56 protein-coding genes, 2 tRNA genes, 1 rRNA gene and 1 riboswitch (1 of these 60 only partly in view) are annotated in these 55,371 nt (G+C 70.0%); of the genes, 23 read left to right on the top strand and 36 right to left on the bottom strand.

The window, feature by feature from the left end:
• The 7 genes from ABGB18_RS37760 to ABGB18_RS37790 all read right to left on the bottom strand — a co-directional run.
• A 16S ribosomal RNA gene (locus ABGB18_RS37760) occupies window positions 1–65 on the bottom strand; the annotation flags it as partial.
• Window positions 66–524: 459 nt separating this feature from the next.
• The gene (locus tag ABGB18_RS37765; protein WP_347700469.1) at window positions 525–3,098 is read right to left on the bottom strand and encodes a valine--tRNA ligase; all 2,574 of its coding nucleotides are present in this window, start codon (window positions 3,096–3,098) and stop codon (window positions 525–527) included.
• A 115-nt stretch (window positions 3,099–3,213) separates the two neighbouring features.
• Window positions 3,214–4,497, bottom strand: a complete 1,284-nt coding sequence (clpX, locus tag ABGB18_RS37770; RefSeq protein WP_347700470.1) for an ATP-dependent Clp protease ATP-binding subunit ClpX — start codon at window positions 4,495–4,497, stop codon at window positions 3,214–3,216.
• A 184-nt stretch (window positions 4,498–4,681) separates the two neighbouring features.
• On the bottom strand, window positions 4,682–5,305 hold the full coding sequence (locus ABGB18_RS37775; protein ID WP_347700471.1) for an ATP-dependent Clp protease proteolytic subunit: 624 nt from the start codon (window positions 5,303–5,305) through the stop codon (window positions 4,682–4,684).
• Between the two features lie 11 nt (window positions 5,306–5,316).
• The gene (locus ABGB18_RS37780) at window positions 5,317–5,949 is read right to left on the bottom strand and encodes an ATP-dependent Clp protease proteolytic subunit (RefSeq protein ID WP_347700596.1); all 633 of its coding nucleotides are present in this window, start codon (window positions 5,947–5,949) and stop codon (window positions 5,317–5,319) included.
• Window positions 5,950–6,370: 421 nt separating this feature from the next.
• Window positions 6,371–7,750 carry a trigger factor gene (gene tig / locus ABGB18_RS37785; protein WP_347700472.1) on the bottom strand — a complete coding sequence of 460 codons (1,380 nt, stop codon included), beginning with the start codon at window positions 7,748–7,750 and terminating at the stop codon, window positions 6,371–6,373.
• Window positions 7,751–7,950: 200 nt separating this feature from the next.
• A complete protein-coding gene (locus tag ABGB18_RS37790) occupies window positions 7,951–8,817 on the bottom strand; it encodes a helix-turn-helix transcriptional regulator (RefSeq protein WP_347700473.1) in 867 nt (288 codons plus the stop codon).
• Window positions 8,818–9,058: 241 nt separating this feature from the next.
• On the opposite strand from ABGB18_RS37790, the gene ABGB18_RS37795 reads away from it, so the two are divergent.
• Entirely contained in the window at window positions 9,059–9,535 is a 477-nt protein-coding gene (locus ABGB18_RS37795) for an ATP-binding protein (protein ID WP_347700474.1), read from the top strand.
• Between the two features lie 256 nt (window positions 9,536–9,791).
• Here ABGB18_RS37795 and ABGB18_RS37800 read toward each other — a convergent pair whose 3' ends face one another.
• Genes ABGB18_RS37800 through ABGB18_RS37810 form a run of 3 tightly spaced genes read right to left on the bottom strand, consistent with a single transcriptional unit; the run spans window position 9,792 to window position 11,462 of the window.
• Window positions 9,792–10,292 carry a DinB family protein gene (locus ABGB18_RS37800; RefSeq protein ID WP_347700475.1) on the bottom strand — a complete coding sequence of 167 codons (501 nt, stop codon included), beginning with the start codon at window positions 10,290–10,292 and terminating at the stop codon, window positions 9,792–9,794.
• An 11-nt stretch (window positions 10,293–10,303) separates the two neighbouring features.
• A complete protein-coding gene (locus ABGB18_RS37805) occupies window positions 10,304–11,023 on the bottom strand; it encodes a hypothetical protein (RefSeq protein ID WP_347700476.1) in 720 nt (239 codons plus the stop codon).
• 34 nt (window positions 11,024–11,057) lie between these two features.
• The gene (locus ABGB18_RS37810) at window positions 11,058–11,462 is read right to left on the bottom strand and encodes a DoxX family protein (RefSeq protein WP_347700477.1); all 405 of its coding nucleotides are present in this window, start codon (window positions 11,460–11,462) and stop codon (window positions 11,058–11,060) included.
• Window positions 11,463–11,604: 142 nt separating this feature from the next.
• Between ABGB18_RS37810 and ABGB18_RS37815 the strand changes: the two genes are divergently transcribed.
• Window positions 11,605–11,733 (top strand): hypothetical protein, encoded by a 129-nt coding sequence (locus ABGB18_RS37815; protein WP_347700478.1) that lies wholly within the window; start codon window positions 11,605–11,607, stop codon window positions 11,731–11,733.
• 17 nt (window positions 11,734–11,750) lie between these two features.
• On the opposite strand, the gene ABGB18_RS37820 is transcribed toward ABGB18_RS37815, so the two are convergent.
• The 6 genes from ABGB18_RS37820 to ABGB18_RS37845 form a co-directional block, all read right to left on the bottom strand.
• Window positions 11,751–12,707: a hypothetical protein gene (locus tag ABGB18_RS37820; protein WP_347700479.1), complete on the bottom strand. Its 957-nt coding sequence runs from the start codon at window positions 12,705–12,707 to the stop codon at window positions 11,751–11,753.
• A gap of 5 nt (window positions 12,708–12,712) precedes the next feature.
• A riboswitch (cyclic di-AMP (ydaO/yuaA leader) is annotated at window positions 12,713–12,849 on the bottom strand.
• Between the two features lie 68 nt (window positions 12,850–12,917).
• Entirely contained in the window at window positions 12,918–13,997 is a 1,080-nt protein-coding gene (gene galT, locus ABGB18_RS37825) for a galactose-1-phosphate uridylyltransferase (protein WP_347700480.1), read from the bottom strand.
• Complete coding sequence (locus tag ABGB18_RS37830; RefSeq protein ID WP_347700481.1) at window positions 13,994–14,773, bottom strand: DeoR/GlpR family DNA-binding transcription regulator; 780 nt, start codon at window positions 14,771–14,773, stop codon at window positions 13,994–13,996. The genes galT and ABGB18_RS37830 overlap by 4 nt, the downstream gene beginning before the upstream one ends.
• 262 nt (window positions 14,774–15,035) lie before the next feature.
• Window positions 15,036–16,346, bottom strand: a complete 1,311-nt coding sequence (locus tag ABGB18_RS37835; protein WP_347700482.1) for a TrpB-like pyridoxal phosphate-dependent enzyme — start codon at window positions 16,344–16,346, stop codon at window positions 15,036–15,038.
• 60 nt (window positions 16,347–16,406) lie between these two features.
• On the bottom strand, window positions 16,407–17,036 hold the full coding sequence (locus ABGB18_RS37840; protein ID WP_347700483.1) for a uridine kinase: 630 nt from the start codon (window positions 17,034–17,036) through the stop codon (window positions 16,407–16,409).
• A gap of 235 nt (window positions 17,037–17,271) precedes the next feature.
• Window positions 17,272–17,345: transfer RNA gene (locus ABGB18_RS37845), tRNA-Gly, on the bottom strand.
• Between the two features lie 90 nt (window positions 17,346–17,435).
• On the opposite strand from ABGB18_RS37845, the gene ABGB18_RS37850 reads away from it, so the two are divergent.
• Window positions 17,436–17,512 (top strand) — tRNA-Pro (locus ABGB18_RS37850).
• Between the two features lie 306 nt (window positions 17,513–17,818).
• Here the strand turns inward: ABGB18_RS37850 and ABGB18_RS37855 are convergent.
• Together ABGB18_RS37855 and ABGB18_RS37860 are read right to left on the bottom strand one after the other, a co-directional pair.
• Window positions 17,819–18,154 (bottom strand): hypothetical protein, encoded by a 336-nt coding sequence (locus tag ABGB18_RS37855; RefSeq protein ID WP_347700484.1) that lies wholly within the window; start codon window positions 18,152–18,154, stop codon window positions 17,819–17,821.
• 169 nt (window positions 18,155–18,323) lie between these two features.
• Window positions 18,324–19,631, bottom strand: a complete 1,308-nt coding sequence (locus ABGB18_RS37860; RefSeq protein ID WP_347700485.1) for a site-2 protease family protein — start codon at window positions 19,629–19,631, stop codon at window positions 18,324–18,326.
• Between the two features lie 156 nt (window positions 19,632–19,787).
• Here ABGB18_RS37860 and ABGB18_RS37865 point away from each other — a divergent pair, with 156 nt between their 5' ends.
• Window positions 19,788–20,384 (top strand): response regulator transcription factor, encoded by a 597-nt coding sequence (locus tag ABGB18_RS37865; RefSeq protein ID WP_347700486.1) that lies wholly within the window; start codon window positions 19,788–19,790, stop codon window positions 20,382–20,384.
• A gap of 140 nt (window positions 20,385–20,524) precedes the next feature.
• Here the strand turns inward: ABGB18_RS37865 and ABGB18_RS37870 are convergent, their stop codons facing one another.
• On the bottom strand, window positions 20,525–21,640 hold the full coding sequence (locus ABGB18_RS37870) for a PP2C family protein-serine/threonine phosphatase (RefSeq protein WP_347700487.1): 1,116 nt from the start codon (window positions 21,638–21,640) through the stop codon (window positions 20,525–20,527).
• 118 nt (window positions 21,641–21,758) lie between these two features.
• On the opposite strand from ABGB18_RS37870, the gene ABGB18_RS37875 reads away from it, so the two are divergent.
• Window positions 21,759–22,988 (top strand): GNAT family N-acetyltransferase, encoded by a 1,230-nt coding sequence (locus ABGB18_RS37875; protein WP_347700488.1) that lies wholly within the window; start codon window positions 21,759–21,761, stop codon window positions 22,986–22,988.
• A gap of 77 nt (window positions 22,989–23,065) precedes the next feature.
• Window positions 23,066–23,212, top strand: coding sequence for a hypothetical protein (locus ABGB18_RS37880; protein ID WP_347700489.1), 147 nt, complete (start codon window positions 23,066–23,068; stop codon window positions 23,210–23,212).
• On the opposite strand, the gene ABGB18_RS37885 is transcribed toward ABGB18_RS37880, so the two are convergent.
• On the bottom strand, window positions 23,209–23,676 hold the full coding sequence (locus tag ABGB18_RS37885; protein WP_347700490.1) for a ribose-5-phosphate isomerase: 468 nt from the start codon (window positions 23,674–23,676) through the stop codon (window positions 23,209–23,211). The genes ABGB18_RS37880 and ABGB18_RS37885 overlap by 4 nt on opposite strands.
• 90 nt (window positions 23,677–23,766) lie before the next feature.
• Between ABGB18_RS37885 and def the strand changes: the two genes are divergently transcribed.
• Both def and ABGB18_RS37895 read left to right on the top strand, forming a co-directional pair.
• Window positions 23,767–24,252 (top strand): peptide deformylase, encoded by a 486-nt coding sequence (gene def / locus ABGB18_RS37890; protein WP_347700491.1) that lies wholly within the window; start codon window positions 23,767–23,769, stop codon window positions 24,250–24,252.
• 9 nt (window positions 24,253–24,261) lie between these two features.
• Window positions 24,262–24,993, top strand: a complete 732-nt coding sequence (locus ABGB18_RS37895; protein ID WP_347700492.1) for an SDR family oxidoreductase — start codon at window positions 24,262–24,264, stop codon at window positions 24,991–24,993.
• An 8-nt stretch (window positions 24,994–25,001) separates the two neighbouring features.
• On the opposite strand, the gene ABGB18_RS37900 is transcribed toward ABGB18_RS37895, so the two are convergent.
• Together ABGB18_RS37900 and ABGB18_RS37905 are read right to left on the bottom strand one after the other, a co-directional pair.
• The gene (locus tag ABGB18_RS37900) at window positions 25,002–26,405 is read right to left on the bottom strand and encodes an aldehyde dehydrogenase family protein (protein ID WP_347700493.1); all 1,404 of its coding nucleotides are present in this window, start codon (window positions 26,403–26,405) and stop codon (window positions 25,002–25,004) included.
• A gap of 142 nt (window positions 26,406–26,547) precedes the next feature.
• Window positions 26,548–27,168 (bottom strand): DsbA family protein, encoded by a 621-nt coding sequence (locus ABGB18_RS37905; RefSeq protein WP_347700494.1) that lies wholly within the window; start codon window positions 27,166–27,168, stop codon window positions 26,548–26,550.
• A gap of 88 nt (window positions 27,169–27,256) precedes the next feature.
• Here ABGB18_RS37905 and pepN point away from each other — a divergent pair, with 88 nt between their 5' ends.
• The 3 genes from pepN (at window position 27,257) to ABGB18_RS37920 (ending at window position 32,221) form a co-directional block, all read left to right on the top strand.
• Window positions 27,257–29,797 (top strand): aminopeptidase N, encoded by a 2,541-nt coding sequence (gene pepN, locus ABGB18_RS37910; RefSeq protein ID WP_347700495.1) that lies wholly within the window; start codon window positions 27,257–27,259, stop codon window positions 29,795–29,797.
• A 93-nt stretch (window positions 29,798–29,890) separates the two neighbouring features.
• Window positions 29,891–31,189 carry a protein kinase gene (locus ABGB18_RS37915; protein WP_347700496.1) on the top strand — a complete coding sequence of 433 codons (1,299 nt, stop codon included), beginning with the start codon at window positions 29,891–29,893 and terminating at the stop codon, window positions 31,187–31,189.
• An 81-nt stretch (window positions 31,190–31,270) separates the two neighbouring features.
• The gene (locus ABGB18_RS37920) at window positions 31,271–32,221 is read left to right on the top strand and encodes a hypothetical protein (protein WP_347700497.1); all 951 of its coding nucleotides are present in this window, start codon (window positions 31,271–31,273) and stop codon (window positions 32,219–32,221) included.
• A gap of 22 nt (window positions 32,222–32,243) precedes the next feature.
• On the opposite strand, the gene ABGB18_RS37925 is transcribed toward ABGB18_RS37920, so the two are convergent.
• Both ABGB18_RS37925 and ABGB18_RS37930 read right to left on the bottom strand, forming a co-directional pair.
• On the bottom strand, window positions 32,244–32,606 hold the full coding sequence (locus ABGB18_RS37925; RefSeq protein WP_347700498.1) for a DUF5130 family protein: 363 nt from the start codon (window positions 32,604–32,606) through the stop codon (window positions 32,244–32,246).
• A gap of 7 nt (window positions 32,607–32,613) precedes the next feature.
• A complete protein-coding gene (locus ABGB18_RS37930; RefSeq protein WP_347700499.1) occupies window positions 32,614–32,904 on the bottom strand; it encodes a hypothetical protein in 291 nt (96 codons plus the stop codon).
• 202 nt (window positions 32,905–33,106) lie between these two features.
• Here ABGB18_RS37930 and ABGB18_RS37935 point away from each other — a divergent pair, with 202 nt between their 5' ends.
• A complete protein-coding gene (locus tag ABGB18_RS37935) occupies window positions 33,107–33,934 on the top strand; it encodes a nuclease-related domain-containing protein (protein ID WP_347700500.1) in 828 nt (275 codons plus the stop codon).
• A 129-nt stretch (window positions 33,935–34,063) separates the two neighbouring features.
• On the opposite strand, the gene ABGB18_RS37940 is transcribed toward ABGB18_RS37935, so the two are convergent.
• Window positions 34,064–34,747 (bottom strand): TetR/AcrR family transcriptional regulator, encoded by a 684-nt coding sequence (locus tag ABGB18_RS37940; protein WP_347700501.1) that lies wholly within the window; start codon window positions 34,745–34,747, stop codon window positions 34,064–34,066.
• 66 nt (window positions 34,748–34,813) lie between these two features.
• Here ABGB18_RS37940 and ABGB18_RS37945 point away from each other — a divergent pair, with 66 nt between their 5' ends.
• From ABGB18_RS37945 to ABGB18_RS37955, 3 genes are all read left to right on the top strand, one after another.
• Window positions 34,814–35,629: a thioesterase family protein gene (locus ABGB18_RS37945; protein WP_347700502.1), complete on the top strand. Its 816-nt coding sequence runs from the start codon at window positions 34,814–34,816 to the stop codon at window positions 35,627–35,629.
• 152 nt (window positions 35,630–35,781) lie between these two features.
• Complete coding sequence (gene ilvD, locus ABGB18_RS37950; protein WP_347700503.1) at window positions 35,782–37,620, top strand: dihydroxy-acid dehydratase; 1,839 nt, start codon at window positions 35,782–35,784, stop codon at window positions 37,618–37,620.
• 126 nt (window positions 37,621–37,746) lie between these two features.
• Window positions 37,747–38,241 carry a WYL domain-containing protein gene (locus ABGB18_RS37955; protein ID WP_347700504.1) on the top strand — a complete coding sequence of 165 codons (495 nt, stop codon included), beginning with the start codon at window positions 37,747–37,749 and terminating at the stop codon, window positions 38,239–38,241.
• A gap of 117 nt (window positions 38,242–38,358) precedes the next feature.
• Here the strand turns inward: ABGB18_RS37955 and ABGB18_RS37960 are convergent, their stop codons facing one another.
• From ABGB18_RS37960 to ABGB18_RS37970, 3 genes are read right to left on the bottom strand one after another with little or no spacing between them, the layout of a single operon-like run.
• A complete protein-coding gene (locus ABGB18_RS37960; protein ID WP_347700505.1) occupies window positions 38,359–38,559 on the bottom strand; it encodes a zinc ribbon domain-containing protein in 201 nt (66 codons plus the stop codon).
• A 4-nt stretch (window positions 38,560–38,563) separates the two neighbouring features.
• A complete protein-coding gene (locus ABGB18_RS37965; protein ID WP_347700506.1) occupies window positions 38,564–39,364 on the bottom strand; it encodes a GNAT family N-acetyltransferase in 801 nt (266 codons plus the stop codon).
• A gap of 42 nt (window positions 39,365–39,406) precedes the next feature.
• The gene (locus tag ABGB18_RS37970) at window positions 39,407–39,913 is read right to left on the bottom strand and encodes an HNH endonuclease (RefSeq protein WP_347700597.1); all 507 of its coding nucleotides are present in this window, start codon (window positions 39,911–39,913) and stop codon (window positions 39,407–39,409) included.
• A 281-nt stretch (window positions 39,914–40,194) separates the two neighbouring features.
• Between ABGB18_RS37970 and ABGB18_RS37975 the strand changes: the two genes are divergently transcribed.
• From ABGB18_RS37975 to ABGB18_RS37990, 4 genes are all read left to right on the top strand, one after another.
• Window positions 40,195–42,252, top strand: a complete 2,058-nt coding sequence (locus tag ABGB18_RS37975; protein ID WP_347700507.1) for a prolyl oligopeptidase family serine peptidase — start codon at window positions 40,195–40,197, stop codon at window positions 42,250–42,252.
• A 247-nt stretch (window positions 42,253–42,499) separates the two neighbouring features.
• Window positions 42,500–42,676, top strand: a complete 177-nt coding sequence (locus tag ABGB18_RS37980) for a helix-turn-helix domain-containing protein (RefSeq protein WP_347700508.1) — start codon at window positions 42,500–42,502, stop codon at window positions 42,674–42,676.
• A gap of 5 nt (window positions 42,677–42,681) precedes the next feature.
• Window positions 42,682–43,029, top strand: coding sequence for a VOC family protein (locus tag ABGB18_RS37985; protein WP_347700509.1), 348 nt, complete (start codon window positions 42,682–42,684; stop codon window positions 43,027–43,029).
• Window positions 43,026–43,439 carry a cupin domain-containing protein gene (locus ABGB18_RS37990; RefSeq protein ID WP_347700510.1) on the top strand — a complete coding sequence of 138 codons (414 nt, stop codon included), beginning with the start codon at window positions 43,026–43,028 and terminating at the stop codon, window positions 43,437–43,439. The genes ABGB18_RS37985 and ABGB18_RS37990 overlap by 4 nt, the downstream gene beginning before the upstream one ends.
• A gap of 7 nt (window positions 43,440–43,446) precedes the next feature.
• Here the strand turns inward: ABGB18_RS37990 and purU are convergent, their stop codons facing one another.
• Window positions 43,447–44,301 (bottom strand): formyltetrahydrofolate deformylase, encoded by an 855-nt coding sequence (gene purU, locus ABGB18_RS37995; RefSeq protein ID WP_347700511.1) that lies wholly within the window; start codon window positions 44,299–44,301, stop codon window positions 43,447–43,449.
• Between the two features lie 216 nt (window positions 44,302–44,517).
• Here purU and ABGB18_RS38000 point away from each other — a divergent pair, with 216 nt between their 5' ends.
• Together ABGB18_RS38000 and ABGB18_RS38005 are read left to right on the top strand one after the other, a co-directional pair.
• On the top strand, window positions 44,518–45,474 hold the full coding sequence (locus ABGB18_RS38000) for an inorganic phosphate transporter (RefSeq protein ID WP_347700512.1): 957 nt from the start codon (window positions 44,518–44,520) through the stop codon (window positions 45,472–45,474).
• Between the two features lie 41 nt (window positions 45,475–45,515).
• A complete protein-coding gene (locus ABGB18_RS38005) occupies window positions 45,516–46,148 on the top strand; it encodes a DUF47 family protein (RefSeq protein ID WP_347700513.1) in 633 nt (210 codons plus the stop codon).
• Between the two features lie 4 nt (window positions 46,149–46,152).
• Here ABGB18_RS38005 and ABGB18_RS38010 read toward each other — a convergent pair whose 3' ends face one another.
• Together ABGB18_RS38010 and ABGB18_RS38015 are read right to left on the bottom strand one after the other, a co-directional pair.
• Window positions 46,153–47,109 carry an SDR family NAD(P)-dependent oxidoreductase gene (locus ABGB18_RS38010; protein ID WP_347700514.1) on the bottom strand — a complete coding sequence of 319 codons (957 nt, stop codon included), beginning with the start codon at window positions 47,107–47,109 and terminating at the stop codon, window positions 46,153–46,155.
• Between the two features lie 45 nt (window positions 47,110–47,154).
• Window positions 47,155–48,036 (bottom strand): LLM class F420-dependent oxidoreductase, encoded by an 882-nt coding sequence (locus tag ABGB18_RS38015; RefSeq protein WP_347700515.1) that lies wholly within the window; start codon window positions 48,034–48,036, stop codon window positions 47,155–47,157.
• A 33-nt stretch (window positions 48,037–48,069) separates the two neighbouring features.
• Here ABGB18_RS38015 and ABGB18_RS38020 point away from each other — a divergent pair, with 33 nt between their 5' ends.
• A complete protein-coding gene (locus ABGB18_RS38020; RefSeq protein ID WP_347700516.1) occupies window positions 48,070–48,468 on the top strand; it encodes a helix-turn-helix domain-containing protein in 399 nt (132 codons plus the stop codon).
• 145 nt (window positions 48,469–48,613) lie between these two features.
• Here the strand turns inward: ABGB18_RS38020 and ABGB18_RS38025 are convergent, their stop codons facing one another.
• The 5 genes from ABGB18_RS38025 to ABGB18_RS38045 all read right to left on the bottom strand — a co-directional run bounded on the left by ABGB18_RS38025 (window position 48,614) and on the right by ABGB18_RS38045 (window position 54,979).
• Window positions 48,614–49,405 (bottom strand): hypothetical protein, encoded by a 792-nt coding sequence (locus tag ABGB18_RS38025; protein WP_347700517.1) that lies wholly within the window; start codon window positions 49,403–49,405, stop codon window positions 48,614–48,616.
• A gap of 86 nt (window positions 49,406–49,491) precedes the next feature.
• The gene (locus ABGB18_RS38030; RefSeq protein WP_347700518.1) at window positions 49,492–51,132 is read right to left on the bottom strand and encodes a tetratricopeptide repeat protein; all 1,641 of its coding nucleotides are present in this window, start codon (window positions 51,130–51,132) and stop codon (window positions 49,492–49,494) included.
• Between the two features lie 255 nt (window positions 51,133–51,387).
• A complete protein-coding gene (locus ABGB18_RS38035; RefSeq protein ID WP_347700519.1) occupies window positions 51,388–52,602 on the bottom strand; it encodes a DMT family transporter in 1,215 nt (404 codons plus the stop codon).
• Window positions 52,603–52,940: 338 nt separating this feature from the next.
• The gene (locus tag ABGB18_RS38040) at window positions 52,941–53,429 is read right to left on the bottom strand and encodes a GNAT family N-acetyltransferase (RefSeq protein ID WP_347700520.1); all 489 of its coding nucleotides are present in this window, start codon (window positions 53,427–53,429) and stop codon (window positions 52,941–52,943) included.
• Window positions 53,426–54,979, bottom strand: a complete 1,554-nt coding sequence (locus ABGB18_RS38045) for an XRE family transcriptional regulator (RefSeq protein WP_347700521.1) — start codon at window positions 54,977–54,979, stop codon at window positions 53,426–53,428. The genes ABGB18_RS38040 and ABGB18_RS38045 overlap by 4 nt, the downstream gene beginning before the upstream one ends.
• Before the next feature lie 273 nt (window positions 54,980–55,252).
• Between ABGB18_RS38045 and ABGB18_RS38050 the strand changes: the two genes are divergently transcribed.
• Window positions 55,253–55,371, top strand: partial view of a hypothetical protein gene (locus tag ABGB18_RS38050; protein ID WP_347700522.1) — the beginning only. It continues 166 nt past the right edge of the window; 119 of the gene's 285 nt are visible here — the first part of the coding sequence; its start codon is at window positions 55,253–55,255; its stop codon lies beyond the right edge, outside the window.

A 55,371-nucleotide genomic window follows, 5' to 3' on the forward strand; every position in this document is an offset into this window, starting at 1 on the left:
TCGACTTGCATGTGTTAAGCACGCCGCCAGCGTTCGTCCTGAGCCAGGATCAAACTCTCCAAACAATGTCTGGAGGGAATCGAAATCCCAACCTTGAAAGGAATCCGTCCGACACGAACCCCGGAAAAGGTCGCGTCGTGACGGGGTTATACATGTAAAACATGCACTGGCTTTTAACACACTGTTGAGTTCTCAAGAAACGGACGCGTACATCCTCGCTGGAACCCTTCCCGGAATCCAGTGAGGAGGCTCACACTTCGTTTCCTTAAGTCTACCAGATGTGGACGATCCTTGTCAAACCGCCCGATCTGGCAACTTTCAGACCGTGCCCCTTTCGAGGCAACCCTGCTAACTTACTCCAACTTTCAGTCTTTGTCCAACCACATGGTCGGGACAGCCCGAAAGATCGGATTCGATCAGAGGATGTCGGGGCTGACCAGCCCCGCGTTGAAAACTGTAGCAGCCTCAACGGCGTTGAAGGTCCATCTTAGGTAACGAATGGACCTTCCCCGTGTGCGTACCGATCAAACCCCGAGCCCGGAAAGCTGTGCCTCCAGCCGCGCGATGTCGGCGGCGGCCTGCTCAGCCCGGCCCCTGACCTTGGCCACCACGTCCTCGGGGGCCTTGGCCATGAACTGCTCGTTGCCCAGCTTGGCCGCCACCTGAGCGGCCTCCTTGCGTGCGACGGCCAGGTCCTTCTCCAGCCGCTTGCGCTCGGCCACGACGTCGATCGTGCCCGCCGTGTCGATCTCCACGGTCACCTCGCCCACAGTGAAGCGGGCCGTGGCACTGAACGACTCCGGTGGCTCCGTCAGGCGCAGCAGCGACCGGACGGCCGCTTCCTGGCCGGCCAGGGACGTGCCGGCGAGTCCAAGACGGGCGGCCACCTTCTGGCCCGGCTTGAGCCCCTGATCCGAGCGGAACCGGCGAACCTCCGTCACCAGCTCCTGCAACGCGCCGATCTCGGCCTCGGCGGCGGTGTCCGCGTAACGGCCGTCGGCCACCGGCCAGGGCGCCACGACGATCGACGCACCACCGGTGACGGCTCGCCACAACTCCTCCGTCACGAACGGCACCAGCGGATGCAGCAACCGCAACAGCGCGTCGAGCACGTGCCCGAGCACCAGGCGGGTGTGCTCCAGCCCTTCACCGATCTGGATCTTGGCCAGCTCCAGGTACCAGTCGCAGACCTCGTCCCAGGCGAAGTGGTAGAGCAGGTCGGACGCCTTGGCGAACTCGAACTCCTCCAGGGCGGCGTCGGTGGCCGCGGTGACGGACTGCAGGCGGGACAGGATCCACCGGTCGGCCGGGGTCAGGTCGAGCCCGTCCAGCGAGCCCACGGCCGCGCCGTTCATCAGCGCGAACCGGGTGGCGTTCCAGATCTTGTTGCAGAAGTTACGGGAGCCGGCCGCCCACTCCTCGCTGACCGCGACGTCGGCGCCGGGATTGGCACCGCGCAGCAGGGTGAAGCGCGTGGCGTCGGCGCCGAAGCGGTCGATCCAGTCGAGCGGATCGACCACGTTGCCGAACGACTTGGACATCTTCTTGCCGTACTGGTCGCGGACCATGCCGTGCAGGGCGACCGTCCGGAACGGCGGCGCGCCGTCCATGGCGTAGAGGCCGAACATCATCATCCGGGCCACCCAGAAGAAAAGGATGTCGTAACCGGTCACCAGCACGGAGGTCGGGTAGAAGCGCGCCAGCTCCGGCGTCTGGTCCGGCCAGCCCATCGTGGAGAACGGCCACAGCCCCGAGGAGAACCACGTGTCCAGGACGTCGGCGTCCTGCGTGTAGCCGGCCGGCGGATCCTCGTCGGGGCCCACGCACACGACCTCGCCGTCCGGGCCGTACCAGACCGGGATGCGGTGTCCCCACCACAACTGACGGGAGATGCACCAGTCGTGCATGTCGTCGACCCAGTCGAAGTAGCGCTTGGCCAGCTCGGGCGGGTGGATGCGGGTGCGCCCGTCACGAACGGCGTCGCCGGCGGCCTTGGCCAGCGGCCCGACGTTGACGAACCACTGCAGCGACAGCCGCGGCTCGACCACGGTCTTGCAGCGCGAGCAGTGGCCGACCGAGTGCAGGTAGGGACGCTTCTCGGCGACGATGCGGCCTTCCGCGCGCAGCGCGGCGACCACGGCGGGGCGCGCCTCGAAGCGGTCGAGTCCCTGGAAGGGCCCGTGGGCGGTGATGATGCCGCGCTCGTCCATGACGGTCAGCGACGGCAGCGAATGGCGCCGCCCGATCTCGAAGTCGTTGGGGTCGTGGGCGGGGGTCACCTTGACCGCGCCGGTGCCGAACTCCGGGTCGACGTGCTCGTCGGCGACCACGGGGATCATCCGGCCGGTGAGCGGCAACTCCACCATGGTGCCGACCAGGTGGGCGTAACGCTCGTCGGAGGGGTGGACGGCCACGGCCGTGTCGCCGAGCATGGTCTCGGCACGCGTGGTGGCCACCACGATCTCGTCGGAATAGCGGATCGAGATGAGCTCGCCCTCGTCTTCGCTGTGCTCGACCTCGATGTCGGACAGCGCGGTCAGGCAGCGCGGGCACCAGTTGATGATGCGCTCGGCGCGGTAGATCAGCCCGTCGTCGAACAGCCGCTTGAACATCGTCTGCACGGCCCGTGAGAGCCCTGTGTCCATCGTGAACCGCTCGCGTGACCAGTCGACGCTGTCGCCGAGCTTGCGCATCTGCCCCAGGATCCGGCCGCCGGACTCCTCCTTCCACGCCCAGACGCGCTCGACGAACGCCTCGCGCCCCAGATCGTGCCGCGATCTGCCCTGTTTGGCCAGCTCGCGCTCGACGACATTCTGGGTGGCGATGCCGGCGTGGTCCATGCCGGGCAGCCAGAGCGTCTCGCGCCCCTGCATGCGGGCGCGGCGGGTCAGCGCGTCCTGGATGGAGTGGTCGAGGGCGTGCCCTATGTGCAGGACGCCGGTGACGTTGGGCGGCGGGAGGACGATGCTGTACGGCACGCGCGAGCTGCCCGGGTCGGCGTGGAAATAGCCTTCGGATACCCAGCGCTCGTAGCTGCGGGTCTCGACGTCGGCCGGGGTGTACTGGGTAGGCAGCTCTGGCGTTGTCACAGTGACCAATTCTAGGGAGACGGGCGGGACGGCGACCCCATGACCCGGAAGCCATGGGCCGCTCATTATGCCGAAAACGCCCTGTGGCTCGAAGCCACAGGGCGTCCGGAGTGCGAAAAACGACTCAGGCCGACTTTTCGCGTGGTGTGCGCTGCTGCTTCGCGGCGAGCTGGTCGCGAGGTACGAGAGTCGGGATCGCATGCTCGAGCACCGACTCGCGGGTGATGACCACCCGGGCGACGTCCTGCCGGGACGGCACTTCGTACATGACGGACTGGAGCACTTCCTCCAGAATGGCGCGCAGCCCGCGGGCGCCGGTGCCACGCAGGATGGCCTGGTCGGCGATGGCCTCCAGGGCGCCGTCGGTGAACTCCAGCTCCACCCCGTCGAGCTCGAGCAGCTTGCGGTATTGCTTGACCAGCGCGTTGCGCGGCTCGGTGAGGATCTGGATGAGCGCCTCGCGGTCGAGGTTGTGCACCGAGGTGATGACCGGCAGGCGGCCGACGAACTCGGGGATCATGCCGAACTTCAGCAGGTCCTCCGGCATCACGTCGGCGAAGATGTCGACCGCGTCGACCTCTTCCTTCGACCGGATGATGGCGTTGAAGCCGATGCCCTTGCGCCCGATGCGCGCCTCGATGATCTTTTCCAGTCCGGCGAAGGCGCCACCGCAGATGAACAGCACGTTGGTCGTGTCGATCTGGATGAACTCCTGGTGCGGGTGCTTGCGGCCGCCCTGCGGGGGCACGCTGGCCGTGGTGCCCTCCAGGATCTTCAGCAGCGCCTGCTGCACGCCCTCACCCGACACGTCGCGCGTGATCGACGGGTTTTCGCTCTTGCGAGCGATCTTGTCGACCTCGTCGATGTAGATGATGCCGGTCTCGGCCTTCTTGACGTCGTAGTCGGCGGCCTGGATGAGCTTGAGCAGGATGTTCTCCACATCCTCGCCGACGTAGCCCGCCTCGGTCAGCGCCGTGGCGTCGGCGATGGCGAAGGGCACGTTGAGCATCTTCGCCAGGGTCTGCGCCAGCAGCGTCTTGCCCGAACCGGTCGGCCCGAGCAACAAGATGTTGCTCTTGGCCAGCTCAAGGCCGTCGTCTCTGCCCCGGTCTCCGGACTGCACCCGCTTGTAGTGGTTGTAAACCGCCACCGAGAGCGCCTTTTTCGCCTTGTCCTGACCGATGACGTAGGCATCGAGGAACTCGTAGATCTCCCGGGGCTTGGGCAGGTTGTCCCACTTGAGCTCCGAGGACTCGGAGAGCTCCTCTTCGATGATCTCGTTGCAGAGATCGATGCACTCATCGCAGATGTAGACGCCTGGACCGGCAATGAGCTTCTTGACTTGCTTCTGACTCTTACCGCAGAAAGAGCACTTCAGCAGGTCTCCCCCGTCGCCGATGCGTGCCACCCCAGATACTCCTTTGCGTGGGACCGCCCTGCTCTCTAGAGCAGTGTCTCCGGACATCCTCCGGACTAGGCCGAACCGCTCAGGTTTCGACGTTACCGTCTTCTGGGCCCTCAGTGAGCCCCCTAGCGGCGAGTCGCACCGGAACGTGCCCTATTGGGCAGCGCCCCGGTGCGTCACGTCTCGTCTAGGAAGCTACGGCCTGGGCTCGTTTCTTCCTCGACGGGATGATGTCATCGATCAGACCATACGCCTTTGCCTCGTCCGCGTTGAGAATTTTGTCGCGTTCGATGTCCTTGCGGACTTCGGCGGAGGTCTTCCCCGAGTGCCTCGCCACGATCTCCTCGAGGAGGGAGCGCATGCGAAGGATCTCGCGGGCCTGGATCTCGATGTCGCTGCCCTGGCCGCCGCCCTCGGTGGACGGCTGGTGGATCAGCACCCGGGCGTTGGGCAGCGCGAAGCGCTTGCCCGGGGTGCCGCCCGCCAGCAACACGGCCGCGGCGGAGGCCGCCTGCCCGAGGCAGACGGTCTGGATCTCCGGCCGGACGAACTGCATCGTGTCGTAGATCGCCGTCATGGCGGTGAAGGAGCCGCCGGGCGAGTTGATGTAGATGCTGATGTCACGGTCGGGATCGAGCGACTCCAGCGTCAGCAACTGCGCCATCACGTCGTTGGCGGACGCGTCGTCGATCTGCACTCCGAGGAAGATGATGCGGTCCTCGAAGAGCTTGTTGTACGGGTTGTTCTCCTTCACACCGTAGGAGGTGCGCTCAGCGAATGAGGGGAGAACGTAACGGCTCTGGATGTTCATGTCAGCTCCCCCTAAGAAACCGGGCCACGCGTGGGCACCTGCCGCGCGCTGCGCACGACGTGGTCGATGAAGCCGTAGTCCTTGGCCTCCTCGGTGGTGAACCAGCGGTCACGGTCGGAATCCGCCTCGATCTGCTCGAGCGTCTGGCCTGTGTGGAAGGCGATCCGCTCGGCCAGCGTCTTCTTCACGTAGAGCATCTGCTCCGCCTGGATGGCGATGTCGGCCGCGGTGCCGCCGATCCCGCCGGACGGCTGGTGCATCATGACTCGCGCGTGCGGCAGGCCGTAGCGCTTGCCCGGTGCGCCGGCGGACAGCAGGAACTGCCCCATCGAGGCCGCCATCCCCATCACGACCGTGGAGACGTCATTAGGAACGTATTCCATCATGTCGTAAATCGCCATGCCGGCGCTGACCGAGCCGCCGGGCGAGTTGATGTACAGCGTGATGTCGCGCTCGGGGTCGTCGGCCGCCAGCAGGAGGAGCTCGGCGCAGATGCGGTTGGCGATCTCGTCGTTGACCTCCTGGCCGAGCACGATGATGCGCTCGCGGAGCAGGCGCTGGTAAAGCTGGTCCTCAAGCCGGAAGGACGAGCCGTTCTCACGGCCTCGCGACTCAGGCTGATAGAAGGTCGGCGGGCTGGTCACAGCGTCACCTTCCGATGCGTCGTAATCGATTGGCTTTGCTTGTGACCCTAACGCGCGTCGCCCACAGGTCATGCCCGGTCCCCGGTACTGTTCGCTGACGGCGCAGGTTCGGTGGTTGCGCCACACCTCTCCCGGACTGTCCCAGGCGCCCATCTGGCATCCGGCGCCCGTGTCCACCTCTCGTTCGCGCCCGAGCCCTCGTCCGGCCACACCCCGGACATCCCCGTACGGCTACCGCGCCGTCTCGGTGCGTACGCGGCCACCAGGGCGCCCCTCAGGCAGGCCCAGGGCCCCTCCCGCAACAGTGACCCCCGAAGCCCTCCCGGGTCGGCAGGAGCCCTCTCAGCGCCCCAGGGGCGCGAAAAGCCGAAGCCCCCGGGACCGGGCTGGTCCGGGGGCTTTCGGGTGGCGTGCTGGAGGCTTAGGCCTCGGCCTTCTCCTCGGCGGGGGCCTCGTCCTCCTCGACGACCTCTTCACCGTTGATCTCGGTGTAGATCGCCTTGAGGTCGACCTCGTTGCCGTCGGTGTCGACGACCTTGGCCGCGTCCCCGAGCACGGACTTGGCCTTGTCGCGGACGATCTCGACCATGGCCAGCGTGAGCTGGTCGTTGTCGGCGAGGTGCTTGGCCAGCTCATTGGGCTGGACGCCCATCTCCATGGCCCGGCGGACCACGAAGTTGGTCAGCTCCTGCTCCGAGACGCCCAGGTCCTCGGACTTGACGATCTTGTCGAGCACGAAGCCGACCTTGAGCGCCTTGGCGGAGTTGGTCTCGAACTCGGCGAAGCGCTCCTCCTCCGTCGTCTGGTAGAGGCGGAAGAAGGCGTCCCGGCTCAGGCCGCTCTCGGCCACCTGGTGGTCGAGATTGTGCTTGCGGGCGTCGATCTCGGCCTTGAGCGCGCTCTCCGGCAGCGGGATGTCGATCTTCTCGAGCAGCGCGTCGAGCGCCTTCTCGCGGGTCTGCACGACCTGGTCGATCAGCTTGGTGCGGCGGGCCTGCTCGCGGATGCTGTCCTTCAGCTCGTCGAGCGTGTCGAACTCGCTGGCGAGCTGGGCGAACTCGTCCTCCAGCTCGGGCAGGACCTTCTCCTTGACCGCCTTGACGCTGATGATCACGTCGGCTTCCTCGCCGGCGTTCTCGCCGCCGACCAGCTCGGTCTTGAAGCTCTTCTCCTCGCCCGCGGACATGCCCTCGAGCGCGTCGTCGAGGCCCTGCAGCACGGAGCCGGCGCCCACCTCGTAGGAGACCTCGCTGGCCTGCTGCTCCTCGATGTTGACGCCGTCGATCTCGGCACGCAGGTCCATGACGACGAAGTCGCCGCCGGCGGCGGGCCGCTCGACCCCGGTCAGCGTGGCGAAGCGCTGGCGCAGCGCGTCGAGCTGGGCGTCGACGTCCTCGTCGGAGACCGTGGCGGCGTCGACCGTGACCTCGGTGCCCGCGTAGTCGGGGACCTCGAAGTTGGGCCGGATGTCGACCTCGGCGGTGAACTCGATCTGCTCGCCGTCGTCGATCTTGGTGACCTCGATGTCGGGCTGGCTGACCGGGAACACGTCAACCTCGTCGACCGCCTGGCCGTACAGCTTGGGCACCGCGTCGTTGAGGGTCTCCTCCAGCACCACCGCCCGGCCGAACCGCTGCTCGATGATGCGGGCCGGAACCTTGCCAGGACGGAACCCGGGGACGCGCACCTGCTGCGCGACCTTCTTGTACGCCGCATCCATGCTGGGGCGCAGCTCGTCGAACGGCACCTCGACAGTGAGCTTGACCCGGGTCGGGCTGAGCTCCTCGACAGCGGTCTTCACGGAATGGTCTCCTTGATCAAGCTTCGAGTGATCGCGGGCGCGTCCATCGGTACGGGCTCACGCGCCGCGCCCACATGAGCGGTGTTGGGCATGCTCCGCAACGGCGGGATCCAACGCCGATGGCCAGTCTAGGGCAGATGCGTACCCAACAACGACGCCACGACCGTCAGAACTCCTCCGCGATCACTCGAAACCGGTCGTCAGAAGTCGTCCGCGATTGCCCGCAACAGCTCGATCGTCTCATCCGGGGTGGTGCTCACGGAGCAGAGTCGCTCCATGACCTCGGTGTAACGATCCACGTCTTCGCGTTTGTCGAGGTAGAGAGCGCTGGCGAGCTGTTCGACGTACACGACGTCCGGCAGGTCGGGGTCGGGGAAGCGGAGAATGCTGAACGCCCCGCCCTCCGCGCTGTGTCCGCCGAAGCTGAACGGCATGACCTGGATCGTGATGCATGATTGGCGCATCAGCTCGATGAGGTGCTCGATCTGAGCCCTCATGACCTCCGCACCACCGATGGGCCGCCGTAACGCGGCCTCGTCGATCACTGCCCAGAACACCGGCCCATCCGGCCTGTCGAACATCCGCTGGCGCTCCAGTCGGAGATCGACCCTCCTGGCGATCTCCTCCGCTCCGATGCCCGCCGCTCCGGCGGTCACCACAGCCCTTGCGTACTCCTTGGTCTGCAAAAGTCCCGGCACGAACTGGACCTCGTAGGTCCGGATCCTGGCCGCGGCCTCTTCAAGGCCGACGTACGCATGGAACCACGTGGGCAGGACATCGTTGAACCGGTGCCACCAACCAGGCTCGTTGGCGGTGGCGACCAGCTCGAGTACGGCGGAGCGGGCCTGGTTGTCCACGACCCCGTACAGGGTCAGGAGGTCCGCCACGTCGCGTTCTTTGAACCCCACTCGGCCCAGCTCCATGCGGCTGATCTTGGATTCCGAGCCACGGATGAGGTGGCCCGCCTCCTCACGAGTGACGTTCTTCGCTTCCCTGAGCTTGCGCAGCTGGGAGCCCAGGAGGATGCGCAGCGCCGTCGGTCCGGAACCCGGCTGGTTCTGCGTCACTTTGCCTCCTATCAAGGTCCGCACACACAGTGACACCACATTGCCGGGTATGACAAGGTCTCAGCCCCGTGTCCGGTTCGGATACCTATGCACCAAAACGCCGCTTACACCTGCACGTTGCAGCTGCACGTGCATTTGGGTCTTGCAGCTGCAGCGATCGTGACCCATGATGGCTTAGTGCATAGTGGGATATTGGGCAAAACATGCACTTACGATGACCGAACGGGGAGGTATCTGCGGCATGGTGGGCGATCCTCTGGCCACTGCCGATTGCCTGCAGATCACCCGGGACGTGGGCTTCGACCGCCTTCTCATGGGCGGGAAGCCGTACACGACTTCGTGCCCATTGCCCTTTCAGGCCGACTCGGTCAAAACCGCCCGTGACGTGACACGCTCGACGCTACGCCGATGGGGCGTGCCCGAACTGGGCGACGACGCCGCGCTGGTGGTCTCGGAGCTGGTGACGAACGCCGTCAGGTATGCGATGTACGCGGGCGGGCGGCGCGAGATCCAGCTCCTGCTGATGCGGGTCGCGCCGCACGTGCTGCTGGCGGTGGCCGACCCCAGCGACGAGGTGCCCCGCCCCAAGGAGCCGGATTTCATCTCCGAGAACGGGCGCGGCCTTTACATCGTCGAAACCTACAGCCAGTGCTGGGGCTGGGACCCACTGGCCCGCGGCGGCAAGGCCGTGTGGGCGCTGTTCCGCACGGAGTCCTGACCCCGGGCCTTTCACAGCGGCGTTCCGGAGCGGCCTTTCACAGCGCCGTTCAAACGTGGCCCGGAATCCCGCGGTCAAAATTCGACCATGGAGGAGGCCCGCGGGGCGCACCTAACGGCGCCCCGCCCCGGGCCGGTCAGCGGCCGTTCTCCTGGAGGCCCCCGGCCACGTGCGGCGGGTGGCGGTCGGCCCGGCGAAGCCGTACAGGATGAAGTTGTTGAAGGGTTTTGAAGGGCGCTTCAGTTGGCCGGAAGCGTCAGTCGCCGGTGGCGCCGTCGATACGTTCGCGGAGCAGGTCCGCGTGGCCGTTGTGCCTGGCGTACTCCTCGATCATGTGCACCAGGATCCAGCGGTGCGTGCAGTCCTGGCCGTTACGGTCGCCGACCGCGTCCAGGGGCTTGGTGGCCGAGATGGCACGGGCCCGGTCGATCTCGGCCCGCCAGGTGGTGAAGGCCTCCTCGACGGAGGCGGTGTCGACGTCGTTGAAGTCGGCGTCGTTGTCCACGTCCTTGCCCCAGAGCTTGGGGATGTCCTCGCCGTCCAGGACCCGGCGGAACCACGTGCGTTCGACGTGGGCCATGTGCCTGACCAGCCCGAGCAGCGACATGGTGGAGGGCTCCGCGGAGCGCCGGCGCAGTTGCTCGTCCGACAGATCCGCGCATTTGACGGCCAGCGTGCCGCGGTGCCATTCGAGCCAGTTGTTGAGCACGGTCAGCTCGTCGCCGACAAGGGGTGGAGGGACGCGGGTATCGATCACGGGATCCGACCCTACCCGGTGACCGGTCCTGATCTCACCTGGCTTTTCGCCTGGAAGAGGCGGTGGACCGCCTCCCGTACCGTGGCGTCCCTGACGTTGGCCACGAAGTCGTCGGGGGTGTCGCCGCACAGGTGCCGTAGCTCGGGGGATTCGTCCAGGAGGTCCTGGATGAGGGTCCGCTGCGGGGTCAGGCGGCGGGGGCGGCCCCGGGCGTCGGCCAGGCAGCCGTGCCGGCCCGTGTAGACGAAGGCTCGCGAGCCGTTCAGGGCGAGTGTGCGGCGGTCGTAGTTGGGCTCGGTGAGGTCCAGGGCCGCGAGCTGGACCTCGTCGAGCCAGAGCACGAACAGCCTGGACGTCTCGCCGGGGGTCTCGATCGGTGCGGCCGGCACGTAGCCCCAGCGGCTCACGTGGGCGGAGACGCCCGGGGCGATGCCGGGCACGTCGGCCATCGTCATGGGGACGACCGGGTGTACCCGGTGATCGCGGAACTTTCTCAGTAACTGGCTGGGCGCGGCGTTGGAGCCGACGGCGACGACCTGGTGGCGCAGGCGCATCGGCGGGCGGTCCAGGCGGGCCAGAAGGTCGGCCAGCCGTTCGCCCCCGGCCCGCCACCCCTCCCCCGCGGCCCGCAGCGGCACGTACGCGTCGTCCACCAGGACGCCGGGGCGCGCCGGGATCCGGCCGGGGTAGGTGAGCGGGCGGGACATGGGGTCGTCCTCGAAGAGCCGCATCCCAACAGCATGGCCGCCGTCCGCCCATGCCGCGTCACCTGCCCGCGACGGAGGCCCGGAGCCGGGCGGTGCTCTCCCTGCGTCCCCAGGCGATCACCGCGCAGAGCACCAGCAGGACCAGGGGCAGCACCATGGTGCCGCCGGACAGGAACAGCTCAGTCAGCGTCGCGCACACCATCAGCCCGCCGAGCGCCAGCCCGGCCGGGCCCGCGAGCCGGGGCACGACCAGCCCGACGGCGCCCACCACCTCCAGCACGCCGACGAAATGGCGGAACCAGTCGCCGAGCCCGATCGCCTCGAACGTCGAGGCGGACGGCTCCGCGTTCGCGAACTTGCCCAGGGCCGACATCACGAAGAACCCCGCCACGACCACCTGCAGGGCCCACAAGGCGACGGTGCGGGCCCTCCGGGGCCGGGTGGGGCTCGGTGCGTTTGTCATGATCTCCAGCCTCCTCTAAATGCCGTGACACCGACGCTAGGCTCCCAGGCCGCCGCGGAGAATCGATCTAGGTGCCCGGCGGGGGTGTACATAAGTGCACCCCGCCGGGATTCATGCTCCGCTGAGGGCCAGGGAGCCGGGGATGGCGGCGAACACCGTTCGCAACTCGGCCGCGAGGCGGGTCACCCACGCCCCGCCACCGTCGTCCATCCGCGCGAGCACCCTCCTCGGGCGCCGCCTGCACGGCAAGGCGGTCATCGACCTCACCTGAATCAGCCGCCGGCGCGCTCAGAACATCGAGATGTGCACGTGGTCGTAGTGGTTCTCGGTGATGCTGCCGCGGTTCTCCATCGCGCGCCAGCCGGAGCCGAGGTTGATGCGCTGCTTCCAGATCACGTACTTGACGCCCAGCTTGCCCTTGTTCTTGAGGGCCCATTCCGCGAGGCGGTCGCCCAGGGCGTTGTTGGCGCCGCTGGGCGTCGTGCCGCCCGTGCTCATCATGAAGTCGCAGGCCCGGCCCAGCGGGTGCTCACCGCTGGCGCCGGCCCGGAAGCAGCCCACCGCGAACGGCAGCGCGAAGTTCTTCTGCACCTGCGCCCGCATCAGCCGCGTGCGCTCGGTGATGTTGTCGGCGCCGGTCGGCAGTTCGGGCGCCCAGCTACCGTCGCCGTTGCGGCCGGGCCCGAACGGCACGAGATCCTCGAGCTTCTCGCGGATGTCCTTGATGACGTCCTCGGCGTCGTCGCGCTGCCCGGCCACCTCGCCTGCGTCCTCGCGGATCCGGGTGGCCAGGCGGCCGGCCTCGTCGGCGGCCTTCTTCCGCTCGTCACGGGCCCTGGCCACGGACTCCACGACGGCCTGCTGCTCGATCGTGAGCTGCTCGATCACGGCCGCCCCCGCGCCGTTCTCCGGCAGCATGAAAGCGGGCACCGAGGGGTCGCCGTTCTGGTAGCGCAGCCTGGCGATCTCGGCCACGCGCTGCTGGGACGTCTCCAGCGTGCGCTCGGCGGCGGCCAGGCGCTCCTTGGCCGTCTTGGCGGCCTGTTGTGCCTTGGCCAGCTCGACCCGCTTGAGGTTGTACTTCTCGATGAGCTTGTCGACCTTGCCGTTGAGCTGCTTGAGCTGGGCGCGGAGCTGGGCTTCCGTGGGTTTGGGGTCAGCCGACGCCGCGGTCGCCGGACCGAGGGCGACAGCGGTGGCGGTGATGAGACCAATGGCAAGCGTCGCGGGGGACGATACCGCCAAGAGGACATTCCTCTCCCTCAGCCTGCCGAGTTAGCTGACGGGTTCGGGCGTGGGAGCCGCCTGCCACGTACGTGGATTCACCCGCTGGTGCATGGGTCCCCGGCTCCCGGGCAACACGCCCGGGATTAGGCATGCAACGACCGTTACGGCCGGTGCATATCGGGATATTAGTGGTAGATCGCGAGTCATGCGACCTTAACTAGAAATCTATTAGTGATCTACCTGTGACCGAAGCATGCGTGCGGCCTCTTCCGGCAGCACGTCGTTGACGAACGCCCCCATCGCCGACTCCGAGCCCGCCAGATATTTCAGCTTCCCGGGCGCGCGCCTGATGCTGAACAGCTCCAGGTGCAGGTACGCCAGCTCCCTGTCCTGCCGCACGGGCGCCTGGTGCCAGGCCGAGATGTACGGCATCACCACCCCGAACAGACCGTCGAACGCCCGCAGCACCGAGGTGTAGAGGGGCGCGAACGCCACCCGCTCGGCCTCCGACAGCGCCGCCAGGTCGGGCACCTGCCGGTGCGGGTAGATGTGCACCTCGAACGGCCACCGGGCGGCGGCGGGCACGAAGGCCGTCCACAGCTCGTTGGCGGCCACCACCCGCGTCCCCGCGGCCCGCTCGGCGGCCAGCACGTCGGCGAACAGGTTTCCCGGCCCCCGATGCCGCGCGGCGGCGCCGAGTTGCAGCTTGGTCCTGGGCGTGACGTACGGGTAGGCGTAGATCTGGCCGTGCGGGTGGGCGAGCGTGATGCCGATCTCCTCACCCCGATTCTCGAAGACGAACACCTGCTCCACACCCTCGATCCCGGACAGCTCGGCCGTGCGGTCGGCCCACGCCTCCATGACCAGGCCCACCTGGGCGTCAGAGAGCCGGGAGAACGAGGAGGAATGATCCGAGGTGAAGCACACCACCTCGCACCTGCCCACCCCCGGCCGCGCTTCGCTCAAGCCGCCCACATCGTGATAAGTCCCAAGATTTCCGGAAAAAGAGGGAAAACGGTTCTCGAACGCCACCACGTCGTAGTCGTAGGCCGGGATCTCCGTCGACCGCGTGTCCGACGACGGGCACAACGGGCACTCCGCCGCCGTGCCCGCCGGCTGGAACGTCCGCGTCTGCCGGTGCCCCGCCACCGCGACCCACTCCTCGGTCAGCGGGTCGTACCGCAGCTCCGAGGCCACCGGCCGGGGCTCGAGCGGACGCCGGTCGAGCGCGCTCCTGTCGGCGTCGTCCCGCCGGTCGAAATAGATCAGCTCCCGGCCGTCGGCCAGGTGGGCGATGGTGCGTTTCAACTCGAGTCCTCCGCGATGATCAGTTCTCCGGCCCGTTCGGCCAGCTCGGTGCGTGCTTGCTCGGGCAGCCCCGCGTCGCTGACGACCACGTCGGCCTCGGTCAGCTCGGCGATGGTGCTGATGCCGACCGTGTTCCACTTGGTGTGGTCGGCGGGGACGACCAGCCGGTGCGCGGCCGCCACGAGCTCCCTGTCGGTCTCGGACTCGAGCAGGTTGGGCGTGGTGAACCCGGCGCGCACGCTCATCCCGTGCACGCCGAGGAAGAGCGTGTCCACGTGCAGGCGGCGGATCGCGGCCACGGCCACCGGGCCCACCAGGGCGTCGGACGGGGTGCGTACGCCACCGGTGAGCACGACGGTGCGGTCGGCGCGCGGGTTGCGGTGGAAGACGTCGGCCACGGGGATCGAGTTGGTGATCACGGTCAGCTCGGGCACGGAGATCAGGTGGTGGGCCAGCGCCCACGTGGTGGTCCCGGCGGACAGCGCCACGGCGGTGCCGGGGCGCACGAGCCGCGCGGCCTCCCGGGCGATGATCTCCTTCTCCTGCTGCTGGCGGGCGGACTTGGCGGTGAAGCCGGGCTCCTCGGTCGAGCCGGGGCCGAGCGCGGTGGCACCGCCGTGCACCTTCTCCAGGAGCCCGCGTTCGGCCAGCACCTCAAGGTCGCGGCGTATGGTCATATCAGACACGCCGAGCTCGCGTACGAGGTCGGCGACGCGGACGCCGCCGCTGCTGCGCACCCGTTCCAGGATCGCCTGTTGACGCTGCTGTGCGAGCACGCCCGCTCCTTCCAACAGATTCCACCAAATTATGACACGCGATTGTTGGGGAATGTTAGTTCGGAGTGGAGTGCTTGCGCAGGCTGGGCAGGCGAGAGACGTTGGTGACCCATGACGCACTGATCACCGGAGGTGGGCTTATGGCCAGGCGCGCACGCAAGGGCAAGGCACGCAAGAAGAAGAAGGCCAACCACGGCAAGCGCCCCACGGCCCGTTGACGGATGGCCGCCCGCGGCGGGCGGCCATCCGGGAGCCGGGGATCTCAGCCCGGCAGTTCGGTGAGAGCCTGTTGGATGCGGTCCTGGGGGAGCGTGCGGTCCTCCAGCCGCCCGGCCAGGTAACGGTCGTAGGCGCCCAGGTCGAAGTGGCCGTGACCGCACAGCGCGGTCAGGATGACCTTCTCCTCGCCGCTCTCCTTGCAGCGCGTTGCCTCTGCGATGGTCTCGGCCAGGGCGTGCGTGGGCTCGGGGGCGGGCACGATGCCCTCGGTCCGGGCGAAGCGGACGCCGGCCTCGAAGCACTCGTTCTGTGAGCGGGTGACGGCCTCGAACAGGCCCAGCTCGTACATGTGGGACAGCAGCGGCGACATGCCGTGATAGCGCAGGCCGCCCGCGTGGATCGGGTCCGGCACGAACGTGTGCCCGAGCGTGTGCATCTTGAGCAGCGGCGTGAGCCCCGCGGTGTCGCCGAAGTCGTAGGCGTAGACGCCGCGCGTGAACGACGGGCAGGCGGCCGGCTCGACCGCGCGGAACACCGTCCCGATCCGGCCCGCCAGCTTCTCGCGCAGGAATGGGAAGGCGAGGCCGGCGAAGTTCGAGCCGCCGCCGGTGCAGCCGATGACCAGGTCGGGCATCTCGGGGAGCTGGCCGAGCGCCTCCTCGCCGATCACCGTCTGGTGCATGAGCACGTGGTTGAGCACCGACCCGAGCGCGTAGCGGGCGTCGGGCGTCGCCGCCGCCACCTCGACGGCCTCGCTGATCGCGATGCCCAGGCTGCCGGGCGAGTCGGGTGCGTCAGCCAGCACCTTGCTGCCCGAGCTCGTCGCGGAGGACGGGCTGGCGTGCACGGTGGCGCCGTAGACCTGCATGAGCGAGCGGCGGTACGGCTTCTGGTCGTAGGAGGCGCGAACCATCCAGATCTGGCATTCCACATCGAACTGGGTGCAGGCGAACGCCAGGGCCGATCCCCACTGCCCGGCCCCCGTCTCGGTGGTGAGCAGCCGGACACCCTCCCGGGCGTTGTAGTACGCCTGGGGCACGGCCGTGTTCGCCTTGTGCGACCCGGCGGGCGAGACGCCCTCGTACTTGTAGTAGATCCTGGCCGGCGTGCCGAGTGCCTTCTCCAGCCGGCGTGCCCGGATCAGCGGCGTCGGCCGCCAGAGCCGGTAGACGTCCAGCACCTCCTGCGGGATCGGCACGTACCGCTCCCCGCTCACCTCCTGGCCGATCAGCTCCATCGGGAAGAGCGGGGCCAGGTCGCCGGGTCCGACGGGCCGCCGGGTGCCGGGATGCAGCGGCGGAGGCGGTGCGGCCGGCAGATCAGGAACGATGTTGTACCAGTTGCTCGGGGTCACCCTCCCCAGTCTGCGCCCGTCACGCGCCGCGTTCCAGTACGACCTGCCGGGAGCCCGCGTTCACTCCCCCACCAGCAGCGCCGGGCGCTCCGGGTGATCGGCCCTGACCACGACGTCGGCGGCCCGCTGGGGCCGTGCCTCGCGCTCGTACCGGGCGTAGGCGGGCAGCCGCCACCGCTCCTCCTCCGGGGTCCCGCGCTCCAGGGCCCCCGCCGACAACCACACGTGCACGCTCAGCTCGAACCCCAGCCCCCGCCCCAGCAGCAACGTCCCGTCCACCACCACGACCCCGCCGGCGGGCAACTGCTGGTACGGCGTCCGGTACGCCCGATCCACCCGGGTGTCCCACAAGGCCGGCAGCACCCGTCCCGACCCGCCGGGGTCCAGCGGCTCCAGCACTTCCCGCCGGAGCGCCTTGACGTCCAGCCAGTCCTCGTAGAAGGCGTCCGGGTCGGTCCTGCCGTGCTCCAGTCGCAGCGAGGCGGGCCGCAGGAAGTCTCCCGCCGACACGCGCAGCACGGGCCGCCCGCGCAACCTCAGCGGCGCCACGAGCCCGTCGGCGAGCCACCCGGGCCGCGCGGGCGGGGCCCCGTCGACGGCCACCCGCACCCATTCCTCTCGCGGCCGCCCGGCGATCCGCTCGGCCAGGTCCTCGACCAGGACGTCCCAGGAGATCGGTCGCGCACGCATCGAGATCAGCTTACGGCCCCCGCCAGAGCGCCCTGGAGCCGTCACAGGGCACCTCCCCGTCCCAGACCTCGCCGGCGGTGCCCCCGGCCAGCAGCGTGGAATCCTGCGCGGTCCACCCGCGGGCCACGAGGACGGCCCGGGCGATCCGGCGAAGGTTTCGTATGTCGGCCGGCCTCGCGGGCGGAAACACGAAGGCCAGACCATCCCACCCGGGATGACCTGGCCTTTCACCGTCTGGAGCGGACGACGGGAATCGAACCCGCGTAGCTAGTTTGGAAGACTAGGGCTCTACCATTGAGCTACGTCCGCGCGAACCGGTCGGAGTCTGGTCTAGACTTCATCCGGTCGTCAGGGCGTAAGCGTACCGGAGTCGCGGGCCGCTTGCGCAACCGGACGATACGGGGCGTGGCGCAGCTTGGTAGCGCGCTTGCTTTGGGAGCAAGAAGTCGCAGGTTCAAATCCTGTCGCCCCGACCAGCTCAGCGGCCCCTTCCCATGCGGAAGGGGCCTTCTGCTTGCCGGCTGCCGCTGGAAGAAGTGAACGGCCGGGGAACGGCGTTACGGCGCTTCTCCGTACGAAGGCAGCGGACGCTGTGAACCCGGCGACCTGGCCCCTCCTGAGTAAAACCGGGTGTTGCAGGCGTCCGGAAAGGAGCGGGGCATACGGGCTGAGTCCTCCTCCCGACCGGATCTTCCGCGGGGTGTGGAGGTCAGGGGAGCTGGTAGGGCTCGCTCATGGCAGCTCACCAGCGTGTCAGGGCGCTGGGCGAACGGCCGGCTCGCTCAGGGCAGCTCGTGACGCGTCAGGGCCTGGGCGAACGGCTCGCCGGTCCGGCGGGCGTACGCCATCCGCGCGCGTACTTCGCCCAGCGTGCGCGGGCGGTAGCCGGGGCCGCCGCAGCAGCTCTTGTGGAAGCGGACACCCGCGTGCAGCAGCAGCGAGAGCACCCGCCAGGCCGCGGTGTCCCGCCGGGGCGGGGCTTCGAAGGCCGAGCCGACGTGGATCAGCGGCCCGGCGCAGCGCGGGCAGGCCCGATCGGAGGGGCCGGTGCCGGGATGAGACTGCTTGTACGAGGCACGGCAGGGCAGGCAAACGAAGGACGTCTTCCCGTGGGCCATCCGATCAGGATAGTTCAGCGCGGGCGACGAGCGCCTTGGGGGCGACCCGGCGGTAGGCGTCGGCGACGAGCTCGGCCGCTTCCCAGTCCACCTCCGCCACGTCCAGGTAGACCCCAGCCGGCCAGGGCCAGGCAGAGGGCGCAGCCGCTCCAGGGCCTCCACGGGCCCGTCAGCCCGTCAGCGTGAGAGGGTTGACCAGGTCGGCGTAGACGAGCAGCCCGGCCATGATGATCATGACGAACGCGACCGCGTACGTCAGCGGCAGCACCTTCGCGATGTCCACGTATCTCGGCTCCGGCCGCCGCATGACCTTCGCGTAGGCCCGCTTGATGCCCTCCCACAGGCCGCCCGCGATGTGCCCGCCGTCCAGCGGCAGCAGCGGGATGAGGTTGAACATGCCGATCGCCAGGTTGAACCCGCCCAGCAGGTTGACGAAGATGGCGAGCTTGTTCTCGTTGGACAGGTCGGAGGCGAGGATCTCGCCGCCCAGGCGGCCGGCGCCGACCACACCGACCGGGCCCTCGGGGTCGCGTTCGTGGCCGGAGAAGGCCGCGTTCCAGATGCCGACCATCTTCTCCGGAAGGTTGATCAGCGAGCCCGCCACCCGGCCGGTGAGCGCGCCCATGTAACCGACCACCTGGCCGAGACTCTGCCGCTCCATGACCGGCGTGGGCAGCACGCCCAGGAAGCCGACGTTCTTGTCGATCTTGTTCGGGTCCTGCGGGTTGGGCCGGTCCTGGAGGATGAGCGTGACGCCGACCGTCATGGGCTTGCCGTCACGGACGATGCCGAGCTTGACGGAGCCGGCGCCGTGGGAGCGGATCAGCCGGGTGGCGTCGTCCCAGGAGGTGATCTTCTGGCCCTCGAAGGAGACCAGGCGGTCGCCCGCCTTGAGCTTGGCCTGCGCCGCGGGCGTGAGCTTGTCGGTGGGCTTGCACTCGGTGCGCTTCTCCGAGGCCGGAATCAGGCAGGTCTGGGTCTCGGGCGACACGATCGGCGCCGTCCCCGTGGGCAGGCCGATGCCGACGAGCAGGATGCTGAAGAAGATGAAGGCCAGCACGAAGTTCATCGCGGGGCCGCCGGACATGATGATGACCTTCTGCCACCACTTCTTGCGGTAGAAGACGCGGTCCTCGTCGCCCGGCCGCACCTCTTCCTGCGCGGCGTCCCTGGCGGACTCGATGAGCCCCTGCCACGGGCCGGTGGCCGTGCTCCTCAGCTTGGTCGGGTCCTCACCGGGGCGCGGCGGCAGCATGCCGATCATGCGGATGTAGCCGCCCAGCGGGATCCACTTGATGCCGTATTCGGTGTCGCCCCTGCGCCGGGACCAGGCCGTGCTGCCGAAGCCGACCATGTATTGGGTCACCCTGACGCCGAAAAGCTTGGCGGGCACCAGGTGGCCGATCTCGTGCAACGCGATGGAGACGACCAGTCCCAGCAGGAAGACGATGATCCCCACGAGATAGAGCCAGTTCATCGATGCGCGCTCCACTGCAGACGGTTGGGGCAGACGAAAGGTTCGACAAGCCCAGACTAGTCGAACTCGCCGCGCGCCACCGCTTGCCTGCGTTTTGGAGAGCATTGACAGTATGCGATCAAACGAACACGCTGAGAGACGACGGAGGGGGACGTCTTGATCCAGATACTGATCGCCGAACACCGGCCTTTGGTGCGCCGTGGACTGCTCGCGACTCTCGACAACGAGCCCGGCCTGCGCGTCGTCGCCGAGGCCGGGTGCCCGGAGGAGGCGGTGCGGGCGGCGTTGCGCAGCCGTCCCGACGTGGCCGTGGTGGACCTCGACCTGCCGGGGCTGGCGGTCACCGCCCAGCTCGCGGAGCAGGCGCCGGGCTGCGGGGTGCTCATCCTGTCGGCCGCGCCCGATCCGGGGAAGGTGCGCAAGGCCCTGGCCGGCAACGCGCTCGGGTTCATGAGCCTGTGTGTGCGGCCCGAGCACCTCGCCGAGGGGGTGCGCCAGGTCGCGGCCGGGCACCGGGCGGTCGAGGCGGGGCTGGCCGCGGCCGCCCTCCAGTGCGCGGCCAACCCACTGACCAGGCGGGAGCTCGACGTGCTGCGGATCGCGGCGGGAGGTGCGCGTTCGACGGAGATCGCCGACCAGCTCTTCCTGTCGGTCGGCACCGTACGCAATCACCTGTCGCGGATCATGTGCAAGACGGGCGCCCGCAACAGGCTGGACGCGGTGCGCATCGCCAGCGACTGGGGCTGGCTGTGAGCCACGACGACTGACGGGACCCCGGTGGAGCCGCGCCGCTCCGCCGGGGCCCCGAACCTCTAGAGGATCTCAGCCGGGCAGAGCCCGCTGCCAGTGACCGCCATCACGACCTGACCCATGTGAAACATCACCACGCCCGCTCAGGGACGCCAGATCAGCACCAGCGCGCAGTCGTCGTTGTGGCCGGAGGCCATGGCGTTGACCAGCGCCCTGGCGCCGTCGCGGAAGCCGGAGGGCAGCAGCCGCTCCGCCTCCCCGAGCAGCCGGTCGAGCCCGGCGTCGATGTCGCGGCCCGGCTGCTCGATCAGCCCGTCGGTGTAGAGCAGCAGCGCGTCGCCCTTGCGCAGGGTGCCGCTGTCGGGCTCGCAGTGCAGGTCGGGCACGACGCCGAGGACCACGCCCTTGGCCGAGGCGACCTGCCAGTTGCCGGTGCCCGAGTCGAACTTCACCACCGGCGGGTGCCCGGCCGAGGTGATCGTGTAGTCCCCCGTCGCGAGGTCGAGCCGCACGTGCACGGCCGTCACGAAGCCCTCGTCGCCCCGCTGGCGGTGCAGGTAGGTGTTGCAGGCCGGCAGGAAGTCGTCGGCCGAGCCGAGCAGCCCGCCGAACGTGCCGGACAGCATCAGCGCCCTGGTGCCCGCGTCGACGCCCTTGCCGGACACGTCGACCAGGGCGATGTCGACGGTGTCGCCGTCGCGCATGGAGACCAGGAAGTCGCCGCCGAAGGAGGACCCGCCCGCCTGCTTGAGCACCACCTTGCCGCCCCAGTCCTTGGGCAGCGGGGGCAGCTCGCCCTGGCTCTTGAGCCGGTCGCGCAGCTCCAGCAGCATCGCGTCGCCGCGCAGGCCCTGCACGCCCAGCTTGCCCCTCGTACGGGCCATGAGCACGGCGAGCACGGTGGTGAACCCGATCGTCACGGTGAGCCCGAGCCCGACCCGGGCCACCCCCAGCGTGATCGCGATGTAGCCGAGCGCGACGGCCACCGCCACCAGCAGCTTGACCAGGCTGCTCAACCGCAGTTGGAGCCCGCCGAGCAAGGTGACCAGGATGAGCAGGGAGGGCGAGAACCACTCGGTCGAGACCTCACCGGCGAGGAACCCGATGGCGAGCGAGAGCACGGAGAGCGTGATGAGCAGATTGCGGTCTCGGGCCAGCGGCCCCCTGCGGACGAATCGGACGGCAGTTACAAGAAAGGGCACCCGCACCAGGACGGCGCGGACCCGTGGCGGGATCAGCGGCGCCGGACGGGAACTCATGATGCGCCTGACTGTATCGGTCTGACCCGTGTTTGGGCAGCCCACTTGACCAACGCCTTGATCATTAAGCACGGATATTGGGTGGCCCTCCCCCTTTGCCCGCTCCTACCGTGGACAGATGAGGTATCCGATCCGTCCGGTTGACGAAACCGAGTGGGAGTCCTTCGGCCAGGTGCTCGGAGAGGGCTTCGGCTGGACCCCCCACCCCCAGCAGTCAGCGCGGTACAAGGCCGAGACCGAGTTCGACCGCACCCTCGCCGCGTTCGACGGCGACGTCATGGCCGGGGTCACCGGCGTGCTGAGTCTCACCATGACCGTCCCCGGCGGGCAACTCCCCGTCGCGGGCGTCACGAGCGTCGCCGTCCTGCCCTCGCACCGCCGGCGCGGCGTGCTGTCCGCGCTCATGCACCGGCAGCTCTCCGACATCCGCGAGCGCGGCGAGTGCGTGGCCGCCCTCTACGCCTCCGAGGCGGTCATCTACGGCCGGTACGGATACGGCAGGGCCTCCTCCGAGCTGTCGTTCCGCATCGACAAGCACGCCTCGGCCTTCGTCAGGAACGCCCCCGCCGACCCGTCGCTCAGGCTCAGGGTGGCCCGCCCCGCCGACGTGCGGAGCGAGCTGGAGAAGCTCTTCGCCCAGGTCGTGACCGAACGCCCTGGACGCTACGAGCGCAAGCCGCAGACCTGGGACATCGTGCTCGCCGACGAGGAGTTCGACCAGAACGGGAACGGGTCGCTGCGCACGGTGCTCGCCGAGGACGACGGGGGCGTGCGCGGCTACGCCATGTTCCGCGTCAAGCAGTCCTGGGACGCCAACGGCGTGCCCGCCGGGGAGCTCAAGCTGTATGAGCTGGAGGCGGCCGACCCGGCGGCCTACGCCCTGCTGTGGCGCAACGTGCTGGACCGCGACCTGATCTCCAGGGTCGAGGCCCGTAACAGGCCCGTGGACGACCCGCTGATCGCGCTGCTCGCCGACCAGCGCCAGTTGCGCGCGAACTGGGCGGACGAGCTGTGGGTACGCCTGGTCGAGCTGGATCGGGCGCTGGCCTCGCGGGCCTACTCGGCGGCGGTGGACGTGGTGATCGAGGTCGAGGACGAGGTGTGCCCGTGGAACACCGGCCGCTGGCGGCTCACCGCCGACCGGAGGGGCGCCGAGTGCAAGCCGGTGGACGAGCAGCCGGACATGACGGTGCCGATGAGCGCGCTCGGCTCGGCGTACCTGGGTGACGGCGTGCTCACGGAGTCGCTGGCGGCGGGTCTGCTGCGCGAGCACTCGCCCGGCTCGGTGCGTGCGCTGGCCACCGCCATGTCGTGGAGCCCGAAACCGTGGGCGGGGCTGACGTTCTGACCGGGCCGATGTTCTGCCCGGGCTGACGGACAGACCGGGGCTGACGTCGCCGCCCGGGCTGACGTATAGTCGAAGGCATGGCGCTCCAGAGTCTGCAGATCACCGCGACCATCGCCATGCGGGCCCGCGACGTGTCGAGACCGTCCAAGGAGCAGCAGGAGGCCGCCGACCGGCGGCCTCTGCGCGACGAGATGCCCCGGCGCGACGCCAAGCGCAAGAGTTAGGGCAGCGACGGAAGCTGGCCGATCGTCTCGTAGGCCACGAGCTGCGCGATGCGCCTGCTGTGACGCTCGCTGCCGGAGAACGACGTGCCCAGGAAGACCTCGACGAACCTGGTGGCCTCCTCCGTGGAGTGCATGCGGGCGCCGATGCTGACCACGTTGGCGTTGTTGTGCTCGCGGGCCAGGCTGGCCGTCTCCTCGCTCCAGGCCAGGGCCGCGCGAATGCCGCGCACCTTGTTGGCGGCGATCTGCTCACCGTTGCCTGAGCCGCCGATGACCACCCCCAGGCTGGCCGGCTCCCCCGCGACGCCCTCGGCGGCGCGCAGCACGAACGCGGGATAGTCGTCCTCGGCGTCGTAGACGAAGGGACCGCAGTCGGTCACCTCATGACCGTGGTCCTTCAGCCAGGACACGAGATGGTTCTTGAGCTCATAGCCGGCATGGTCGGCACCGATGTAGACACGCACCCGACCAGTCTTCCACAGCGCGGCCGCTCGGGCTCGCTGGCTAGAGTAAGGACCCCCACCGTTCCCCACTCCTTACGAAGGTAGAGACGCATGCGTGAGATCCGCGTCATCGGCGACCCCGTCCTGCGCACTCCCGCCGAGCCTGTGACGGACTTCGACCGCGAGCTGCGCCGGCTGATCGACGAGATGTTCCAGGCCATGTACGCGGTGGACGGCGTGGGACTCGCCGGCCCGCAGATCGGCGTGTCGCGGCGGCTGTTCGTCTACGACATCAGCGGGCGTAAGGGCCACGTCGTCAATCCGGTGCTCACCGTCGACGACCCCGAAGAAGTGATCGACGAGGAGGGCTGCCTGTCCGTGCCCGACCGCCAGACGCGCAAGCCGATCTACGCCCCGGTCGCGCGCGCCGCGGGCGTGACCGTCGAGGGGATCGACCGGCTGCGGCGCCCGGTGAAGATCAGGGCCCGCGGCTCGCTGGCGCGCTGCTTCCAGCACGAAAGCGAGCACCTCGACGGCAAGCTCTATGTCGACCGGCTGCCCAAGAACGAGGCCCGAAAGATCATGCTCAAAGCGTAGGTTGGGCGCATGAGCGGATTTTCGGGAAAGGGCGCACTGGTCACCGGAGGCTCCAGGGGCATCGGGAAGGCCGTCGTGGAACGACTGACCGAGGACGGGGCCGAGGTCGTCTTCTGCTACCAGAATGCCGAAGAGGCCGCACGGCAGGTCGCCAAGGAGACCGGGGCGCATGCCGTGCGAGCCGACCTCGGTGTCAGGGAGGACTTGGAGCGGCTGTTCGCCGAGGCGGAGGCGCGGCTGCCCGGGCTGGACATCCTCGTCAACAACGCGGCCACCACCGACGGCCAGAAGCTGATCACCGACATCACCGACGAGGACTACGAGCGGGCGTTCGCGGTGAACACCCGGGCCGTGTTCCTGACCATGCAGTGGGCCGGGCGGGTCATGCGCGACGGCGGGCGGATCATCAACATCTCCACGCTCAACACCGCGGTGCCCGCGCCGGCCCTGGCCCTCTACTGCGGTAGCAAGGCGGCCATGGAGCAGTTCGCCAAGGTGGCGGCGCGGGAGCTGGGCGCGCGCGGGATCACCGTCAACGTCGTCTCCTCCGGTGCCACCGACACCGACATGCTGCGGGGAGCCAACCCGGAGGCGGCGCTGGCCCAGATACCGGCACTGACCGCGCTGGGGCGCCTGGGCCGGCCCGACGACATCGCCGCGGCGGTCGCCCTCCTGGCGGGCCCGGACGGACGGTGGATCACCGGGCACAACCTCCGCGCCACCGGCGGCCTGTACCTCTGACCGGCCGGCTACAGCAGCATGGCCTTGATCTCGAGGTATTCCTCCAGCCCTGGCTCGCCCAGTTCGCGGCCCACGCCCGACTGCTTGTAGCCGCCGAAGGGCGCCATCGGGTTGAACCGGCCGCCGTTGACGGCGACCTGGCCGGTGCGGAGTCTGCGGGCGACCGCGAGCGCGTGTTCCTCGGTTCCCGCCCAGACCGCGCCGGCCAAGCCGTATTTGGTGTCGTTGGCGATCTGGACGGCCTTGTCCTCGCTCGTGTACGGGATCAGCGAGAGGACCGGCCCGAAGATCTCCTCCTGCTCGATCGTCATCCCCGGCTCCACCGCGGCGAACACCGTGGGCTCCACGTAGTAGCCCCGCGCCCGCGGCCGCTCCGTGCCGCCCGCGACCAGCCTGGCGCCCTCCTCCTGGCCCCTGTTGATGTAGCGGACCACGCGGTCGCGCTGGGCCGCCGACACCAGCGGGCCGACCTTGGTCGACTCGTCGAGGGGGTCGCCGACGGTGTAGCCGCGGGCCAGCTCGACGGCCATGGCGACGGCCTCGTCGTACTGGTCGCGGTGCACGATCATGCGGGACCACGCCGAGCAGGTCTGGCCGGCGTTGACGAAGCAGTTGGCCACCCCGACCTTGACGGCCAGGGCCAGGTCGGCGTCGGGGAGGATGAGGTTGGCCGACTTGCCGCCGAGCTCCAGCGCGACCCGCTTGACGGACTCGGCGGCGAGCGAGGCGACCCGGCGGCCGGCGGCCGTCGAACCGGTGAAGGAGACCATGTCCACCTCGGGGTGGGCGGCCATGGCCTCGCCCACGACCGGGCCGCGCCCGCTGACCAGGTTGAACACCCCGGGCGGCAGGCCCACCTCGTCGAAGATCTCCGCCAGCGCGTACGCCGCCAGCGGTGCCACCTCGCTCGGCTTGAGCACCACTGTGCACCCGGCGGCCAGCGCGGGGGCGACCTTGCAGACGATCTGGTGCAGCGGGTAGTTCCATGGTGTGATCGCGGCGACCACCCCGACGGGCTCCTTGACCACCAGCGCGCTGCCGGCGCGTGACTCCCGTGGATGACTCTCGGCGAGCTGGGCGTAGGAGGCCAGGACGGTGGCGGGGAGAAGCGTCTGCACCCTGAGCGCGAAGCCCAGCGGCGCGCCCATGTCGGCCGAGATGACCTTGGCGATCTCCTCGGCGCGCTGTTTCAGCAGCGCCGCGGCGCCGTCGAGCAGTTTGCCCCGCTCGGCGGCGGGCGTCTCCGACCAGCCGGGGAAGGCTCTGCGGGCGGCGGCCACGGCCGCCTCCACATCGTCGGGAGAACCCGCGGGCACTCGATCGATGATCTCTTCCGTGGCTGGATTGACGACCTCGATGAGCTCGTCCGAGGCCGAAGCCGTCCAGGAACCGCCGATAAAGAGCTGACGCATAGCCACCATCCTGTCAGCGTGCCAGGAGGCGGCGCGAGGGCTCGGCCTGAGCCGGGAACGAGCCTTCTACGCCGCCACGAGCCTTCTTCCCGCCAGAGTACGACGGTTTGAGCGGCAAGTCGGGATATGTCAACTCAAAGTGTCAGTCGAACTGGGGCCGCTTCGTACGCGTGCGCTTCAGCTCGAAGAAGTCCTCCGACGAGGTGACCATCAGCACGCCGTCCCAGAGCGTGCCCGCCTCCTCGCCACGCGGGATGCGGGTGATCACGGGCCCGAAGAAGGCGTTGGAGCCGACGCGGATGATCGGCGTGCCGACCTCCTGGCCGACGAGGTTGATGCCCTCGTCGTGCGAGGCGCGGATGCCCGCGTCCCACTCCTCGGAGTGCATGGCCTCGGTGAGGTCCTTGTCGAGCCCGACGCTTTCGAGCGCGCCCTCGATGACCTCTTGCAGGCGCTCCGGCTCCTTGCCCATGCCCTGGTTGTGCAGGCGGGTGCCGATCTCGGTGTAGAGGGCGCCGATGTACTGCTCGCCGTGCTTGGCCGCGGCGGCGGCGATGACGCGGACGGAGCCCATCGCGCGCGCGGCGCGCTGAAGGTAGTCCTCCGGGACGTCCTTGTCCTCGTTGAGGAAGAACAGGGACATCTGACGCCAGCGAGGCTCGATCGGCCGGACCTTCTCCACTTCGAGCAACCACCGCGAGGTCACCCAAGCGAAGGGACAGGAGGGGTCGAACCACAGGTCCACGGGAATCTTCTCAGTCACGTCGGCCATAACCTGAGGTGGTTCGGGTCCTATTCCCGGCATGACAGGATACGGACAACCCCGACGAAGTGGTGTAAAGGAGCGCAACTTGGCAGGCAACCTGACCCGGGACGAGGCTCGTGAGCGCGCCCAGCTGTTGAAGGTCGAGTCGTACGAGGTCGCACTCGACCTGACGACCGGAGACGAACGCTTCGAGAGCGTGACCACGGTCCGCTTCGGCAGCACCCGTCCGGGGGAGTCGACGTTCATCGACCTGCACGGCGCCGACGTGCGCCAGGTGACGCTGAACGGCCAGGACCTCGACGTGTCCGGCTACGACGGCGAGAAAGGGCGCTTCCCGCTCCCCGAACTGGCCGAGTCCAACGTGCTGCGGGTGGCGGCCGACTGCCCGTACATGCGCACCGGCGAGGGTCTGCACCGCTTTGTCGACCCGGTGGACCAGCGGGTCTACCTGCACACGCAGTTCGAGACGGCCGACGCGCACCGCATGTACGCCTGTTTCGACCAGCCCGACCTCAAGGCCACCTTCACGTTCACCGTGGTAGCGCCGGGCGACTGGGAGGTCGTCTCCAACGCCGCCGTCGCCGAGGTGACGGCGGCCGGGCACGACGACGCCAGGCGCTGGGCGTTCCCCACCACTCCGGTCATGTCCACCTACATCACCGCGCTGGTGGCCGGGCCCTTCCACAAGGTGACCTCGGAGCACGACGGCATCCCGCTCGGCGTCTACTGCCGGGCCTCGCTGGCCGAGCACCTCGACGCCGACAACATCCTCGAGGTCACCCGGCAGGGCTTCGACTTCTTCCACCGCGTGTTCGGCGTGCGCTACCCCTTCGGCAAGTACGACCAGCTCTTCGTGCCCGAGTTCAACGCCGGCGCCATGGAGAACGCGGGCTGCGTGACCTTCCTGGAGGACTACGTCTTCCGCTCCCGGGTCACCGACGCGGTGGTCGAGCGGCGCGCCGAGACGATCCTGCACGAGATGGCGCACATGTGGTTCGGCGACCTGGTCACCATGCGCTGGTGGGACGACCTGTGGCTGAACGAGTCGTTCGCCACCTACATGTCCGTGCTCGCCCAGGCCGAGGCCACCCGGTGGGGCAAGGGCGCGTGGACCACGTTCGCCAACGTGGAGAAGGCCTGGGCCTACCGCCAGGACCAGCTCCCCTCCACCCACCCCATCTCCGCCGACATCCCGGACATGCAGGCGGTCGAGGTCAACTTCGACGGCATCACCTACGCCAAGGGCGCCTCGGTGCTCAAGCAGCTCGTCGCCTACGTCGGCCTGGACAACTTCCTGGCCGGCGTACGCGACTACTTCGCCGAGCACGCCTGGGGCAACACCGAGCTGAAGGACCTGCTCGACGCCCTGGAGCGGACCTCGGGACGCGACCTGTCGGCCTGGTCGAAGGAGTGGCTGGAGACCTCGTGGGTCAACACGCTGCGGCCCTCCTTCGAGGTGGCCGGCGGCCGCTTCACCGGTTTCGAGGTGCTGCAGGAGGCCCCGGCCGAGCACCCGACACTGCGCTCCCACCGGGTCGCCATCGGCCTGTACTCCCTGGCCGACGGGGTGCTGACCCGGACCAGGCGGGTGGAGCTGGACGTGGTCGGCGCCCGGACCAGCGTGCCCCAACTCGTCGGTGAGGAGCAGCCGGACCTGGTGCTGCTCAACGACGACGACCTGACCTACGCCAAGATCCGCCTCGACGAGGACTCCCTGCGAACCCTGGTCAACGGCGGCATCGCCGCCTTCACCGAGTCCCTGCCGCGCGCCCTGTGCTGGTCGGCGGCCTGGGACATGACCCGCGACGGCGAGATGTCCACGCGCGACTACGTCAAGCTGGTCACCTCCGGCGCGGGCACGGTCACCGACATCACGGTCCTGCAGGCGGTGCTGCGGCAGGCGCGCCAGGCCGTGCAGCAGTACGCCGACCCGGCCTGGCGGTCCGAGGGCCTGGCCCTGCTGTCGGAGCGCCTGCGCGCGCTGCTCGCCGCGGCCGAGCCCGGCTCCGACCACCAGCTCGCCTTCCTGCAGGCGCTCTCGGCGGCGGCCACCTCCGCGGAGGACCTGGGGCTGCTGGCGGCCATCCTGGACGGCTCGGCCGTGCCCGAGGGGCTGGCCGTGGACACCGACCTGCGCTGGACCCTGGTCCACGCGCTGGTGTCCGGGGGCCGGCTCGGCGAGTCCGACATCGAGGCCGAGCTGCGGCGTGACCCGACGGCGGCGGGCGAGCGGTCGGCGGCGCTGTGCCGGGCCTCGATCCCGACGGCCGAGGCCAAGGCCGCGGCCTGGGAGCGGATCGTGGGGGGCGAGCTGGCCAACCACATCGCGCGGGCGACGATCCAGGGGTTCCAGGACCCGCACCACCCCGACCTGATGGCGCCGTTCCGGGAGAAATACTTCACCGAGGTGGGGCCGATCTACCGGAAGTGGACGTTCGACCAGGCGGGGACCTTCGCGATGGGCTGCTTCCCGGCGCTGCTCATCGAGCCGGGGACCGTGAGCGCGGCACAGGACTACCTGGCCGCCGAGCAGCCGCCGCACGCGCTGCGCCGGCTCATCCTGGAGGGCGCCGACGGCGTCAGCCGGGCGTTGCGCAACCGGGAGCGGGACGCCATGCCCGCCTGACCGCCTCCGCGCGAAGGTCCCCGCTCCGGTGGGGGCCTTCGCTGATTAGGGGAGTTGGCCCTGGCAGGCGGGGTGCGATGTTAGCCTCAAGGCGTGCTAGGCGCGGGGACCGTCCTCAGTGATCGCTACGTGCTGTCCGACCGCCTCGGCGGTGGCGGCATGGGCGAGGTGTGGCGTGCCGACGACACGGTCCTCGGGCGCGCGGTCGCGGTCAAGGTGCTCATGCCCGCGCTCAACGAAAACCCGACCTTCGTCCAGCGCTTCCAGAACGAAGCCCGGGCCATGGCCACTCTGCGGCATCCCGGTGTGGTCGACGTCTACGACTACGGCGTGTGCGACGTCGCGGGCCGCCAGGTGAGCTTCCTGGTCATGGAATACGTGCCCGGCGAGTCGCTCGACCGCGTCCTGCGGCGCGGCCCGCTCGGCGCCGCGGCCACCATGCGCCTGGTCGCGGAGGTCGGCGACGCGCTGGCCGCGGCCCACGCGCAGGGCATCGTCCACCGCGACGTCAAGCCGGCCAACCTCATGATCAGGCCGGACGGGGGCGTGGCGCTGACCGACTTCGGCATCGCCCACTCCGCCTCCGCCGGCCATCTGACGGCCACGGGCACGATGCTCTGCTCGGCCGGCTACTGCGCGCCCGAGATGGCCACCTCCAGCGAGGTGACACCCGCGGTCGACGTCTACGCGCTGGGCGTGGTGGCCTACGAGGCCCTGACGGGGCAGTTGCCGTACCAGGGCGACACGCCCGTACAGATCATCTTCAAGCACCTCAACGCCCCCGTCCCGCGCCTGCCGGACGACGTGCCCCCCGGGCCGCGGCAGGTGGTCTCGCGAGCGCTGGAGAAGACGCCCGACGGGCGCTGGGCCACGATGGCGCACATGACCGATGCCGCTCGGAAGGCGCTGACCGCGCCCGGCACGCCGCCCGTCCCGCACCGGCGCCGCACCCTGCGGGCGGTGCTCACCATCGCCGCCGCCGTGCTGGTGTCGGCGGCCGTGGCGGGCTCGGTGTGGTTGCGCCCGGCCCAGCCCACGACCAGCACGAGCGAGGCGACGCCGACGGCCGCCCCGCCGACGGTCAGGGCCTCCATGACGACGGCGCCCGCCAGAAACCTGGCCACGCCTCCCCCCAGGCAGTCCGTTCCCGCCGCCACGGCCACCACCGGCGCCCCCGAGCCGACGAGGGTCACGCACGTGCCGAGCCCCACCTCGACGTCCGTCACCCCCACCGCCGCCCCGACCAGGACGCCGACCGCCGAGCCGACCACCTCGGAGCCGGCGCCGCCCACCGTCGAGCCGACCCCGCCGGGCTCCGAGGAGCCCACGGTCGTGCCCCCGATCGGCAAGCCCACCCGCGACATCCAGTGCATCCGGGCCCCGTGCCAGTGAGGTGAGGCGGGCCCGCCCCTCGCCCGCCCGAAGCGCGATCTTTGTCCGCAATCGCGCGCCGGTCATGAGAAAGTTCATCGCGTGGACACGACTCGAGACCTGCTCATCGCCCTTGCCCGCCGTTACGCGTTCGCCGACCTCGGTGCGTTCGCGCCGTCGGAGGAGATCGCCGAAGTGTGCGAGTTCGGGCAGCGACTGCTCTCCCTCGACGCCGAGGACTTCGCCGCCGAGGCGAAGGGCGTGCCCGCCGACCTGCGCCGGCGCGCTCGGGCCTGCCACATGCCGCAGACACCGCGCGAGCAGCCGCGGGGGGCGCTCGAGTCGCTGCGGCCCGCGTACGGGCTGCTGCTGGAGGTGATCGCCGTACGGTGGCACCGGCGTGAGCTGAGCCCGATGATCGCGGCGGTGCACATCGCCAGCGAATACCTGCCCCTGCTGGCCTTCGAACCGCAGTTGGGGCACGCCGGCGACCCCGCCCGCTGGCCCGAGGGGCTGAGCGCGACCGGGAGCCGGTTCGGCGTGATCGGCGATCGCGAGTGTGACCACACCAAGTCCGAGCAGTCCGCCACCAACCGGACCTTGCGCGTGTCCGTGGAGCCGGCGGAGGGCTGGCGGGCGTACTTCGACCGGCAGCACAGCCAACTGGCCGGCGCGCTCGGGGTCTGCGCCGCCACCTGCCGCAACCCGTGCACGGCGATGGACTGGATCGATCCAGAGTCACGCGCCGACCTGCAGTTGCGCGCCCGCACGGCGCTGGCCTTCGCCGAGACCCCCCTCGTGCGGCTGCGCCACGCGGCCCCGGTGGGGCACGGGTTCGGGGTGCCGTCGCCGGAGGAGGTGCTGGACGCGTGGGAGCGGAGCCGGGCGGGCCTGGACAAGAACCCGGCGGGCGCGTCGGCGCTGAAGGACGACGGGTTCCCGCTGGAGGGCCTGCCGACGCTGTTCTCCGCGGTCGCCGCCGCCCCGATCGAGCCGGCGACGCTGCTGGCCGGGGTCAGCGAACACATCGTCACGCTGCTCGGCCGCCACTGACCCGGGCCTCCGCCCGGCGGGCTCAGCGGCGGGCGGTGGCCTGCTCGGCGAGGGCGGCGATGCCGTACAGCAGCCCCCCGATCAGGTCGCCCACGCTGAACGCCGTCGCCATCGACATCGCCGTCAGGCGGCACGCGCTGTCCGGCAGCCGCCTCCTGGCCTGGTCTCCCGTGACGATCTCCAGGGCCCGGCCCGTGACGTCCACGAAAATGACCACGGCGTCCCCGGCCTCCTCGCCCAGGGCGGCGTGCAGGCGCTCGGCGAAGTGGCGGCGCGCGCCCACCGGCTCCCCGAGGAACACGCCGAACCTGAGCCCGCTGCGCCGCTCGGCGGCGTGCATGGCCTGCCTGACGTCGTCGGCCTGGGCGGCGGTCAGTCCACGCATCGTCTTCTCACCATCCCGCCGAGGCTCCGCCGACCCGCCGGCCGGGCTCGGCCGTCTCGGCGGCCGCCATCCAGTCGTGCTCGGGAATGTCCGCCCAGTGCGCCACCCGATCGGCCAGCACCAGGCCCGAGGTGCTCACCCCGCGCTCGCTCCTGTCCGGCCCGCCCAGCCAGACGGGGCCGGACTCGACCCGCCGTTGCGCGCTGCGCCCCGGCAGCATGACAAGCAGGCTGATCAGTACGAACAGCCCCAAGGACACCCCGATGAGAAAGAGCAGGATCTCTGCCGCGCTGTTCACACCATGAACGTAATCCTCGTTGGCGAGTCCGGCCAGACCCGTCCGGGGAGTGTCCGCGCTAAGATCTTCACGGAGCCCGAGGATCTCTAGAGAACGTAAGACATACCCCAAAAACCCGCGTGGAACACGATGAGCTGGGCCATAAAACTATGGACAGGGCAACACTAGGAATCGATCCGATCTCCGAGCTACGGTGAGTTACGTGGACTCCGACAACCAGCGAGAAGACGGTCACAACGCGTCACCCATCTGGGTGAGCGACCGACCAGAAAGCGAGCAGACCGCCGCCGCGAAGCCTTCGGCGCCCACCTCCACGTACGCGCCCGTCGAGCGCGCGTCCGTGCGTAGCCTGCTGCAACAGCCACGGTTTCGCCGCCTGCGCAACCGCCTGATCCTGGCGGTGGTCGTCGGCCTCGTGGTGGGCTTCCTTGTGAGCGACTGGCGGGTGGGGATCACAGCGGGCGTCATCGCCGCGATCCTGGAGGCGGTCTATCGGGCTCGCTCCAGTTCGTCCGTGCCCGCGTGGCGACGGTCGTCCGTGGCGGAGCGCCGTACCGAGGCGCAGTTGCGCAAGCTCGAACGCAGCGGCTACCGCACGCTGCACGCCAGGGCGATCCCCAACAGCGAAGCCCAGATCGACCACCTCGTGGTGGGCCCGACCGGGGTTTACGCGGTCGACTCCGAGAAGTGGGACAAACGCCTGCCCGTGCGTGTGCAGATGGGAAAGAAGCTCTTCCACGGCCCCTTCGACATGAAACCCCGCCTCACCGAGGCGAAGTGGGAGGCGTCGCAGGCCGGTGAGCTGATCAGCAAGGCGTTCGGCCGCGAGGTGTCCGTGGTTCCCTCGCTCGCCATCTACGGCCCGCCGGTGCCATGGAAGATCATGACCATTCGCGGCGTGGACGTCTTTCAGGGCGACCGGGCCCGCAGGTGGATCACCAAGCGGGAGCGGGCGCTGACGGACACCGAGATCGACCGCATCTTCGACATCGCGACCAAGGTGCTGCCCGCCCGCTACGGCGAGGACTAGCACCCGCACGCGAAGCCGGGCGGGCACGGGCCAACGGAGGCCGGGCCCGCTCGGGTTTCGCGTGCGCTCGCCGGGCGGGCGGAGGCCGGGCCCGCTCGGGTTTCAGTGTGCTCGCCGGGCGGGCGGAGGCTAGCGTTCGCGGGCGAGCCGGGCGCCGAAGGCGTCGAGGTCGGCGGCCAGTTCCCGGCTGGGCGGGATCGTGGCCGGGAGCCGCGAATACAGCGCCGTGCCGAACCCCGCCATCCGGACGATCTGGTTGATCAGCGCCTCCCTGTCGCGCGGCCACGGGAAGCCCGGCTGGGCGATCAGCAGGGAGACGCAGCCGTGCACGGCCGACCAGAGGCCGAGGGCCACCTCTTCGGGGTCGCCCTCGAACACGCGGGTCTCCACACAGGCGGCCACCGCGTTCACCATGTGGCGGAAGCACTCGGCGGCAGCCGGGGGCACGCCCGGCGCGGCCGAGGGCCGCATCATCAGCACCCGGTACTGGACCGGGTGGTCGAGGGCGAAGCGGGCGTACGCGCGGGCGCAGCGGCCCAGCGCGAGGAACGGGTCGCCGCCGCCCAGGTTCTCGGTGAACAGGCGGCCGAGCTCGTCCCACACCCGCAGGCAGACTGCCTCGACGAGCGCCTCCTTGTCGGCGAAGTGCAGGTAGACCGACGGTGTGGACACCCCGGCGCGCAGGGCGACCGCGCGCAGCGTCAGCGCGTCCTCGGTGCCGGACTCGGCCAGCAGGTCCTCGGCCGCACGCAGGATCTCTTCACGGAGCAGCGGCCCCTCTCCGCGCCGGGCGCGTACGCGTCTGGTGGTCATGGATCTCACCTTGACGCCGTCAGGTTAACGATGTCAATCTGAGCTCCTGCGGAAGGATTGCTAAAAATGGGGACTTTTCGGGAAGCAACCGCGCTGACCGCCCGGGGGAACGGCGAGTTCGGCGCCCTGCTGGACGCCCAGTGGGGTGTCGGGACCCGCCTGCACGGCGGTTACCTGCTGGCCGTGCTGGGGCGGGCCGCCTGCGAAAGCGCGGCGGGCGCCGGCCATCCACATGTGACGGCCGTCAGCGGCTCCTTCGTCGAGCCGCCCGAGCCGGGCGCGGCCCTGGCCCGGGTGGAGACGCTGCGGGTCGGCCGGAGCCTGGCCCAGGTCAGGGCCACGCTCGTGCAGGACGGCAGGACCCGGGTCGAGGCGCACATCACGCTGTCCCAGCTGGACGCCGCCGACCCCTGGTGGTCGGCGGCGGACCCGGTACGGATGCCGCCCGAGGAGGAGTGCTTCCTGGCCCCCGTCGACGCCCCGGGCGCGGGCATGCCCGTGCCGCTGATGGGCGTGATCGAGGAGCGCCTCGACCCGGAGAACCTGGGGTTCGCCTTCGGCACGCCCGCCGGACGCGGCGTCATCACGAGCTGGCAGCGGCTGGCCGACGGCTCCGACTGGGACCCGCTGAGCCTGCTGGTCGCGCTCGACCCGGTGCCGCCGGTGTCGCTGGAGCTGGGCGTGCCGGGCTGGGCGCCGACGATCCAGCTCACGGGGTTCGTCCGCAGGTTGCCGGCGCCCGGCCCGATCAGGGTGCGGCTGACGGCCACCGACGTCGGCGGCGACCGGATGGACGAGGTGGCGCACGTGTGGGACGACAAGGGCCGCCTGGTGGCGCAGGCGACCCAGCTCGCCGCCATCCGGCTGCCGGTCCCGCGGTGAGGCCGCCATCCGGCTGCCCGTCCCGCAGTAGGATCGCCGAGGTCGGTTCCGGCACGATCCGGTAACCAGCCGTCCAATGTGTGGACAGGCGTCTCATCCACCGGGCGATGGTCGTAGCATGTGAAGACTCGCTCACGATGGGAGATGCGCCAATGCCCGCCCTCAGGTCACGTACAGTCACCCACGGCAGGAACATGGCCGGTGCCCGGGCCCTGCTCCGGGCGACCGGCGTAGCCGGGAGCGACTTCGGCAAACCCATCATCGCCGTGGCCAACAGCTTCACCCAGTTCGTGCCGGGCCACGTGCATCTGCGCGAGGTCGGCGACGTGGTGTCGGCGGCGATCAGGGAGGCGGGGGCCATCCCCCGCGAGTTCAACACCATCGCGGTCGACGACGGCATCGCGATGGGGCACGGCGGCATGCTCTACTCGCTGCCGTCCCGCGAGCTGATCGCCGACGCCGTGGAATACATGGTCAACGCCCACTGCGCGGACGCGCTGATCTGCGTGTCCAACTGCGACAAGATCACCCCGGGCATGCTGCTGGCCGCCTTCAGGCTGAACATTCCGACGATCTTCGTCTCCGGCGGGCCCATGGAGGCCGGCAAGACGCCCGGCAGGAAGCTCGACCTGATCGACCCGATGATCGCCTCCGCCGACGACTCCGTCTCCGACGCCGACCTGCTGGAGATGGAAGAGAGCGCCTGCCCGACCTGCGGCTCCTGCTCGGGCATGTTCACCGCCAACTCGATGAACTGCCTGGCCGAGGCCATCGGCCTGGCGCTGCCGGGCAACGGCACGATCCTGGCCACGCACAAGGCGCGCAAGAAGCTGTTCGAGGACGCGGGCCGGCAGCTCGTGGAGATCACCCGGCGCTACTACGAGGAGGGCGACGAGTCGGTGCTGCCGCGCTCGATCGCCACCCGCGACGCCTTCGAGAACGCGATGACGCTCGACGTGGCGATGGGCGGCTCGACCAACACGATCCTGCACATCCTGGCCGCGGCCCGCGAGGCCCAGGTCGACTTCGGGCTCAAGGAGATCAACGAGATCTCGCTGCGGGTGCCGTGCGTGTGCAAGGTCGCCCCCGCGACGAACAAGTACCACGTCGAGGACGTCCACCGCGCCGGCGGCATCCCGGCCATCCTGGGCGAGCTCGACCGGGGCGGTCTGCTGCACCGCGACGTGCCCACCGTCAACGGCGGCACCCTCGGCGACCTGCTGGCCTCCTGGGACGTGCGCTCGCCGGCCGTGCTGCCCGAGGCCGTGGAGCTGTGGCACGCGGCCCCCGGCAACGTGCGCACGGTCAAGGCGTACTCGCAGGACAACCGGTGGGACGACCTCGACCTCGATCGCACGGCCGGATGCATCAGGGACCTGGAGCACGCCTACACCGCCGACGGCGGCCTGGCGGTCCTGTACGGCAACATCTCCCGCGACGGCGCGGTGGTGAAGACGGCCGGGGTGGACGAGTCGATCTGGAAGTTCAGCGGGCCCGCGGTGGTGTTCGAGTCGCAGGAGCAGGCGGTCGAGGGCATCCTCGGCGGGCGCGTCAAGGAGGGCGACGTGGTGGTCATCCGCTACGAGGGCCCCAAGGGCGGTCCAGGCATGCAGGAGATGCTCTACCCGACGTCGTTCCTGAAGGGCAAGGGGCTCGGCAAGGCGTGCGCGCTGGTCACCGACGGCCGCTTCTCCGGCGGCACCTCCGGGCTGTCGATCGGGCACGCCTCGCCCGAGGCCGCGGAGGGCGGCGCCATCGCGCTGGTCGAGGACGGCGACCTCATCGACATCGACATCCCCAACCGGACGCTGGACCTGCGGGTGCCGGAGGCCGAGCTGGCGGCGCGGCGCGAGCAGCTGCTGGCCGACCTGGGCGGCTACCGGCCGCGCGACCGCAACCGGCCGGTGAGCGTGGCGCTGCAGGCGTACGCGGCGATGACCACGTCGGCCTCCACCGGCGCCTCGCGCGACCTGTCGCAGCTCTCGCGCTGACCCCCGGTCCCATCCGTCGAAGGCGGCCCTCGTGGGTGCGGATTCCCCGCTGACCGCGAGGGTCGTTGGCTGTTACCTCCGTACAGATTTTCGAAAATTGTCGGTCGTGGTCTCTATTCTTGGGGTATGACGACAGTCGTGAAGCACGATACTCGCCCGCTGACGACCGCCGAGATCGCCGCCCTCGCCCTCTCCCTCGCCCACCTCGGAGCGGGCCCGCAGGCCGTCACCGCCAGGCGTGGCCTGCAGCACGCACTCGAGCACCTGGAGCTCGACGACGACGTCATCGCCAGCACGCTCGCCACCCTCACCGAGCCGCTGCCCGTGGAGGTCGCCTCCCGGGCCAGGCTCATGGCCGACGCCATCACCAGCCGACTGATGATCCGCCTGCACTACCGGGACGCCGCCGGCACCATCACCGCGCGTGACGTCGAGCCGGTGACGTGCCTCGTCCACCGCGAATACTGGTATCTGGTCGGCGTGTGCAGGATGCGCCGGGCCATCAGGGCGTTCAGGTTCGACCGGATCATCGCGGTCGAGCCCACGCTCACCCCGGCCCGGCCGCATCTGGCCGACCGGTTCCTGCCGTTCCAGCGCCGCAAGCGCGCCCGGGCCGCATGACATCCCAGGGCCGCACCACACCCCGGGGCGCGGACCACCGGCCGGGCGCCTCCGCCCGGCCGGACCCCGCCCCAGCCGGCTGCCGGCCCCGGGCGTCACCGGCCCGGGGCGGCGCCGCTAGGAGCAGCAGCCTCCGCCGCAGCAGCCTCCGGACTGCCTGGGGGTGGCCGCGGTGCCCGTCATGGCCACCGTCGACAGCAGCTTCACCGTGTCGTCGTGTCCCTCCGGGCAGGTCGCCGGGTCGTCGGAGGCCGACATCGGGCGGGACAGCTTGAACGTGGAGCCGCAGGCGCGGCAGCGGAAGTCGTATCGCGGCATACGACTAAGCGTAGGCGATGTAGGCGTGATCGGACACGGGCACGTAGCCGATCCCCTGGTAGATGGCGTTGCTCGTCGGGTTGTCCAGGTCGGTGAAGAGCACCACGTCGTCGCAGCGCTCCGCCAGCGCGATCTGGCTGGCGAAGGCCGTGACGGCGGCGCCGTACCCGCGCCTGCGGCAGGAGGGCGGCGTGTAGACGGGACCGATGCGGCAGACCGCGCCGGCCGCCGGGGAGAGTGCCGCGAGCGAGACCGGCGCCCCGCCCGCCTCCCACACGAACAGCTCGCGGCCCGCCAGCCGCCGGGCCACCCGCTCGGCCACGTCCGCCTCCTCGCCCAGCCGTACCTCCTCGCTGAACGCGTGATACCAGCTCACCAGCAGCGGGAAGTCGCCGGGCACCGCGAGCCGGCCCCGGCCAGGCACGTCGGGGATGGCGAGCGCGGAGAGGCGGTAGAGGCGTTCGGAGACCATCCGCCGGGGCGGCCCGAGCAGCCGCGCCACCTCCGACGTCAGCTCCACCCGGCCCACCAGGGCGGTCAGGTCGTCGCCGATCGCCGCCACCAGCGGCGCGACGGCCTCGACGGGCATGGCGGTCAGGCCGACCGGATGCGGTGGGGTGCGGAAGACCGCGCCGCGGACCTGGCCGTCCGCCGTCCACCAGCCGAAGTGGGGGTCCTTGGTGGGCATGCCCGCCCGCAGGTCGGCCAGGACCGTCAGTGGCACGGTGTTGCCCACCGGGTCGCCGAGCAGGAAGGGCTCGGCGACCGCGGCGTATTCCTCAGGATCTGAGGTGAAGGTCCACACCTGCTCATGGTGTCAGGGGCCACCTTCAGCGGCAAAGCGGTCTCAGGCCGCGGCCTCGAGGTAGGGCGCCCACTGGGGGTCTCCGACGAGCGACGCGCCGATGAGCCGCCAGTGAGCGCCCCGTGGAACGGCGGGATGGACACGCAGCGTCCACCCCAGCTCCTCCAGGTATTTGTCGGCCTTGTGGTGATTGCAGGTGGTGCAGGAGGCTACGCAGTTTTCCCAGGTGTGCGTGCCGCCCCTGGACCGGGGGATGACATGGTCGATGGTCTCGGCCCGCTGGCCGCAGTAGGCGCAGCGGTAGTCGTCACGCCGCATGAGGGCGGCTCGCGTCAGGGGGATGCGGGACCGGTAGGGGATGCGGACATATCTTCTGAGCCTGATCACCGAGGGAACGTCCAGGCTGCAGCTCGCGGAGCGCAGCACCGCACCCCTGCCGTCACGGTGGACGACATCGGCCTTCTCCCGCAGCACGAGCACGATCGCGCGGTGCAGCGAGAGGGTGGTCAGCGGCTCGTAGGTGGCATTCAGCAGCAGGACTTGGCGCATCATCGGGCCTCTCCCTGCTGCGCGCGTATCAAAGGGGACATGCCGTGGCATGTCCCGACTGTCGGCCCCTCCTGGGGCACTCGTGCTTCCGTCACGTGGACCTCCGCCGGACGGTCCAGCGGATGGTCACCACGGCACCGTCCTGTCACCAAGTCTGGCGTTTGCACCGTGGTCCCCGCCACCCCAAAACCTCCAGCGGGAATGACTAGAGGGACGCACGATACGTTTTATGCCCACTTCACCAGGGCTTTACGCATCCTCATTGGCAGTAGGGTTCCTGCATGACGCCAGAGGAGTACCCGACAGCACGCCGCGAAAACACCGTCGACATTCTGCATGAAACGCCCGTGCCCGATCCCTACCGGTGGCTCGAGGATCCCGACAGCCCGGAGACGAAGGGATGGTTGCTCGGGCAGGCAGAGCTTTTCGCCCGGAACAGCCAGCCGCAGCGTTTCAAGAGCCGCATCGCCGAGCTGCTCAGGTCAGGAAACGTGGGAGCGCCGACCTGGCGCGGCGATCGGCACTTCTTCTCCCGGCGCATGCCCGATCAGGAGCACGCGGTCTACTACGCCGTCGAGGCCGACGGCACCGAGCGGGCGCTGATCGATCCGATGGAGATCGACCCGTCCGGCCTGACCACGCTCGACGCGGTCCAACCGGACAAGGAGGGGCGTCTGCTCGCCTACCAGATCTCGATGGGCGGCAACGAGGAGTCGATCCTGTATGTGATGGATGTCACTACAGGTTTGCGGGTCGAGGGGCCGATCGATCGCTGCCGGTACTCCCCCATCGCCTGGCTGCCTGGTGGCGAGGCATTTTACTACGTACGCCGGCTGCCGAGCGCCGAGCTCCCCGAGAACGAGGCGCAGTTCCACCGCCGCGTCTACCTGCACTACGTGGGCACCTCCACCGAAGAAGACGTCATGATCTTCGGTGAGGGCCTGAAGATGACCAACTACTACGGCGTCGGGGTGTCGCGCGACGGCCGCTGGCTGCAGGTGACGGTGCACGAGGGCACCGCGCCGCGCAACGACGTCTGGGTGGCCGACCTGACCGCCTCCCCCATCGACCAGCCGGACCTGAAGGTCGTGCAGGAAGGCGTGGACGCGCAGTCCGGGCTGGTGTTCGGCCGCGACGGCAGACTTTACGTGCACACCGACCGCGACGCGCCGCGGGCCAGGATCTGCGTCACCGACCCGGCCGAGCCCGGCTTCGAGAGCTGGCGAGACCTGGTCCCCGAGGACCCCGAAGCGGTGCTGAGCGACTTCGCGATCCTCGACGATCTCGACCGCCCGGTGCTGCTGGTGGGCTGGACCCGGCACGCGATCAGCGAGATCACCGTGCACGACCTGGCGACGGGCGAGCGCGTCGGCGAGGTGCCCGTGCCCGGGCTCGGCACGATCGGCGGCCTCTCGGAGCGCCCGGAGGGCGGCCACGAGGCGTGGTTCGGCTACACCGACAACACCACGCCGCCCAACATCCAGCGCTACGACGCCAGGACCGGCGAGACCACGCTGTGGGCCGCCGCCCCCGGCTCGGTCGAAGTGCCCGCCGTACGCACCTCGCAGGTGGTCTACCAGTCCAAGGACGGCACGGACGTCCGCATGCTGATCATCTCGCCCGACGACGACACGCCGGGGCCGCGGCCCACGATGCTGTCCGGCTACGGCGGCTTCGGCCTGTCGAGGACCCCGGCCTACTCGGCCGCGACGCTGGCCTGGGTGGAGGCCGGCGGCGTCTACGCCATCGCCAACCTGCGTGGCGGCGGCGAGGAGGGCGAGGAGTGGCACCGCGCGGGCATGCTGGCCAACAAGCAGAACGTGTTCGACGACTTCCACGCCGCCGCCGAGCACCTCATCGCCACCGGTGTGACCACTGCCGAGCAGCTCGGCATCTCCGGCGGCTCCAACGGCGGCCTGCTGGTGGGCGCCGCGCTGACGCAGCGTCCCGAGCTCTACGCCGCGGTCGCCTGCTCCGCGCCGCTGCTCGACATGGTCAGATACGAGCTGTTCGGGCTCGGCGCCACCTGGAACGTCGAATACGGCTCCGCCGAGGACCCCGAGCAGTTCGGCTGGCTGCACGCCTACTCGCCCTACCACCACGTCCGGGCAGAGGTGGCCTACCCCGCGACGCTGTTCACCGTCTTCCAGTCCGACACGCGCGTGCACCCGATGCACGCCTGGAAGATGTGCGCGGCGCTGCAGCACGCCTCCGCCTCCGGCCGCCCGGTGCTGCTCCGCAACGAGACCGAGGTCGGGCACGGCGCGCGCTCGGTGAGCAGGACGGTCGACCTGTCCGCCGACACGCTGACCTTCCTCGCCCGGCACACCGGACTGTAGTCTCGGCGGCCGGCTGGCCGGGACGGCGTCGTGGCGGGACCGGCCGGTGCCGGCCGACCGCCTCCTGAGCGAGCGCGCCCTAGCCGGGCCGGCACTCGGCCCGGAGCTGCCCTCGGTGTGGGCCGGCTGCCGGATTCGGGCGGCCGGGTGGGCGTGTCGGACCTGGCGGACTCGCTCGGCTGGAGCCACCGCCATCTCGTCGCCCGCTTCCAGGACCAGGTCGGGCTGCCGCCGAAGACGGCCGCGGATGATCAGATTCATCCGGGCGCTGCGGATGCTGCGCTCGGGCACCGCGATCGCGCAGGTGGCGGCCGACTGCGGCTTCTACGACCAGGCGCACATGAACCGGGACTTCCGGGTGCGCGGCGACACGACACCCGGTCGGCTTCGTCCAAGACATGCGGGAGCCCAGCAGGCATCCTGAAGACCATGAGAACCGTTTACGCACTGGCCCGTTATCCGGACTGCCAGGCCGCGATCGACTTCCTGACCACCGCGTTCGGGTTCGAGGCGCGCGAGGTGTCCGAGAACGACGACGGCGTGGTCGACCACGCCGAACTGCTGGTCGGCGACGACCTGATCATACTCGGCGAGGGGACGCCGGGCGGACCGGGGATCTACGTCGCGGTCGACGACCCCGACGCCCATCACGATCGCGCCAAGGCCGCGGGGGCCGAGATCACCATGGGCCCGGTGGACCAGCCCTACGGGTCTCGCGAGTACGGCTGCAAGGACCCGCAGGGCAACCCCTGGCATTTCGGGACGTACCGCCCATGAGCCTGCTCAAGGCCGATCCCCTGCTCGGCCGCACGGTCGGGCGGGCGGACGGCGCGTTCCTGGTAGTGGAGTGGACCGACCCCGGCACCTCCACCGGCTTCATCGCGGTCCCGCACCGCCACCTGCGCGACGACGAGATCTGGTACGTGCTGGAGGGCGTGCTGCGGATCCGCCGGGGCGAGGAGGAGGTCGAGGCCGAGGCGGGATCGGCGGTGCTGGGCCCGGCCGGCGTGCCGCACACCTTCTGGAACCCGGCCTCCCGCCCCGCCCGCTACCTGGTGGTCATGTCACCGGGCACGCTGCGGCTGATCGAGGAGTACCACTCGGCGCCCGACCGCCCCGACGAGCAACTGCGGGAGCTGTTCCGGCGCTACGACTGCGAGTACCTGCCGGAGCTGTGGACCGGGTGACCGGATGTCAGCGCGGGAAGACGACGGTCTTGTGGCCGTCCAGCAGCACGCGCTGCTCGGCGTGCCACTTGACCGCACGGGCCAGCGCCAGGCACTCGACGTCCCGCCCGATCGCCGCGAGATCCTCGGGCGAGTGGGTGTGATCGACCCGCGCCACCTCCTGCTCGATGATCGGCCCCTCGTCCAGGTCGGACGTCACGTAGTGGGCGGTGGCGCCGATGAGCTTGACGCCGCGGTCGTGCGCCTGGTGGTAGGGCTTGGCGCCCTTGAACGACGGCAGGAACGAGTGGTGGATGTTGATGGCCCGCCCCGTCAGCTTCTCGCACAGGCCCTCGGAGAGCACCTGCATGTAGCGGGCCAGCACCACCAGGTCCACCTGGTAGTGCTCGACCAGCGCCAGCACCTCGGCCTCCTGCCTGGCCCTGGTCTCGGGGGTGATCGGCAGGTGGTGGTAGTCGATCCCGTACGACTGCGTCAGCGGCCGCAGGTCGGGGTGGTTGGACGCGACCGCGGCGATCTCGATGTCGAGGGCCCCGGACCTGACGCGGTAGAGCAGGTCGTTGAGGCAGTGGTCGAACCTGCTGACCATGATGAGCACCCGGGGCTTGCCGGCCATGTCACGCAGTCTGAACTCCATGGCGAAGTCCGGGGCGAGCGTGGCGAAGGCCGAGTTGAGCTCGTCCTCGCCGAGGGCTCCCGCGAACTGCACGCGCATGAAGAAGCGCCGTTCGACCCGGTCGCCGAACTGCTGGCTCTCGATGATGTTGCAGCCGCGCGCGGCCAGCAGGCCGGAGACGGCGGCCACCACGCCCGGCCGGTCGGGGCAGGACAGGGTCAGGACGTATTCGGCGGGACTGGTCATGACTCACAACTCTCACGCAGTGGATCGTCGGGCGGTCCGCGGCGGATCAGGAGGGGGCGGATCGCCGGTCAGGACGAGAGTACTCGCCGGGATGGGGCTCTGACCCGGGTTCGGTCGCACGATGTGCGGCCCGCGAATGAGCGGCGGGCCGTCCATCATTGCCGCGATCTCGGGTAGTTCTCGCACAAGGGGTGAGGCCCGGGCCGGATGGAGCTCATGTCGTTGGATGCCGTCGTACTGGTCGGGCTCGCCGGCCTGTTCGCCGTCGTGTCCGGGGTCAACGACGGCGGCGCCCTGCTCGCGACCGGGCTCAAGCTGCCCACGGTCCGCCCGGTGCGGGGAATGCTCGCCCTGGTCCTGCTGGTGGCGGTCGTTCCGCTGATCACTCACCAGGTGGCGGTGACGTTCGTGACCAGGCTCGGCAGCTACCACCAGCCGGGCGGCAGGATCGCGATGACGATCGCGGTGATCTCGGCGCTGGTCGTGGTGGGCGTGCTCAGCGCCAAGGGCCGTCCGACCAGCCTCACGCTGGCGATCGTGGGCGGGCTGGCCGGGGCGGGGACCGGCTGGGGGCTGCCGGTGTCGCCCGGGTCGGTGGCGCTGGTGCTGGCCTTCGGGCTGGCGGCGCCCCTGGCGGGCGGGCTGCTGGCCTGGGTGCTCGTCCGGGTGCTGGTGGCGGTGACCACGGCCCGGGGACTGTCCGGCTGGCACCGGGCCGGGTTCCTGCTGCAGGGCTTCGCCTACGCGGCCAACGACGGGCAGAAGATGCTGGCCGTGTTCATGATCGCGTTCGGGGTGCCGGACGCGATGCCGGCGTACACGTCGGCGGCGGCCGTCCTGTTCGGCCTCGGCACCCTGTACGGCCTGCCCAGGGCGGGCCGCACGCTCGGCCGCGAGCTCATCGCCTCCAGGCCGCAGCACGGGGTCGCGGCGGAGCTGTCCGCGAGCGTGGCCGCGATCGCGTGCGCCTCCGTGGGTATGCCGGTGAGCATGACCCAGGCCATCGCGGGCGGGCTCATCGGCGCCGGCGTGGCGCAGAGCACCGGCCGGGTCCGCTGGTACGCCACCGGCAGGATCGTGCTGGCCTGGCTGCTGACGCTGCCCGCCGGCGCGTTGCTCGGCTGGGCGCTGGCCCTGCTGGTGAAGGGGCTCGTGGGCATGGGACCGGTGTGAGGACGAAGGGGGTCGCGGATGTGCGGGAAGGCGGCCGGGCCGTGAAACGGCTGCGGCGGATCCGGAGCCTCATGACCGGCCGCATGGACAGCGCGCTCACCGAGGCCCTGCTCGGGCAGCTGGAGGCCACCAAGGAGGGCGCGTGGCTGGCGATGGCCATGATCGGCGGCGAGGTGGGCCGGACGGGGGCGCACGAGCAGATGCGCTCGATCGAGCACCTCGGCGACGCCGAGCGCTCCCGCCTCATCGACGAGCTCAGGTCGGCCCTGGTCACGCCCATCGACCGCGAGGACCTGTTCCGGCTGTCACGGTCGATCGACGACGTGCTCGACTCGTTGCGGGACTTCGTCCGCGAGTCCCACCTCTACCGGGTGCCGGCGCAGATCCGCTTCACTCCCCTGCTCGACCAGGTCATCGTGGGCATCGACGCCCTGGAGAAGGCCGTGCGGGACCTGGCCTCCCGCCCTTCCTCGGTGGTCCAGGACGCGCGGGAGGCGAAGAAGGCGGGCGGCACGATCCGGCGGCTGTACCAGTACGAGATCGCCCGCATCTTCTCCGGCGAGCTCACGACGGACGTGATGAAGGAACGCGAGCTCGTACGCCGTCTGGAGATCGTCGGTGTGGCCATCGCCGACGCCGCGGACGCCATCGCCGACGGGATGATGAAGCGGTGACCGCTCAGCCGGCGAAGGCGTCGACGCCCGTGAGCCCGGCCGACAGCCTCCACAGGCGGGCCGCTCGCTCGGGATCGACCGCGTAGTCGCGCACCCCCGACCGCTCCCCCTCCGTGTACAACTCGGCGACGTCGCAGTCCTCGCAGTAGAGGCCGCCCATGCCCGCCAGCCGCGGCGAGGTCGCCGCCCACACCTGCGTGGCAGCGCCCTGCTCGGGCGTCTTGAACGTGGAGTCGATGGCGTTGCCCTGCTCGTCGATCCAGCCCGCGGCGACCATCTCCTCCCTGGCGAGGTGGCGTTGCAGCGGGGTGAGGATGGACCCCGGGTGCACCGAGAACGCGCGCACCCCCGCGTCCCGCCCGAGCTCGTCGAGCCGCACGGCGAACAGGATGTTCGCGGTCTTCGCCTGCCCGTAGGCCTGCCACTTGTCGTAGCCGCGCTCGAAGTTGGTGTCGTCCCAGCGGACGTCGGAGTTGTGGTGGCCCCTGGACGAGACGGACACGACCCGGCCACGGCCGCGGGCGACGGCCGGCCACAGGCGGTTGACGAGCGCGTAGTGGCCGAGGTGGTTGGTGGCGAACTGCGCCTCCCAGCCGGGGCCCACCCGCGTCTCCGGGGAGGCCATGATCCCGGCGTTGTTGATGACGATCTCCACGCTCCGGCCGGTGGCCAGGAACCGCTCGGCGAAGTGGCGCACGCTGTCGAGGTCGCCCAGGTCGAGCTCGTCGAGCTCGACCCCGTCGAGGCCGCCGACCGCCTCCTTCGCGACCTCGGGGCGGCGGGCGGGGACGACGACGTGCGCGCCGGCCCGGGCCAGCGCCCGCGTGGTCTCCAGGCCGAGGCCGGAGTAGCCGCCGGTGACGATTGCCAGCTTCCCGGACAGGTCGATGCCCTGGAGCACGTCGTCGGCCGTGCTCCGAGCACCGAAGCCCGACCCGATGCGGTGTTGTGGTGTGGTCATGCCTTCAACGTACGAACTGGAGCGCGCTCCAGGTCAAACCTGGGATCACAGCCCGAGGGGCGCGGCGAGCCTGGTGAGCTGGGCGACCGCGTCGTCGAGGTCCGGCCCTCCGGCGGACAGGGGCTGGATGACCACGTGGTCGGCGCCCGCGTCGAGGTGCGCGCGGACCCGGGCGGTGATGGTCTCCGGGTCGCCCCAGGCCACGATGGTGTCCACGAGGCGGTCGCTGCCGCCGTCGGCGAAGTCGTCGTCCGTGAAGCCGAGCGTACGCAGGTTGTTGAGGTAGTTGGGCAGGCCCAGATAGATCGCCGTGTGGGTGCGGGCGATCGCGCGGGCCTGGGCGGGGTCGGACTCCAGCAGCACGGCCTGCTCCGGGATCAGCAGGCGGTCGGGGCCGAGGATCCGGCGGGCCTGGGCGGTGTGCTCCGGGGGCACGAAATAGGTGTGGGCGCCGTCGGCGCGGTCCCGGGAGAGCTCCAGCATCTTGGGCCGCAGGGCGGCCAGCACCCGGGGCGACCTGGACCTGGGCAGAAGCTCCGCCGCCTTGTCCATGCCCTCCAGGTAGGCGCGCATCGTGGTGAGCGGCTTGCTGTAGTCATGACCCCGGGCGGAGACCAGCATGGCGTGGCTGACGCCGACGCCCAGCAGGAAGCGCTCCGGGTAGGCGTCCGTCAGCGCGACCGCCCCGCCCGCCATGGACATGGCGTCTCTGGCCCAGAGGTTGGCGATGCCGGTGCCCACGACGATCCTCCGGGTGGCCGCCAGCATGATCCCGGCCATGACCAGCGGATCCTTGCTGCCCCAGCCATCGCTGCTCCAGAGCGAGCCGTAGCCCAGCTCCTCGATCCGCGCCGCCGCCTGCCGCACTTCCGTGGCGGGCGCCCTGCCGACGCCTGGATGCCACACTCCCACGCGCCCGATGTCCACGGCCGCTCCCCCCGCATAGGATGTTCGATTGAGATGGAACGATACCCGGGCGTTCGACCACCGTCGAACAGGACACGCAGCCTGACCCACACGTCCCCGCTCGACGTGCCACTCCAGGCCGCCCTCGAAGCGCTGAGCGACCCGGTGCGCCGCCGCATCGTGCGCGAGCTGGCCGAGGTGCCCGACTGGTCGCGGCCGTGCGGCACGTTCAACCATCTGCCTGTGGCCAAGTCCACTCTCAGCCACCACTTCTCGGTCCTGCGCCACTCCGGCCTGCTCGAACAGCGTGACGAGGGCTCACGGCGACTCAACCGCCTGCGCCGCGCCGAGTTCGACGGCTGCTTCCCCGGCCTGCTCGCCCTGGTCCTCGCCGAGGAAAGCGGCGGTCAGCCGCCGATCCCCGCCGCATCCGCACAAGCCCCGGCTGGATGATCGCGGTCAATGTCCTCCCCATGACCGGCCCAACAGAGCCCGCGAAGGACGACGACCGGCCCGCCGCGCGTGTCGCCCGTCACGACGACCGGCCCGCCGCGCGTGTCGCCCGTCACGACGACCGGCCCGCCGCGCGTGTCGCCCGTCAGGACGGCCGGGCCGTGACCGGGTGGCCCAGCTCGGTGAGCGTCGTGGTCATCAGCGCGCGCAGCAGGCCGCCGGCCACCTTCTCGTGCTCGGCCTCCACCGACAGTCCCGTGGCTACCCGCTCCGCGTAGACCTCGCGCTCGCGCAGGTCGGTGTAGGGCAGCGCGGTCATCCCGACCACCACCGTGGCCCTGGTGCCGCCCCGGGGCAGCACGGCCACGGCATGCGTGCGCAGGCACGTCTCCTCGGGCGCGCCGTACCAGCCGCACTTGATCGCGGCCGGCGGCGACCCGATGGCCTCGCGGGCGCCGAACGCCTGCGCCGCCCCGACCTGGCGCATCCACTCCAGCACGGTCCCGGCCACCGGCTCGCCCGCGGCGGCGGCCTGGGCGAGCACCGTGTAGGCGGTCGCCACCTCCTCGGCCGCCACCTCCACCGACCCGAACCGTGACGGGTCTCCGTCCGGCGGCGACCAGGCGACGCCGGTGCGGTGGCGGAGGTCGTCGAGGATGACACGCGGGCCGACGGCGAGCCACAGGTTGAGCGTGTCGGCGTTGGAGGAGATGACCACGGCGGGCTCGGCGTGGCGGCGCCACCGGTCGCTGTCGGGGATGTGGGCCGCGCTCACCCACGCGTACAGAGGCTTGAGCAGGGAGGCGCAGCGCAGCCGCGCCAGTCCCGACTTGACGTTCACCGCACGGGCGGGCGGCCCGCCGTAGCCGCGCCTGATGCCCGCGGCCTGGACGCTCGCGCTCGGATCGAGGCCGTCGAGCAGATCGTTGAAGCCCACGAGCCCACCGTAGACCTCAGGAGTGCTCCCCCAACGCGTCTTCGCGCCATTCCACGCCGGCGGTTCGCCGGGGGCCGATCAGGTGTTCAGGTGGCGCGGCGGTCGTCGGCCTGCGCCTCGGCCTCGCGGCCCAGGGCCCGCAGGGCGACGGCCCGGTTGGCGTACAGGTCGCCCTGCGGCTGGAGCTCGATGGCCCGCGTCAGGTCCTCGACCGCGCCCTCCAGGTCGCCGACGGCGTACCGCAGCACGCCCCGGTTGCCCCAGGCGGCCGCGAGCTCGGGCGCGGAGCGCACGGCCAGGTCCAGCGCCGCCTCGGCCTCGGCGTACCGGCCCGCCGCCGTCTCAAGCTGGCCCAGCACCGTGAGCAGGTGCGGGTCGCCGGGCGCCAGCGCGAGGCCGGCCGTGACGTCACCCCTGGCCTCCTCGTCCCGCTCGGCGGCGGCCAGCAATCCGGCGCGGTTGATGTAGGCGTCCAGATAGGACGGGTCCAGCTCGATCACCCGGCCCAGGTCGGTGAGCGCCGCGTCGAGCCGCCCCTGCACGGCGAGCAGCTCCGCCCGGTTGTAGTACGCCTCGGGCAGCGGCGGCCCGGCCTGCATGGCCCGCTCGAAGTCGGCCAGCGCCTCCTCGTGCAGTCCCAGCTTGAACAGCAGGTTCCCGCGTTCCAGGTAGTGGTCGGGGAAGGCGGGGTCCAGGGCGATGGCGGCCGTGTAGTCCTCCAGCGCCTCCTTGGTGCCGCCCAGCGCGGCCAGTAACTGGGCCCGGTTGGCCAGCAGCACCATGCGGTGCTGGGGATGGCGCTCGCCCAGCTCGCCGGCCAGCTCGATGGCCGACTCGACCAGCGACAGCGCGGCGTCCAGCCGCCCCTGCCGCAGCTCGATCAGGGCCAGGCCGTTGCGGTCGAAGCCGAGCTTGAAGGCACGTTCCAAGGGCTCTGGCAGGATGCCGGAGATGGCGATGGCCTCGTTGATCCAGGCCCGGGCCCTGACCAGGTCGCGGCGGGCGGGGTCGGGGTGGCGGGCGTCGAGCATGGCGGTCCCGTACGCGCTCGCGGCGTGCATCGCCGGGTCCTGGCTGGCCCCGCGCACCCGGTCCCACAACGCGCGGGCCTCCTCGACGCGCCCCAGCCCGCCGAGCGCGGTCGCGGTGCGCTGGGCGAAGCGCCACCAGCGCGTGCCCCCCGGCTCGGTGCGGGACATGCCGCGCTCCCCGAGCTCCACGACGGCGTGCAGGAAGCCCTCGCGCACGCACCGGTCGACCTGGGTCCACAGCTCGTCGGCTGCGCGGGTGTCGAGCGGGTGCTCGGGGCCGTCGGAATACAGCATGATCGTGAGGGTCTCGGGCGGGATCCGCCGCGTCATGACGTCCAGCAGTTCGGTGTCCGTCGGGTCGGCCGCGGCGACGTTGCACACCGCGAGGGCGCACCCGGGGGGCACGGCGTCGCGGAAGAACTCGGTGAGCCCGTTGGCCAGCCGCAGCGTGCGGCGGGGCGCGGGCACCAGGATGCGCTCGTCGTCCGGCAGGCTCGCGTCGATCGTGACCCGCGTGGCCGGCACGAGGTCGGCCAGCTCCGGGGCGGCCGCCAGGATCTCGACGTCGTGGGCCGCCACCAGGTCGCCGGATCGCTCCAGCGCCACCGGCACCAGGTGGCGCAGCAGGGCGGCGGCGACGGTGTAGGGGCCGTGCGGCCGGCGGTGTCCGTCGATCAACGGTGTCAGCAGCCGCACGGCCCCCCATCGGGCGGGCGGTTCGCCCTGGACTCTGAAGTGGGACCTCGCCTCAGTCACCCTTGTGAATGACGCTGGAGGTCCCCGCGAGCCGTGCGGTGCCAGGCTTGCGGACAACGATGCGCTTCATGATGCACCTCTCCACTAGGGGTAATTAACCATTATTGGTTCACTACACCGAATATCAAGCTTTGTGGCGAATAAGTGGGAGGCTAAGGGATAATAAGCACTTGCCTTTTGATGAGTATTTGTAACCTACTGGGCGCGAAACCAGCGGTGCGAAGGTGTCTGACGGCGCCGCCCGGTTTCTTCCATCAAGTCACACAGGCACCGTCCGAGTAGCGTGACCGACTGGCAGCAGCCGGGCCCCGGGAGATTCCTGGCGCGGACGATGACGGTGGCCCGCTCGATCAGCCGCTCCAGGCTGGGCTCCCCGCCGCCTTTGAGCGAGCGGGTGTGCCACGGGCACGCCTCGACGTTCGTGCAGGCGCCCTTGTCGATGTACGGTGCCGGACCGGGGGCGAGCGGCAGCGGGTCCACCCGTTTGACCCGCAGGTCGGCCAGGACCAGCGCGGCCCGGGCGGTGATGACGTGGACGTCGCGGCCCAGGCGCCGCTTGGCCCGCGCGGTGCGGTCGGGGACGGCGAGCAGCATCGCCGCCGCCATCAGGCCACCGCCGACGATCATGCTCCAGCCCACCTGCTCCTGGAACCAGATCACCGCGATGCCGGCCACCCAGACGGGCTGCGACGACATCAGGATCGCGCTCGGCACCGCGGGGACGTGCGCCTGCCCGTAGGAGCGGGCCAGGAAGCCCAGCGCGCACGACACCACGGACAGATGCGCCAGGATGGCCCAGTCGGGCCCGCCGGCCGGCAACTCGACCCCGTCGCGCACCGCGAAGCCCCCGGTGAGCATCCCGATGGTGAAGAGCTGGATCACGGTCAGCGAGTAGGCGTGGAAGCTCCCCTCGCGCTTGGCCAAGTGCGCCAGCAACAGCGTGTGTCCCGCGTAGAGCGCCGCGGCGACGAGCGTGACCAGGAGCGCGATCACCGAGACCGCGTCGTCCTCCACCCCGCGCATCAGCGTGAACACGGCCATGCCCGCCATCGCGAGCGCCACCCCGGCCCAGATCCGCCGCGGCACCTTCGACTTGAACAGCACGAGCGCCAGGATCGGCGTGATCACCACGCTGCACCCGACGGCGAACCCGGACACCGCCGACGGCAGGCTGTGAAGCGAGACGGCCTGACCGGTCTGCCCCACGCCGAACATGAGCCCGAGCACGACCCCGTAGATCCACGTCTCCCGCGGAAGCCTTCGAAGGCTGCCAGGCCGGATGATGAGCAACGTGAGACTGGCGAGCAGATAGCGTTCAGCGAGCAGGTCCTCGACCGGCAACCGATGGATGAGATCTTTCATCAGCGGGAACGCCGACCCCCAAGCGGCGCTGACGAACAACAGAAGCACGGCTCCCAAGAGGGGGCGGGGAGCGGGCACGACCGCCATGGCAAAAGCATCTCACTACTATTCGCAGCCGTGGATGTACAGCCAGCAGCCGGTGATGCTCCTCTACAACTCGGTGGTAAGAGCCTCACCCGCAGGTTCGTACATCTTTATCTGAGAGGACCGGGAGCGGCGATTTCCTGGAAATCTTTCAGCGGAATTCGGCCGCTTCGCGGAAGATTGCCCGTCGCTGTCCGCTACGCGTTACCGGCGGATGAGCCACGCCGGGGGCCGGGAGAGGTCCCGGGGGAAACGGAGAACGGGCAGGCCCCAGGGGGGCGTGGGGCCGCGGGACGTCGGTTCTACAGCTCGATGACCGCACTGGGGAGCAGGCGCTTCTCCCCGTAGACGACGGTCAGATCACCCACCCGGTGCCGGGAGAGCTCCCGCCAGCCCTGGCGTTCGTACAGGGCCAGGGCGGCCTCCTGGTTGAGCGTCGTGTCGCCTATGACGCTCTCGAAGCCGAGCTCCACCGCGCGCCGCTCCAGCGCGAGCAGCATGGCCGCGCCGAAGCCGCGCCGCTGGAACCGCGGATGGACCCGCAACCGGCAGATCTCGGCGGTCCGCGGGTCTACGGGCTTGATGCCTCCCATGGCGACGACCCGCGAGCCGGTCTCGCCCACCAGGAAGTCGCCGCCGCGGGCCAGATAGATGTCCTGGATGCGGGGGAAGTCGTCGTCGTAGTAGACCCCGTCACCGGGGACCAGCCCCACCTCGGCGAGGCAGATCCGGTGGAGTGTGAGGATGGTGTCGAGATCGGACCAGCGATAGCGCCGGATCTTCAGCCTCATGCACCGCCCCCTTTCAGTTGGGGCTGCCTGGGCCGCCGCAACTCGGCCCGGTAGCCTTCCAGACCTGGGTGGTGGGCGTCACGTGCCATGACCGCCTGTTCGAGGGCCAGCGCGGGCCGCACGATGAAATCGGTCAGATATTCGTCGCCCACCTTGGCCAGGGCCGCCGTGCCGATCCGCAGCGCCTCGTCGACGTCGTCGTCGAGCAGGCGGCACTGGGCCTGGTCGAGCCGGATCAGCGTCTGGTCGACGATGTGGTCCTCGTATTTCGTCAGCGCCTGGTCGAGCACCACCTCGGCCTCGATCGTCTGGCCGAGCTTGGTGAGCACATCGCCCTGGTAGAAGTAGAGCTGCCGCTCGGTGTAGCCGAAGGCCACGTCCTCCTGGTCCTCGGACTTCATGTGGGAGAAGGCGTTGCGGGCCCGGGCGAGCGCGCGCTTGGCCTGGTCGACGATCTCCTTCTTCTTGCTGTCGGTGCCGGAGAGCATGGCCAGCGCCCTGGCCTCGACGACCGGTGCCATGGCCTGTGCCGGGCACGGCGTGGACCCCGCCAGGTCCCGGCTCTTCTTGGCCAGGTTGAGCGCCTCGCGGGCGTCGCCGAAGTAGAGGGGGACGAGCGACTCGCGGGCACAGATCCACGCGCGGAGCGCGCGGTCGCCCGTCTCGTCCGCCGCCATGCGCCCGGTGCGGAAGAACGAGCGGGCCAGTCGGTGATCGCCCAGGTTGATCATGATCATGCCGCTCAGCCCGGAGAGCTGGGCCGCCATCCTGCACAGGCGATCCTGCAGGTCGTTGGGCTGGCGGCGGGACATGGCCGTGCGCACGGCGCTCAACTCGAGCATCACGTCGCACAGCAGCCTGAGCGGGGCCGTCGTGGTGTATTGACGGCCGAAGCTGATCGTCGCCTCCTCCCACTGGTCGAGCATCTGGGCGGAGACGGTGGCGGAGACGAGCGTCTCGTCCATCCGGCGCCTGATGCCCTCGCACGCGCCGAACACGGGCCCGTCGAGCTGCTCCGACAGGTTGGTGTCGGTGTTGAGTAGGTTTAACAGCGTGCGCCGCAGGACGTTTTCGTCCTCCTGGGCCTCCGGCTCGGTGACCATCGGCTGGAGGCTGAGCTCACGCTCGGCGGGCACCAGCGGCTTCTCCCGCTCAATGGCCAGCACTCCCGGCATCCGGTGGCCGTGGCCGCAGATGCACGGGCCGTCGAAGCCGAGCGCGCCCGGCTCCACCCGATAGACGGTGCACAGGTAGTGCAGGTATTCGGGCCCGGGGCGCTTGAGCCCGCTCTCGTAGGCGGAGAGCAGGGTCTCCCCGATGCCCGGCATCGGTTTCGCATCGCGCTCGAACAGGGCTCTGATCTGCTCGATCACGTCAGCCAGCGCGATCCCGAAGGCAAGGCGGTGCGCCTTGATCCGGGTCGTGTTGAACTGGGACGCGCACGTCTCGTGGATCTCATCAGCTATCTGGGCGGAGATCCGCCCGGCTGCCAGGCCCCTGGCCCTGACCCGCCGGGCGATCTCCGTCTCCCTGTGCTGTCTGCCGGACATCCCGGCCCCTCTCCCGATGCCTCGACCGGTCGCAACTGGTGACTTAGCGTAGCCCCTATGTTGCTGTGCGCCTACCCAAGATGATGAACCAATGCCGGCCGGAAGGGAAATGCCCTAACGCAGCGCACGGATAAGGATCGTCCACCGCGGGACTGCTTCTTACAACCCATGAGGGAGAAGCAACTCCCTGTGAGCAGGACCCCCTGATTGCGCCCTGCCTTGACATGCGTCATCTTGGGCCCACCAGCAACGTTTCCGAGGGAGGGACGAACAGTGGGGGACGACAACTTCGAGCACCTTGAGCGTCTGGTGACCGAGCTCGACGCCCGTGGAATGCTCGCACGAGTGGTCCGGACCCAGAAGGGGCGGCTGTTCGTCCGGGTCATCAACCC

Source organism: Nonomuraea sp. B12E4, from assembly GCF_039871825.1.
In the GTDB taxonomy this organism is placed as follows: Bacteria; Actinomycetota; Actinomycetes; order Streptosporangiales; family Streptosporangiaceae; genus Nonomuraea.

Coding starts and splice junctions, on each gene's coding strand:
- ABGB18_RS37775 (WP_347700471.1), bottom strand. CDS start 5,305: ATGAACATCCAGAGCCGTTACGTTCTCCCCTCATTCGCTGAGCGCACC.
- ABGB18_RS37795 (WP_347700474.1), top strand. CDS start 9,059: ATGGTGGGCGATCCTCTGGCCACTGCCGATTGCCTGCAGATCACCCGG.
- ABGB18_RS37805 (WP_347700476.1), bottom strand. CDS start 11,023: ATGCGGCTCTTCGAGGACGACCCCATGTCCCGCCCGCTCACCTACCCC.
- ABGB18_RS37810 (WP_347700477.1), bottom strand. CDS start 11,462: ATGACAAACGCACCGAGCCCCACCCGGCCCCGGAGGGCCCGCACCGTC.
- ABGB18_RS37815 (WP_347700478.1), top strand. CDS start 11,605: ATGGCGGCGAACACCGTTCGCAACTCGGCCGCGAGGCGGGTCACCCAC.
- ABGB18_RS37840 (WP_347700483.1), bottom strand. CDS start 17,036: ATGCGTGCGCGACCGATCTCCTGGGACGTCCTGGTCGAGGACCTGGCC.
- ABGB18_RS37855 (WP_347700484.1), bottom strand. CDS start 18,154: ATGGCCCACGGGAAGACGTCCTTCGTTTGCCTGCCCTGCCGTGCCTCG.
- ABGB18_RS37860 (WP_347700485.1), bottom strand. CDS start 19,631: ATGAACTGGCTCTATCTCGTGGGGATCATCGTCTTCCTGCTGGGACTG.
- ABGB18_RS37870 (WP_347700487.1), bottom strand. CDS start 21,640: ATGAGTTCCCGTCCGGCGCCGCTGATCCCGCCACGGGTCCGCGCCGTC.
- ABGB18_RS37875 (WP_347700488.1), top strand. CDS start 21,759: ATGAGGTATCCGATCCGTCCGGTTGACGAAACCGAGTGGGAGTCCTTC.
- ABGB18_RS37880 (WP_347700489.1), top strand. CDS start 23,066: ATGGCGCTCCAGAGTCTGCAGATCACCGCGACCATCGCCATGCGGGCC.
- def (WP_347700491.1), top strand. CDS start 23,767: ATGCGTGAGATCCGCGTCATCGGCGACCCCGTCCTGCGCACTCCCGCC.
- ABGB18_RS37895 (WP_347700492.1), top strand. CDS start 24,262: ATGAGCGGATTTTCGGGAAAGGGCGCACTGGTCACCGGAGGCTCCAGG.
- ABGB18_RS37900 (WP_347700493.1), bottom strand. CDS start 26,405: ATGCGTCAGCTCTTTATCGGCGGTTCCTGGACGGCTTCGGCCTCGGAC.
- ABGB18_RS37925 (WP_347700498.1), bottom strand. CDS start 32,606: ATGCGTGGACTGACCGCCGCCCAGGCCGACGACGTCAGGCAGGCCATG.
- ABGB18_RS37940 (WP_347700501.1), bottom strand. CDS start 34,747: ATGACCACCAGACGCGTACGCGCCCGGCGCGGAGAGGGGCCGCTGCTC.
- ABGB18_RS37945 (WP_347700502.1), top strand. CDS start 34,814: ATGGGGACTTTTCGGGAAGCAACCGCGCTGACCGCCCGGGGGAACGGC.
- ilvD (WP_347700503.1), top strand. CDS start 35,782: ATGCCCGCCCTCAGGTCACGTACAGTCACCCACGGCAGGAACATGGCC.
- ABGB18_RS37955 (WP_347700504.1), top strand. CDS start 37,747: ATGACGACAGTCGTGAAGCACGATACTCGCCCGCTGACGACCGCCGAG.
- ABGB18_RS37960 (WP_347700505.1), bottom strand. CDS start 38,559: ATGCCGCGATACGACTTCCGCTGCCGCGCCTGCGGCTCCACGTTCAAG.
- ABGB18_RS37970 (WP_347700597.1), bottom strand. CDS start 39,913: ATGCGCCAAGTCCTGCTGCTGAATGCCACCTACGAGCCGCTGACCACC.
- ABGB18_RS37975 (WP_347700507.1), top strand. CDS start 40,195: ATGACGCCAGAGGAGTACCCGACAGCACGCCGCGAAAACACCGTCGAC.
- ABGB18_RS37980 (WP_347700508.1), top strand. CDS start 42,500: ATGATCAGATTCATCCGGGCGCTGCGGATGCTGCGCTCGGGCACCGCG.
- ABGB18_RS37985 (WP_347700509.1), top strand. CDS start 42,682: ATGAGAACCGTTTACGCACTGGCCCGTTATCCGGACTGCCAGGCCGCG.
- ABGB18_RS37990 (WP_347700510.1), top strand. CDS start 43,026: ATGAGCCTGCTCAAGGCCGATCCCCTGCTCGGCCGCACGGTCGGGCGG.
- purU (WP_347700511.1), bottom strand. CDS start 44,301: ATGACCAGTCCCGCCGAATACGTCCTGACCCTGTCCTGCCCCGACCGG.
- ABGB18_RS38000 (WP_347700512.1), top strand. CDS start 44,518: ATGTCGTTGGATGCCGTCGTACTGGTCGGGCTCGCCGGCCTGTTCGCC.
- ABGB18_RS38010 (WP_347700514.1), bottom strand. CDS start 47,109: ATGACCACACCACAACACCGCATCGGGTCGGGCTTCGGTGCTCGGAGC.
- ABGB18_RS38020 (WP_347700516.1), top strand. CDS start 48,070: ATGGAACGATACCCGGGCGTTCGACCACCGTCGAACAGGACACGCAGC.
- ABGB18_RS38040 (WP_347700520.1), bottom strand. CDS start 53,429: ATGAGGCTGAAGATCCGGCGCTATCGCTGGTCCGATCTCGACACCATC.
- ABGB18_RS38045 (WP_347700521.1), bottom strand. CDS start 54,979: ATGTCCGGCAGACAGCACAGGGAGACGGAGATCGCCCGGCGGGTCAGG.